Origin of the sequence: Hymenobacter negativus, from assembly GCF_017571495.1 — a bacterium.
GTDB lineage: Bacteria > Bacteroidota > Bacteroidia > Cytophagales > Hymenobacteraceae > Hymenobacter > Hymenobacter negativus.
Genome location: NZ_JAGETZ010000023.1, coordinates 1 through 55578 on the forward strand (window position 1 = coordinate 1; position 55578 = coordinate 55578).

At 58.1% G+C, this 55578-nt stretch carries 55 protein-coding genes and 2 pseudogenes (1 of these 57 only partly in view); 24 read left to right on the plus strand and 33 right to left on the minus strand.

Annotated features, from left to right (window positions below; genetic code table 11):
• Positions 1-113 precede the first annotated feature (113 nt).
• Complete coding sequence (locus J4E00_RS27955) at positions 114-467, minus strand: hypothetical protein (RefSeq protein ID WP_208178659.1); 354 nt, start codon at positions 465-467, stop codon at positions 114-116.
• A 341-nt stretch (positions 468-808) separates the two neighbouring features.
• On the opposite strand from J4E00_RS27955, the gene J4E00_RS27960 reads away from it, so the two are divergent.
• Positions 809-1201 carry a hypothetical protein gene (locus tag J4E00_RS27960; protein ID WP_208178660.1) on the plus strand — a complete coding sequence of 131 codons (393 nt, stop codon included), beginning with the start codon at positions 809-811 and terminating at the stop codon, positions 1199-1201.
• Positions 1202-1211: 10 nt separating this feature from the next.
• Positions 1212-1631, plus strand: a complete 420-nt coding sequence (locus J4E00_RS27965) for a hypothetical protein (RefSeq protein ID WP_208178661.1) — start codon at positions 1212-1214, stop codon at positions 1629-1631.
• Between the two features lie 90 nt (positions 1632-1721).
• Here the strand turns inward: J4E00_RS27965 and J4E00_RS27970 are convergent, their stop codons facing one another.
• On the minus strand, positions 1722-2393 hold the full coding sequence (locus J4E00_RS27970; protein ID WP_208178662.1) for an IPT/TIG domain-containing protein: 672 nt from the start codon (positions 2391-2393) through the stop codon (positions 1722-1724).
• A 98-nt stretch (positions 2394-2491) separates the two neighbouring features.
• Between J4E00_RS27970 and J4E00_RS27975 the strand changes: the two genes are divergently transcribed.
• The gene (locus J4E00_RS27975; RefSeq protein WP_208178663.1) at positions 2492-2812 is read left to right on the plus strand and encodes a hypothetical protein; all 321 of its coding nucleotides are present in this window, start codon (positions 2492-2494) and stop codon (positions 2810-2812) included.
• Between the two features lie 57 nt (positions 2813-2869).
• On the opposite strand, the gene J4E00_RS27980 is transcribed toward J4E00_RS27975, so the two are convergent.
• From J4E00_RS27980 to J4E00_RS29910, 7 genes are all read right to left on the minus strand, one after another.
• Entirely contained in the window at positions 2870-3388 is a 519-nt protein-coding gene (locus J4E00_RS27980) for a hypothetical protein (RefSeq protein ID WP_208178664.1), read from the minus strand.
• A 74-nt stretch (positions 3389-3462) separates the two neighbouring features.
• Positions 3463-3816, minus strand: coding sequence for a hypothetical protein (locus J4E00_RS27985; protein ID WP_208178665.1), 354 nt, complete (start codon positions 3814-3816; stop codon positions 3463-3465).
• Between the two features lie 344 nt (positions 3817-4160).
• Positions 4161-5342 (minus strand): replication initiation protein, encoded by a 1182-nt coding sequence (locus J4E00_RS27990; RefSeq protein ID WP_208178666.1) that lies wholly within the window; start codon positions 5340-5342, stop codon positions 4161-4163.
• A 700-nt stretch (positions 5343-6042) separates the two neighbouring features.
• Entirely contained in the window at positions 6043-6396 is a 354-nt protein-coding gene (locus J4E00_RS27995; RefSeq protein ID WP_208178667.1) for a hypothetical protein, read from the minus strand.
• Positions 6397-6401: 5 nt separating this feature from the next.
• A complete protein-coding gene (locus J4E00_RS28000; protein ID WP_208178668.1) occupies positions 6402-7175 on the minus strand; it encodes a ParA family protein in 774 nt (257 codons plus the stop codon).
• A 982-nt stretch (positions 7176-8157) separates the two neighbouring features.
• Entirely contained in the window at positions 8158-8448 is a 291-nt protein-coding gene (locus J4E00_RS28005) for a hypothetical protein (RefSeq protein WP_208178669.1), read from the minus strand.
• Positions 8449-8457: 9 nt separating this feature from the next.
• Positions 8458-8580, minus strand: a complete 123-nt coding sequence (locus tag J4E00_RS29910) for a hypothetical protein (RefSeq protein WP_262898470.1) — start codon at positions 8578-8580, stop codon at positions 8458-8460.
• Between the two features lie 576 nt (positions 8581-9156).
• Between J4E00_RS29910 and J4E00_RS28010 the strand changes: the two genes are divergently transcribed.
• Positions 9157-9465 carry a cyclic GMP-AMP synthase DncV-like nucleotidyltransferase gene (locus J4E00_RS28010; RefSeq protein ID WP_208178670.1) on the plus strand — a complete coding sequence of 103 codons (309 nt, stop codon included), beginning with the start codon at positions 9157-9159 and terminating at the stop codon, positions 9463-9465.
• 84 nt (positions 9466-9549) lie between these two features.
• Here the strand turns inward: J4E00_RS28010 and J4E00_RS28015 are convergent, their stop codons facing one another.
• The 8 genes from J4E00_RS28015 to J4E00_RS28050 form a co-directional block, all read right to left on the minus strand.
• A complete protein-coding gene (locus tag J4E00_RS28015; RefSeq protein ID WP_208178671.1) occupies positions 9550-9765 on the minus strand; it encodes a hypothetical protein in 216 nt (71 codons plus the stop codon).
• 12 nt (positions 9766-9777) lie between these two features.
• Entirely contained in the window at positions 9778-9948 is a 171-nt protein-coding gene (locus J4E00_RS28020) for a hypothetical protein (protein WP_208178672.1), read from the minus strand.
• Between the two features lie 152 nt (positions 9949-10100).
• Complete coding sequence (locus J4E00_RS28025; RefSeq protein ID WP_208178673.1) at positions 10101-10316, minus strand: hypothetical protein; 216 nt, start codon at positions 10314-10316, stop codon at positions 10101-10103.
• 316 nt (positions 10317-10632) lie between these two features.
• A complete protein-coding gene (locus tag J4E00_RS28030; protein ID WP_208178674.1) occupies positions 10633-11268 on the minus strand; it encodes a GNAT family N-acetyltransferase in 636 nt (211 codons plus the stop codon).
• 834 nt (positions 11269-12102) lie between these two features.
• Positions 12103-15003, minus strand: coding sequence for a sugar-binding domain-containing protein (locus J4E00_RS28035; RefSeq protein WP_208178675.1), 2901 nt, complete (start codon positions 15001-15003; stop codon positions 12103-12105).
• Positions 15004-15195: 192 nt separating this feature from the next.
• Positions 15196-17682 carry a beta-galactosidase gene (locus tag J4E00_RS28040; protein ID WP_208178676.1) on the minus strand — a complete coding sequence of 829 codons (2487 nt, stop codon included), beginning with the start codon at positions 17680-17682 and terminating at the stop codon, positions 15196-15198.
• 31 nt (positions 17683-17713) lie between these two features.
• Complete coding sequence (locus tag J4E00_RS28045; protein ID WP_208178677.1) at positions 17714-21070, minus strand: DUF5107 domain-containing protein; 3357 nt, start codon at positions 21068-21070, stop codon at positions 17714-17716.
• A 212-nt stretch (positions 21071-21282) separates the two neighbouring features.
• Positions 21283-22656, minus strand: coding sequence for a sugar porter family MFS transporter (locus J4E00_RS28050; protein WP_208178678.1), 1374 nt, complete (start codon positions 22654-22656; stop codon positions 21283-21285).
• A gap of 129 nt (positions 22657-22785) precedes the next feature.
• Between J4E00_RS28050 and J4E00_RS28055 the strand changes: the two genes are divergently transcribed.
• Positions 22786-23661, plus strand: coding sequence for an AraC family transcriptional regulator (locus J4E00_RS28055; RefSeq protein WP_208178679.1), 876 nt, complete (start codon positions 22786-22788; stop codon positions 23659-23661).
• Between the two features lie 1250 nt (positions 23662-24911).
• Here the strand turns inward: J4E00_RS28055 and J4E00_RS30355 are convergent.
• The 3 genes and pseudogenes from J4E00_RS30355 to J4E00_RS28065 all read right to left on the minus strand — a co-directional run.
• A pseudogene (locus J4E00_RS30355) lies at positions 24912-25010 on the minus strand (hypothetical protein); the annotation flags it as partial.
• A gap of 394 nt (positions 25011-25404) precedes the next feature.
• The gene (locus J4E00_RS28060) at positions 25405-28362 is read right to left on the minus strand and encodes a chondroitinase-B domain-containing protein (protein ID WP_208178680.1); all 2958 of its coding nucleotides are present in this window, start codon (positions 28360-28362) and stop codon (positions 25405-25407) included.
• Between the two features lie 638 nt (positions 28363-29000).
• On the minus strand, positions 29001-29618 hold the full coding sequence (locus J4E00_RS28065; RefSeq protein ID WP_208178681.1) for a T9SS type A sorting domain-containing protein: 618 nt from the start codon (positions 29616-29618) through the stop codon (positions 29001-29003).
• Positions 29619-29795: 177 nt separating this feature from the next.
• Between J4E00_RS28065 and J4E00_RS28070 the strand changes: the two genes are divergently transcribed.
• From J4E00_RS28070 to J4E00_RS28080, 3 genes are all read left to right on the plus strand, one after another.
• Positions 29796-30941: a hypothetical protein gene (locus J4E00_RS28070; protein ID WP_208178682.1), complete on the plus strand. Its 1146-nt coding sequence runs from the start codon at positions 29796-29798 to the stop codon at positions 30939-30941.
• Positions 30942-31015: 74 nt separating this feature from the next.
• Positions 31016-31594, plus strand: coding sequence for a hypothetical protein (locus J4E00_RS28075; protein WP_208178683.1), 579 nt, complete (start codon positions 31016-31018; stop codon positions 31592-31594).
• Positions 31595-31769: 175 nt separating this feature from the next.
• Complete coding sequence (locus tag J4E00_RS28080) at positions 31770-32015, plus strand: hypothetical protein (protein WP_208178684.1); 246 nt, start codon at positions 31770-31772, stop codon at positions 32013-32015.
• Positions 32016-32468: 453 nt separating this feature from the next.
• On the opposite strand, the gene J4E00_RS28085 is transcribed toward J4E00_RS28080, so the two are convergent.
• A complete protein-coding gene (locus tag J4E00_RS28085) occupies positions 32469-33980 on the minus strand; it encodes a T9SS type A sorting domain-containing protein (protein ID WP_208178685.1) in 1512 nt (503 codons plus the stop codon).
• Positions 33981-34093: 113 nt separating this feature from the next.
• Positions 34094-34432, minus strand: a complete 339-nt coding sequence (locus J4E00_RS28090; protein WP_208178686.1) for a transposase — start codon at positions 34430-34432, stop codon at positions 34094-34096.
• Between the two features lie 248 nt (positions 34433-34680).
• Between J4E00_RS28090 and J4E00_RS30360 the strand changes: the two genes are divergently transcribed.
• The gene (locus J4E00_RS30360) at positions 34681-34887 is read left to right on the plus strand and encodes a nucleotidyl transferase AbiEii/AbiGii toxin family protein (RefSeq protein WP_410779769.1); all 207 of its coding nucleotides are present in this window, start codon (positions 34681-34683) and stop codon (positions 34885-34887) included.
• Between the two features lie 458 nt (positions 34888-35345).
• Here the strand turns inward: J4E00_RS30360 and J4E00_RS28100 are convergent, their stop codons facing one another.
• Together J4E00_RS28100 and J4E00_RS28105 are read right to left on the minus strand one after the other, a co-directional pair.
• Positions 35346-35651 (minus strand): hypothetical protein, encoded by a 306-nt coding sequence (locus J4E00_RS28100; protein ID WP_208178688.1) that lies wholly within the window; start codon positions 35649-35651, stop codon positions 35346-35348.
• A gap of 34 nt (positions 35652-35685) precedes the next feature.
• A complete protein-coding gene (locus J4E00_RS28105) occupies positions 35686-36171 on the minus strand; it encodes a hypothetical protein (RefSeq protein ID WP_208178689.1) in 486 nt (161 codons plus the stop codon).
• A 501-nt stretch (positions 36172-36672) separates the two neighbouring features.
• On the opposite strand from J4E00_RS28105, the gene J4E00_RS28110 reads away from it, so the two are divergent.
• Positions 36673-37311 (plus strand): hypothetical protein, encoded by a 639-nt coding sequence (locus J4E00_RS28110; RefSeq protein ID WP_208178690.1) that lies wholly within the window; start codon positions 36673-36675, stop codon positions 37309-37311.
• On the opposite strand, the gene J4E00_RS28115 is transcribed toward J4E00_RS28110, so the two are convergent.
• Positions 37291-37947, minus strand: coding sequence for an NAD(P)-dependent oxidoreductase (locus J4E00_RS28115; RefSeq protein WP_208178691.1), 657 nt, complete (start codon positions 37945-37947; stop codon positions 37291-37293). The two genes, J4E00_RS28110 and J4E00_RS28115, sit on opposite strands and share 21 nt — an antisense overlap.
• Before the next feature lie 180 nt (positions 37948-38127).
• Here J4E00_RS28115 and J4E00_RS28120 point away from each other — a divergent pair, with 180 nt between their 5' ends.
• Complete coding sequence (locus J4E00_RS28120; protein WP_208178692.1) at positions 38128-38325, plus strand: cupin domain-containing protein; 198 nt, start codon at positions 38128-38130, stop codon at positions 38323-38325.
• Between the two features lie 113 nt (positions 38326-38438).
• Here J4E00_RS28120 and J4E00_RS30365 read toward each other — a convergent pair.
• Positions 38439-38561: pseudogene (locus tag J4E00_RS30365) on the minus strand (transposase); the annotation flags it as partial.
• Between the two features lie 1302 nt (positions 38562-39863).
• Here J4E00_RS30365 and J4E00_RS28130 point away from each other — a divergent pair.
• Positions 39864-40346, plus strand: coding sequence for a hypothetical protein (locus tag J4E00_RS28130; RefSeq protein WP_208178693.1), 483 nt, complete (start codon positions 39864-39866; stop codon positions 40344-40346).
• A 194-nt stretch (positions 40347-40540) separates the two neighbouring features.
• Here the strand turns inward: J4E00_RS28130 and J4E00_RS28135 are convergent, their stop codons facing one another.
• Both J4E00_RS28135 and J4E00_RS28140 read right to left on the minus strand, forming a co-directional pair.
• The gene (locus J4E00_RS28135) at positions 40541-40816 is read right to left on the minus strand and encodes a hypothetical protein (RefSeq protein ID WP_208178694.1); all 276 of its coding nucleotides are present in this window, start codon (positions 40814-40816) and stop codon (positions 40541-40543) included.
• A gap of 137 nt (positions 40817-40953) precedes the next feature.
• The gene (locus J4E00_RS28140) at positions 40954-41445 is read right to left on the minus strand and encodes a hypothetical protein (RefSeq protein WP_208178695.1); all 492 of its coding nucleotides are present in this window, start codon (positions 41443-41445) and stop codon (positions 40954-40956) included.
• A gap of 219 nt (positions 41446-41664) precedes the next feature.
• On the opposite strand from J4E00_RS28140, the gene J4E00_RS28145 reads away from it, so the two are divergent.
• Both J4E00_RS28145 and J4E00_RS28150 read left to right on the plus strand, forming a co-directional pair.
• Positions 41665-42336, plus strand: coding sequence for a hypothetical protein (locus tag J4E00_RS28145; protein WP_208178696.1), 672 nt, complete (start codon positions 41665-41667; stop codon positions 42334-42336).
• Between the two features lie 11 nt (positions 42337-42347).
• Positions 42348-43079, plus strand: coding sequence for a hypothetical protein (locus J4E00_RS28150; protein WP_208178697.1), 732 nt, complete (start codon positions 42348-42350; stop codon positions 43077-43079).
• Positions 43080-43350: 271 nt separating this feature from the next.
• Here the strand turns inward: J4E00_RS28150 and J4E00_RS28155 are convergent, their stop codons facing one another.
• Complete coding sequence (locus tag J4E00_RS28155) at positions 43351-43605, minus strand: Tn3 family transposase (protein ID WP_262898471.1); 255 nt, start codon at positions 43603-43605, stop codon at positions 43351-43353.
• Positions 43606-43700: 95 nt separating this feature from the next.
• Here J4E00_RS28155 and J4E00_RS28160 point away from each other — a divergent pair, with 95 nt between their 5' ends.
• From J4E00_RS28160 to J4E00_RS28170, 3 genes are read left to right on the plus strand one after another with little or no spacing between them, the layout of a single operon-like run.
• Entirely contained in the window at positions 43701-44177 is a 477-nt protein-coding gene (locus tag J4E00_RS28160) for a DinB family protein (protein ID WP_208178699.1), read from the plus strand.
• Between the two features lie 26 nt (positions 44178-44203).
• On the plus strand, positions 44204-44560 hold the full coding sequence (locus J4E00_RS28165; RefSeq protein WP_208178700.1) for a YciI family protein: 357 nt from the start codon (positions 44204-44206) through the stop codon (positions 44558-44560).
• A 24-nt stretch (positions 44561-44584) separates the two neighbouring features.
• A complete protein-coding gene (locus J4E00_RS28170) occupies positions 44585-45811 on the plus strand; it encodes an RNA polymerase sigma factor (protein ID WP_208178701.1) in 1227 nt (408 codons plus the stop codon).
• Positions 45812-46312: 501 nt separating this feature from the next.
• Here J4E00_RS28170 and J4E00_RS28175 read toward each other — a convergent pair.
• Positions 46313-46465: a hypothetical protein gene (locus J4E00_RS28175; protein ID WP_208178702.1), complete on the minus strand. Its 153-nt coding sequence runs from the start codon at positions 46463-46465 to the stop codon at positions 46313-46315.
• Between the two features lie 113 nt (positions 46466-46578).
• Between J4E00_RS28175 and J4E00_RS28180 the strand changes: the two genes are divergently transcribed.
• The 5 genes from J4E00_RS28180 (at position 46579) to J4E00_RS30155 (ending at position 51668) form a co-directional block, all read left to right on the plus strand.
• The gene (locus tag J4E00_RS28180) at positions 46579-47394 is read left to right on the plus strand and encodes a helix-turn-helix domain-containing protein (RefSeq protein WP_208178703.1); all 816 of its coding nucleotides are present in this window, start codon (positions 46579-46581) and stop codon (positions 47392-47394) included.
• Between the two features lie 187 nt (positions 47395-47581).
• A complete protein-coding gene (locus tag J4E00_RS28185) occupies positions 47582-49501 on the plus strand; it encodes a M1 family aminopeptidase (protein WP_208178704.1) in 1920 nt (639 codons plus the stop codon).
• Positions 49502-49641: 140 nt separating this feature from the next.
• The gene (locus J4E00_RS28190; protein ID WP_208178705.1) at positions 49642-50043 is read left to right on the plus strand and encodes a VOC family protein; all 402 of its coding nucleotides are present in this window, start codon (positions 49642-49644) and stop codon (positions 50041-50043) included.
• 73 nt (positions 50044-50116) lie between these two features.
• A complete protein-coding gene (locus tag J4E00_RS28195) occupies positions 50117-50335 on the plus strand; it encodes a DUF4287 domain-containing protein (protein ID WP_208178706.1) in 219 nt (72 codons plus the stop codon).
• A gap of 217 nt (positions 50336-50552) precedes the next feature.
• Positions 50553-51668: a M23 family metallopeptidase gene (locus tag J4E00_RS30155; RefSeq protein ID WP_208178707.1), complete on the plus strand. Its 1116-nt coding sequence runs from the start codon at positions 50553-50555 to the stop codon at positions 51666-51668.
• Positions 51669-51897: 229 nt separating this feature from the next.
• Here the strand turns inward: J4E00_RS30155 and J4E00_RS28205 are convergent, their stop codons facing one another.
• Positions 51898-52305 (minus strand): nuclear transport factor 2 family protein, encoded by a 408-nt coding sequence (locus J4E00_RS28205; protein WP_208178708.1) that lies wholly within the window; start codon positions 52303-52305, stop codon positions 51898-51900.
• Positions 52306-52506: 201 nt separating this feature from the next.
• Between J4E00_RS28205 and J4E00_RS28210 the strand changes: the two genes are divergently transcribed.
• Positions 52507-53541 carry an AraC family transcriptional regulator gene (locus J4E00_RS28210; RefSeq protein ID WP_208178709.1) on the plus strand — a complete coding sequence of 345 codons (1035 nt, stop codon included), beginning with the start codon at positions 52507-52509 and terminating at the stop codon, positions 53539-53541.
• A gap of 174 nt (positions 53542-53715) precedes the next feature.
• Positions 53716-54114, plus strand: a complete 399-nt coding sequence (locus J4E00_RS28215) for a nuclear transport factor 2 family protein (protein WP_208178710.1) — start codon at positions 53716-53718, stop codon at positions 54112-54114.
• A gap of 397 nt (positions 54115-54511) precedes the next feature.
• On the opposite strand, the gene J4E00_RS28220 is transcribed toward J4E00_RS28215, so the two are convergent.
• A complete protein-coding gene (locus J4E00_RS28220; RefSeq protein WP_208178711.1) occupies positions 54512-55123 on the minus strand; it encodes a hypothetical protein in 612 nt (203 codons plus the stop codon).
• Between the two features lie 168 nt (positions 55124-55291).
• Positions 55292-55578, minus strand: partial view of a tail fiber domain-containing protein gene (locus J4E00_RS28225; RefSeq protein WP_208178712.1) — the 3' portion only. 1264 nt of this gene lie beyond the right edge of the window; only the last 287 of its 1551 coding nucleotides appear in the window; its start codon lies beyond the right edge, outside the window; it ends in the stop codon at positions 55292-55294.

The window sequence follows — 55578 nt, forward strand, 5'->3', positions numbered from 1 at the left end:
CTTCACTATAGGAGGCGACCCTAAGGTACGCAAGCGCCCTGGGCCTGCGCCCCCGGCAGCGCGTTCACGTAAACGGTCCGGAGGTAAACGCGGCAATTTAATTTAAGGGGGCTCTACTTACACGGAAGAGCCGGTTTACCAGACAATTGAACTGCTTTTACCATCAAGCGGCTGCATTGGGCGGCGGTCAACGAATCCGGTGGGTTGATGTGGTTGAAGTAAATGTGGATATTCTCCGGCCCGTGAGCTAAGACCAATACATGGTTGGTGCGATGGACAATTTTCTCTTCGTACACCTCGTCCGGAAAAAAGGTTGACGCGAACAGAAACGAATCGGGGGTGACCAAGGCGTCTGCCTTTTTTGTCTTACTCCCTTTCCGGTTGAATTCGTAGAGGGAAGCCTCGCCCTTTTGCTCTTCCAACACATCGGCCTTGCGCCTTTCAAAGGCAAAGAAGCCAGAAGTCATGGTCTGAAGGCTTTGCCACGATTCGGTACACGTGGTGTCCAAGCAGTGGAAGAGCAAATAATTGAATACACCAGGTCCCACGTGGTCGGTTCGTTAGCGGCGCTCTCCCTGGCAAGCGGCACTGCTGCAGGGAGAGGATGCAAGAGCCCCCCCGGCCCCCCACCGCAGGCAGGCTGCCCACGAGTAACAGGGCGAGTAAAACGTGTTTCACGAAAAGCGCTTTCATGGGGATACGAACCCTTAACTAAATCATGATAATGAGTTCATCTAAACGGTACGGCAGTAAAACTGCTTTGTTTAGAATAACGAGCGTAATTATGCCCTTTCACTAAGCCCTTTCGATGAGCTACGACTTAATGGTATTTGCGAAGGATTCCGCACCGAGGAACCGCGCTGACTTTCTGGAATGGTTCGACTGCCAACTGGAGGGAGAAGACGACGGAGAAATCACGTCTGATTCACCCGCTATGCTGGCATGGCACCAGGAAATGGTGGCTGCCTTTCCCGACATGGACACCGTGGAGGAAGAGGAAATAGCGAACGGTAGGTGTGGGGAGTACAGCATTTTCACCGGGGCCATCTACGTGAGCTTTGCTTGGTCGCAAGCATCCGTAGCCTATGAGACGATGAGGTCCTTGGCTGCCAAACACGGTGTAGGCTTTTTTAACGTCAGTGCCGAGGATGGGGAAATCATTATACCAGGAGATGGTACCAGCGGCCTGCTCCTGCTGTAGTCTGCCTTCTATGCCTCGTTACGTCCACAAACGCTTTCGACGACTGTCCATCTACTTTAGCCATGAAGCAATTGCCACTTTACCTTTTCGGCGATTGCTATGTACTCGGTTGACGGCGCACTATTCCACTTTTTTGCGCGGGTCCTCTTTCGACGGAATCCACACCATTCTTCTCTTTCTAACCAATCTTCCAACGGAGAACAGGCGGGTAGAGAAAAAAGTAGTCGGGTATCTCGACTACTATCTAGTGGTTGATTTTCAGCTATTGGTGCGTCTGGCGACTGACCAAGAGCGTCAGCAGTATTTGCTTGCACGTATGCAAGCGGGAGTACGTCAGTTCGTGCAGCAGCAGGGCTGGGACATGGCCCGCTTTGAACGGGCATATCAGGCATGCATAGCAGCCGAATTACCGGTAGAAATACAGTATTAGCGAACCATTTATGTGTTCACGCAAACGGTGGTCTAAACTAACGAGTGAATTAATCGCCGCACGTTCCCCTCCGGTGAAGTGAGCAGGCGATTAGGGAATCACCGTGAAGACCGACGTGACAATGCTGCCAAAACTATTGGCCATGTTCTCTACGGGATGGGCGTAGAGCGCAATGCGGCCGGTTCCGGCCCCGGCAGGCACCTGAATTTGGAGGGAGTCGGCCGTGGACAGGACCGGGTTCAGGGGCGAGACGATAACCGACGCGGCCTGCCCGCTGGCGTTGGCAAACGCCAACTGGTCGGCTTGTACGGTCTCCAATAAGTGCCGGCCGTAGATGGTCACCACCGTGCCCACGCGGCCCTGGCTGGGTCGAATGCCCGTAATGATAGGCGAAGGAGTAGAGCGAACGCTGATTTGGTGCCTTGCCGGCTCGTAGCCGTCCCGGGTCACGACCACTGACACATAGGCATAGGGTACGCCCGCCGGCACCCTTGCGCGGAGTTGGGTGGTCGAAGCCGTCAGCACCGGGGCCGGCAGGCCTTGCACGGTCACTTGATTCTCGGTGGTCACGCCGCTAAAGCCCTCTCCCTGGATGGTTAGGGTATCGCCGATAACCGCCGTGTTGAGCGTGCTCCCCCCAATCTGGGTCGTGCCGGGGGTAATATCGGTAATCAGGACCCGATGCGGGGCGTCCTCGCGTTCACAAGCAAAAAAGAGCAAGGCCAGCAAAGGCAAGGTAGAAGGTACTAGTTTCGTTTTCATAGAAGAGAGACACTTTCGTTCACCAACCACTAATTTATCAAGATAGCATCAAAGTCTATGCAAACGGTCCGATTGAAATAACGAGCGTATGTTTCGTGATGAACGCACCCGATGACACCGTACACCAGCAAGCGTGGCTAGCGGCTGTGGCCCAGTACCCGGTGGGTAGCCCCTTAACGGGCACCGTCGTACATCAAGCCCCTTTCGGCGTATTTCTGGACGTGGGCCTGCCGGGCGTGAAGGTCTTGCTGGAAATCATTCACTATGCCGATGCGCCAGAATATGACCCGGCCAATCCACCCGCGGCTCCCTTTGCCGTACACCATCCGGCCCTTGGCGAAACAGTGACGGCCACCGTTTTTGGGCACCTGACCAGAGAAATCAGAGTCAGCGCAAAGCCCATTCCAGCGCTGAAGTAAGGCGTTCCTTAGTTCAGCGAAAGGGTGGTCTAATTAATGAGCGTTACGGTGGGATTCTTATCGATGGTGCGCTAGTTCAGCGAGAAGTGGGCCGTAGTCCTCCAATTCCTCCAGCGTGTAGCCCGTTGCAATCAAGTATTGGTGTGCCAAGCGTAGCAAGGCCACCCACTGGGCCATAAACGCGGCTTGTTCCGCTTCCACTACCGGGACAGCATTTAACGCCTCTTCCAAGGGCCCATCCTGCGCGGACACGCTGTGCCAAGAAGCAGTGACCCGTACCCTGCCTGCGGCCATTTCTACCAACCAGCTTGCGTGAAAGGTGTTCGAGGGCCAACAAATGGAGAAACTGCCCTGGGTGACGGTCCGCAGCTGCCGGACCAAACCGACCACATTGTGGACGACGATGCTCAGGTCGTACTTGTAGGAAAGCGGTACCGGCACGCCGTTCCAGTGCAGCCGGGCCCCATCCAGCAAGTAGGGAAAGCACGATTCCAAGGCTTCGCCCAGGCTCGTGTCCTCCGGTTCTTTTGCCCCCGGTTGGGTGGGCGGATACAGCAACAAGTTAACCACGGCCAACGGGAGAAAAGGAGGACGATACCACTCAAAGCAAAGCTCGCGTTTAGCCAAAGGGTGGTCTAAATTACCGAGTGTTATTTCACTTGTATCGCTTCCCTCACCATGTACGGGTCCTCCCCATGATGAATGAGGTAGGTGAAGTCTTTGTCGGCAAACATCGTCGCGGCGCTGCAGCCGGAATCCAGGGGCCTCAGGGACGGGACATCTACCGTGCTCAGGCTGAACGAGCCGGTGGGGGAAGAAGAGTCTACTTCGTCCACCGCAGTCAAATACCGGTCTCCTGCCGCGACAACGCGCTGGTGGGTGAAATACGTGAGCCGGATGGGCTCCTTCAGCACGGTGGAGTAACGGCAGTTAATCCGCTGAAAGACGTAACCAGCCCCCGCTGCGACGAAAAGAAAGACCAGGACTTTGGTGGTGTTTGTCATTGCTCGATGCCCAATAAGGCGAGTGATTGCTGCTATAAAGTAGATTAGCGTTCACGCAAACGGTGGTTTTAGTAAGTTGTGACTTGCGGTTACGTCTGCAAAATTCTTGGGAAGGCTTAGAATAATTTTGCTCCCCGTTGCCATAAGAGGGCCTATCGCACCGCACCGGCCTCCTTACCCTACCCGCTCGTTATATTCTCAAACAAAGCCTAATTGTTACTTTTTGCCGTTGCGTTGGCATGCGGTACTGACAGGCCCATAACCTAAAGAACGTGCAAGCGAAACCAGACGGTGTGATGCACCTATAAGCATAACAATCTACAGCAAGCCGCACTATTACAGCCTTATTTCTTCACAAGCCATTTTTGACCGCCGCGTTCTTCCATGCTAAACCCCTGAGAAAGATAAATGGCTTGCAAATGCTCCTCGAAGGTGGGCAGACGGTTTTTCCTGGCAAAGGGTCCAGGGCTGTCGTACATGGCCCTTACTTCGGCCACTAAGTATGTGACTTCAGTGGTCGCCACCGTTTTTTTAGCCGCCAGTGCCTTTTTTGGCGGCGTCGCTGTACGCTGACTCTCTAGGTAATCCGGCAACAGGTATTTTTCTACCAATGCTTTGTAGATGGCCCCGGCGGGTTTTTTAATTTTTCCCAGCCGGTGCTGCGATCCAACTCTTTCGATGACGAAACGCAAGTACCCCTCGTCGTATTCTTTGGCTTTTAACTGGGTTTCCACTTGTTGGATGCTGTCGGTCTTCAACCCCAGTTCCAGCAGCGCGGCCGCCCAAGAGTCCACCGGCAAGACGGGCGCTTTCTTGACCGGGGCCTTGCGCGCAAATTGAAAGCTAACCCGCTGCACGACCTTGCCTTGCCGCTGCACCTCGTAGGAAAAGGGTATGTCGGTGACGGCAAGCTGGTCGCGGGCTGGTTCCAGTACTTTGGCCTTGAAGCTTCTGAATTGGGGGTATTCGTGGTCCTGCACATCCAGCACAAATCGCAACTCCTGCACGCTCATGGTGCGACGACCAAATTCCGCATATTCTTTCAGCAGCCAGTAGATGCGCAAGGCGGAAGGGCTTTTGAGCTTCTGAACCTCTTTTAGGTCGGCCAAGGTAAAGTTGCCGGCCTCTTGAAGTTGCAGCAGATAGGGCAGCGCATCTACGTTGAAGCTGGCCACCACCCCGCCCAGTTCGGGTTCCCAGCTAGCGGTCGAAATCAGATTGATGTAAGTAAAAGCCGGTTTTTTGGTGCGCCGGCGGGTTTGGGGCTCTAGCTTCTCAATGTAGATTTTAAACTCCATGATGTTCTGGCACATGGCATCCACCCGTTCGTAGGCCGACCCGGCTTGTGAATCGAGAATCAATTCCTTAATGGGAATAAGGTGGCTGCGGAACTCGGTTTGTCCAAAATCCTGCCGAGCCAGCATGGACACGAACAGCCGCATTTGCAGCGGTATCATCGAAAAACGGGCGTTTATCAGCGCGTTGTGCTGAGCAAGCTGCTGGTTAGGATTGTCTTCCGGTTGCATTGAGTGCCGTCTTTTTGGTTACAGATAGAGCAGGGTACCAACGTCTTTTTGGTTACACTTAGCACCAGCTTCGAACGTCTTTTTGGTTACACTTATGACACAAGGGCAACGTCTTTTTAGTTACACTTAGAACCGTTTTCAAACGTCTTTTTGGTTACAGATAGGTGCCGTCTTTGTAGTTACATCTGCCGTCTTTGTAGTTACAGGTAAACCAAAGGATTAACGTCTTTTTGGTTACACTTGCCGTCTTTTTGGTTACACTTGCCGTCTTTTTGGTTACACTTGCCGTCTTTTTGGTTACACTTGCCGTATTCAAAACACGAATAATCAGCTAGTTGTAGAAGCAGTAATACTTCTAATATAGTTTAACTTTCTAAAGAGCTAGCTTTTTAGAAAGTTATTTCTTTAAAATTAAATCATTCAAGTGCAGTTAGTTTTCAGGGGCGGCGCGGCGGCGAGCCAACACCGCTGATGCCTTCAAACGCTAACTAGCCGGCCATCGCAACGAAGTTTCTAAGCCTCTACTGTTTGCTGCTACAGTTACCATTTGTTTAGGCGCCCATAGGGAGAATGTGAGGCCCCTTCTGGTCAAGCTAACGTGGCGGCAGCGGAACCATAATCGCCGGAGCCCCCACCCGGCCGCGAAGCCAGCCCCCAGTGCGCGGCGCCAGCGGAAGCAGGCAGCTACCTAGTAGGCCGGCTAAGCAGACTTGCGGACCAAACGCTTGAGCGTTTTGGCAGCCACTTTAGGGGGCAGAGCCTTCTTCGCCTCGGGCTTATCGGCCAAATAAGCCACTAGGGCCTCGTGCAACACCTCGTGCAACTCCATGTGCGCCCAGTACTCGTACTGACGCAGTTCGCGGTAGACGTCGGGCTTGAGTTGATTGGTGAACACTACGCGGCTTACCGGGACGGCTTCCGGCTCCGTTGGCGGGAGGAGCGCTACCGGTCCTGTTGGGAGAAGTGGGGCCGTAGCGGGCTCCACCCCGTATATCAGGTCGTCGGCACTCGCGGCCACCCGGGGGCGCGTACCAGTCATTGAGGGCTTGGCCATAAAAATCAGGAAATGCGGGTGAGAATTTCGTCCGTGAGGCCCCGATAGTCAGCCGCCCCGTTGGAGTTGGGGGCCCAATCGTAGATGGGCCGTTGCATGCTCTGGGCCTCATCCAGGGAGACGTTTTCCCGAATGGTTTGGCTCATGATCAGCGCGGCTAAGGCTGGGTCGGCCTGTAGGTCGCGGGCGTACTGGTGGTGCAGAGCTTTGCGGTAGGTCGGCGAGTATTTCGTGAAAAAGATGCCCCCGACCCGCAATTGCGGATTAAAGTTGCGTTTTAGACGGGCTACCATCTCAATGAGGGCCGTCATCCCCTCGCTGCCGAATAAATTGGGTTGTAGCGGAATGAATACAGCCTCGCTGGCCACCAGTGCCGATACGGTAAGAGGCCCCAGGTTTGGGGCGGTGTCGATGATGACGTAGTCGAAACGGGACTGCACCTCTTCAAGCTGGTGGCGGAAAAAGAACTGATAGTCGGGCGCATTGCCGAAGCCCTTTTCCTGCTGGGCCATGATGCGCGCCGAGCGCACCATGCTTAAACCCGCACTGAGCGGGTGGCAGAGCGAGGCCAGCGTAGGTACCCCCTCCCCTTCCGTGAGGGCCAGCCCCAGGTGCGGCTGTTCAGCGGGCAGGCCGGAAGCCGTGCTGGCATTGGCTTGCGGGTCGGCATCGATGAAAAGCACCCGGTTGCCCAACTCCGCCAAGCGGTGGGCCACGGACAGGGCGGAAGTCGTCTTGCCGACCCCACCCTTGTTGTTGGCAAATGTTAGGATGCGCATGGGAGGTGAAGTAGATTCTTCACAAACATACTGCTAACAAACAACACTGCAATACGACAACATGTGCAACACAAAAATATTAGACTTATTGCAATACAAATTTATTGGAAACATGTACATATCAATTGCAGTATTGCTCATAAGTACAAGCAATATGTACATACTAGCAATGCTACAATACTGAAATACAAATGGCGGCCATAACATTAGGTTATCGGCCGGCCGCAATGGATAGCAGTAAGGCTAAACGGTCAGTACCCGCACTGCAGTGAATAATCCTTGTAAAATGGTGTGAAAGCCAATTCTCAAGCAATACAGTGCAGTTGGTGCTTTAACTGGTTGTTTTTAAATCTGCATCTGCTACACTGCAATACATATTGCAAAATGTTGGATGCCAATCTATTCGACTCATCGTCTATGCGGGAATTTCCGCAAAACCAACAATGTATGAAAGAACCACCATAATGCCAGCAATACGGAATTATGTGCAATATCAGCAATACTGAAATACCAGCTACAGGGCAATACGCCTGTTTTGTTTGGGCAGGCGACATTGAAGCGCTGGAAAGCCAAAAGGATAGGCACTGGCAACGAGTGGCTGGGTGAGTGGCAATCAACTAACGAGCAAAGGAGGGAAGATTAAGTGCCTAGAGGAGTGTTGAGCCTGTGTCACTCGCCAGATGTTGATTGCCACTCACGAGGCTTGTCATCCTGTTTCTGACCCAGCGTTTTTACAGGGAGCGCTAGACCTTAAAACGATGTAGTCGAGCAGAGGGCCACGTGAGGGCAACAGGTTGTAGCGGCTGCTGTCTCAACTTGGCCCCGCTTTCACTGGCTGTGGAGCAGCTAACTGATTCGTTGAATACCGACTGATTGCTTGTCAATTGCCACCATGCGCAGCAGCTAGCGGCGGCCAGACCGCCGCTAGCTGCTGCGCTCGTACCGCGCCAAACAGCTTCATGGCCACTGGCTCGACCACCGCTCAGGCAACAGCGGGGTGGATAACACCCTGGCGGACAAGCAGCAGGATTTCGCCCCGGGTCAGGGTGGGTACAGCTAACAGCGGCAGGGCAACCCCTAACAACCCGACTTCCAGACGGGGGAATAACTCGTCCAGCGCCTCGTCTTCCAGCAGCAACGCGGGGTGCAGGGCCTGGACAATGGGAATCACCGCACGCAGGTGAAAGCAGGTCGTGTCCACAATGCAGCGGACGTCCCCGTAGTTCACGGGCACGAAAGGTGAGTTGGTATAGGGTTGCTCCAGGTCTTCCATGGGCATTCCTTACAGCCACGCAGCCACTATCAGGGCCCGCTTGGCCCGGCGCAGGTAGGCCATGGCATCGGGCAACGAGCCTTGGTAGAGCAGCACCAGGTCCGCCCCTAAGTCGGGGGAAGCAATCCGCAAGAAATGGGTCGTATTTCCAAGGTGCCCGATGCCCCCGACCTCAATTGGAAAGGGAGCAAGGTGCTCACAAAGTTGACGCACCGCTAGCAATCCTGTGGGCTCTCCGTCAATCCCACAGGGAGGGTGCCTTCATTGTGATATGAGGCTCCATTCCCTGCCAGCCAAGTTCACCTCTGAAGCTCCGCAATGATTCCATCAGTGAGTTGGGGGGCTGTATGCCTAAGAAATAACGCATTTCATTGGAGCAAAAACCAAATGATAATAAATAATCAAACTAGCTGATGAGCAGATAAAATATAAATAGAGTAGTACAGGCAGGAACTAATGGTGCAGGCCTGGTTTTGCTAATGGGTCTGATGACTTCGTCTTGCTGAATGCAAACCCTTTGTAGTAGGTGCATTTTAGGCTGGATGCGCTGCATCGTTACTTGGTAAACAACCCCCTACTTCACACCTATAGCAAACGTACACACCCAATTTAATAAGTTTCACCCCGATAAAAAAAATCGGGATTCGGCTGGACCGATTCAAAAAATAGAAACAATTGTGCGACAAGCGCAACGTTATCCATCGCCGTTTGAAAGGCAACCTGCCCGGGGTTTTTGAGAAGTACGGGGAGCCAAATCTGATTCCGACTTTTAAGGACCAAGGCAGCTATAAAACAAACACCGGCATTAAGCTGCTGGCGGGCGGCAGTGGGTACGACATTGACCAAGGCGTTTATTTTGATACGCCGAAAGACAGAGAGGGCGCCTATTCACCCCTTACGTTAAAGAAGCGAGTCGAAGAAGCGTTAAATGAGCTTACAGATGACATTCGCATTCGCCGTCCATGCCCAACTCTTACTCAGCAGAAATCAAGAAAAACTCTTTCTATTGGCAAGTAAAGGGACAGACTAACCGATTCTATTTCTTCGCTCCTTCAATCAAACGGCCTGCGTTTAGCTTCGGACCCTTTGACTAAACTGTTTTTACCGGGTCAACGTCCGGGGAAGGATGCGGATGAGGCCCACGATGGCCAAGGCACTAATCCAGCACACGACGTAAAGCTGCGCGCGGAAGAACCCCAGGGTGCCGGGCTGGTCCAGCCAACGGTAGAAGGGCACACCCTGGGGACTCAGTTGGAAGGCTACGGCATCGACAACTAACAGGGGCACGAAGGCCCGCAGCCAAAAGTGCACGGGCACGTAGCGCCCGGCCTACCACGAGGCTCCGGCCAGCACGTACCCGCTCAGCAAGGCGTGCAGCACGAGCCCATACACGTAGTAGGCAGGATTCATGGTGGGGGCGCACGCAACGTCCACCGCCGCGCCGCGTACGCCAGCAGCCCCGACAGCCCGGTTTGCACGGTGCTGGTCGTGGCGAGCCACCCCCACCGCGGGAATGAATTGACCGGTCCCCAGCCGTTGGCCACAACGACCAGCACCAGACAACCGAACACGTATTCGAGCACGAGCATCGGCGTGAACCATCATTTCACTGAACCCATAAGACCCGCCGGCTCACTAGCAAAGCTGCCTAGCTAGGCTTCGATGTAGAAGACAAAGGACATCGTTTCGGTGGCCTGTGCCAGCAAGTCGGTGTTGGCAAACCAATCCAGATGAACATGCCCACCGGCATCCAGGGTAGACACGTTTTCCACAAATTCAGCCAATTTTCGAAACGCTTGTGCGTCCCCCGAAAGCTTCAGCGCTGCCCTATCTATGCGGACGGTGATGACCCCATTTGATTGTTCCATGTGCTCTATCGTTAATTCCCGCATTGGCACGGGATAATACTTGTGGAGCTTGTGCCTGAGAGGAAACACCCCCGTTGAAAGTCCAGTTAACCGTTTCGAGGCGCGGGCGAACCCGGTGCACGTACCCGAAATCGAAATCTCAATTTCAGAGTGCTCTTGATGTGAACTGGTGTGGATAGCTATTTCGCACATCGTAGGCAATGGGTTTAAACGCTCGTTAAGTTGAAAGACTACGTTTACCTTCGGACCGCTTGAAATACGTAAAAGGGCTATTGCTTTGCTTCAGTGGTGGGCGTTGGCACGTGTGCCGTCCCCATTAGGATGCGGGTAGGACAGCCGTCGAATAGGGGGCCACAACCCGCCAGCTTAGGCGAGTATACAGCGCACAGCCAGCTTCGGTGGCCACGAGCAGGCGCTCGCTAACCCCGGCCTCGGCGGCCACCGCATCCAGCGCGCCCATCAAGGCGGTCGCCAGTCCTCTGCGGCGGTGAAACTTCTGTGTTTCGATCCGGTCAAAGACCGCACTTCCCCGGTACAGCACGACTCGCCCAATCGCCGCCGTCTGCCCCGTGGCATCGGTTAAGCGGATTACGGAAGCCCCATGTTCGACGGCGACCATTGCCACATACTCGGCGGGCACGGGAAAGGAGTAGGGCAGCACCGTCGGACAGGACATCAAATATCGGGGCTGTTTCACCTGCCATGGAGCGGGCAGTACGCGCCGCAGGTGGGCTGGTTCGACGGCGGCCTTGAGATAAATGAAGGGCTCGTGGATACGGATAGTACAGGCTTGCAGCGCGGGTCCCGCGTCCACAAACACGTGGCGCCGCACCTGCTCGGGCCAGCCCACCTCGACGACTAATCCACCGCCGTCGGGTTGGGGCAGCGGCAATCCGCGGGCCAGGCTCCAACCTGTCAACCAGCGGTCCAGAAGAGGCAAATCAACAGGCATTATTCGGGGAACTAGGAGGCAACAGGAGGCTATTGTAGTACGAACTACGGCGTACGAGCCGATGGATGGGATGAGAAGGACGACATGCTTACCAGAAGCGGAATCCTCGTTTTAACGATTCTGACCGTTTCAATGAACGAAGAAGAAAGGGGCTTCTTAAAGTGTGTGCTCCCATGCGGGGTATGTGAACCAGTCCTTCAAGGCGCCGGTGCGGGTAGCAGTGCCATACGCGTCGGGAACCACGTGCACGACCAGATCCGGGAAGACGAGCTTGCCCCGGTTGGGGCCTCGCCGGCAAAGGCATACAGCCACACCTGTTCCACGCGGGCGCCCAGGGTCACACGTAGCGCCGAAAGGCCGCCAAGCGCGAAGCGTTCGTGCCCCAGGGGGACGGCTTCTCCCGCCTGCAACTCGGCGACCGGACGCGCCCAGACGGGGCGCCGAGGCTCCCCCGCTTGCTGGGGCAGGTCCAGTCGCGGGCCCGCAGGCCCATGCTCCACCCGGGGCGTTTGCCCGTCAGGGAACTGGGCCAGTTCGAAGGCCCCGGCTGTGGTCGAGAGGTACACGTCTGCAGACGTGTCGCCGAGGGCTGGGAACGCCGTGGAGAAAGTCTCTTGGTTGCCGTCGAGCACCACTGCGCCGACCAAGGGATGCAGTTGGGCAAAGTAAACCATAAGAGCAGGCAAGGCGACCCGGAGGATAGCCTGCCGCCCAAGTCAGGGAGACAATACCTTCATTTGGCTCATTTAGCTGAACATTAAGGCTGTTTGCGGAGGGAATTAGCCAGTAAAAAAGGCTATAAAAACTATCACTTGATAAGCATTTGTGCCCAGTTCACTTCCGCTGGGGCTTCAGTTCGTCGGGGCTGTTCTTGGTGAAGGTGCTGAACTGCTCGCGCGAGGGTGTTTCGAACAAGTCTTTCACCACGGCTAACTCGACAGCTGCGGCCGGCTGAAACTTCGCCGACTGGGCGTAGCGCAGCAGGCTGTAGTAGAGCTGCTGGGCGGCGGGTCGCTGGGCATCATCGGTGGCCGATAGGTTGGCGCTGGTTACCAGCAGGCGGCCGGGGCCTACGCGGGCTTCCAAGACTAGGGCTAGGCGGCGATTTAGAAACCAGGTGTCGATGGGCTGCACGATGGGCCGGAAGCCGGACGGAAAATCCTCCAGGTGCATCACTTGGGCCTGGTTCACGATTTCCCACCACTGCAAGTCGCTGTGCGCGTCGGTGGGAAAGTCGGCCAGGGCGGGGTGGGCTGGGTCTACCACGAAGCCCGTGACGTGCGGCGGGCGCATCTTAAACCACGACGTATTCCAGAACACGGGGGTGAAGCTCATGGCTACTTCTTTGCCTTTCACGACCTTGCCCGCCGCATTCAGCAGCACGCGGCCGCCCCGCGCCAGTACCTGCTGCGCCCGGGCGTCGAGGCTGGTGCACACGTACACGTCGCTTTTGGGCAGCGTCGGCAATTGGGCCGGGTACACCCAGAAGCTCCAGTCGTTGGCTACGTCGGTGCCGGGTAGGGTAATTTCCAAGGTCAGCTTGGTGGCGCTGCTGATGCCCCTTAGGGGTAGGCGTACGGTGCCCAGCGGCGTGTTGGTGCCCGTAGGAATGGCCACCGGGGCGAAGCTGCCCTGCGCCACCACCTGCGGGCCGTTTTTGATGGTCCAGGCCAGGGCTGAGGGGGATAGGTCTTGGGCCCCGTAGTGCGCCAGCTCGGCCGTGGCCTCGAAGGTTTCGCTGTTGGTAAACACGAACTTCGGTAGCCGCGCCAGCGGCACGGTGGGCTGGCAGAAGCGCCGGTACTGCGCCGCCGAAATGTAGCCTTTCTCCCGAAAAAATGGGTTCAGCACCCCCACCAGCGCCGTGCCCTGGCCCGGGAAATCCTGCAAGCCCAGCAGCTGAAACCCCGCTAAGCCGGGCGTGCGCAGCGTGGCTTCTATCTCATTCTTGTAGCACAGCGCCTGGAGTTTGCCCGACGCTTGCAGGAAGGCCTCGGCCTGGTCAGCCATGCCGCGGTCGGCGAGGTCTTGCTGAAACAGCTCCAAGTTGCGGGCCTTGTACACGCCGGTGTACTGGCTAATTTCTTTGAAATCAGGAAACACACACCACTGGCCCATCTCGTGGGTGAGGTAGGGCATGGTGAATTTCTCGATGGCGGCGTGGTAGTCAAAGGTGCTGTTGGGGCGCTCTTTGGCCCAGGGCAAGCTCCGGGCGCCCGATTTTATCATGTATTCGTTTTCGGGCACCAACGGCCAGCTCATGGCCACCGAGGCGCCGGTGTAGAGGCGGCGGGTATCGCGGGTCTGCCAGTACTTCACGAAGTCGGCCAGGTACTTGGCTTGGTTGCGGCCGGCGGGTTCGTTGCCAGCGGCCAGCAAGCAGTAGGAGGCGTGGTTGCCGTAGGCGGCGGCCATGCGGGTGGTCTCGTCGAGGATGAACTGGTCGATGGGTCGGCCGTCGCCCAGCGAAGTGCCGTGGTTGGGCCAACTCGGCCCCTCGGGCTGGAGGTAGAAACCCAACTGGTCAGCCGCCGCAAACGCGGCCTCGGGCGGGCACCACGAATGAAAGCGCACGTGGTTGAAGCCGTGGGCCTTCATGATGCCCAGCACCCGCAGCCAGTTGGGTACGTCAGTGGCGGGGTAGCCGGTCAGCGGAAATTCGCCGTTGTGCAAATCACCCCGCAGAAACACCGGGCGGCCATTCACCAGCAGGCGGTTGCCCTGGGTTTTGATTTCGCGCATGCCGAAGCTGGTGCGCTGCTCGTCGGCCAAGCCCTTGCGGGGTTGCAGCGTGGCCGTAAGCTGGTAGAGCGCGGGGTGAAACTCATCCCAGAGTTGCACCGCCTCGCCCATGGGCAGCGTCACTTCCAAGGTGGTTTCGCCCGGCTTGGCGGTGAAGTTGGTGCTGGCCGGGGCCACTTGGTGCGGGGTAGCGGTGTTGAATGCCTGCGCTGCCAGTTGCACGGTGCCGTTCGCTTTTTTAGGCAACGTATTTTTTATTAACAGCTTGACTAAGGCCGTGCGGTGCGCCACGTCGGGGTAGACCTGCACGCTCTGCAAAAAGACAGGCGGCCCAGCCTGTAGTTCCAGCCGCCCAATCAGCCCGTTCCAATTACCCTGAATATGGTCTGATACGCTGTGCGAATCGGGCCCCACATTGAGCACCGTTAGGCGATTATCGACGCGCACAGTGAGCGTGTGCGAGCCGGGGGGTAGGGCCGCCGTGAGGTCGTACTCGTGCGGAGCAACTAGTGAAGTTTGCTGGCCTATTTCCGTATTATCGACCCAAACGCGGGTGTTGTAGTGAGCGCGCTCCAGGAATAGCACCAGCCGATGGCCGCGCCAAGCAGCGGGAATCTCAACGGTTTTCTGGTACCAGGCGGCGCCCACGTAGTAAGTGGCGGGCGTGAGCCAGAACGGAATTTTGAAGTTGTCGGGCTGGCGGTATTTGGCCATGCGCGGGTTGAAAAACCACGAGCTGTCGTAGATGGTGGCCGTCCATTTCGTGCGCAGCGAAATGGGGGCGCCCTTGCCGTTCTCGGCCATTGAGCCGGGTAGGCGCACGGTTTCGGGCAGGGTAGTGGCAAACCAGCGGGCTGCCACGCCAGCATCCTGAGCATCGGCCCGGAAGCGCCACTCGCCGGCCAGCGGCAGCACCTCGGCCGCCCGCAGCTGGCCCGGCCGACCGCCGAGCAGCCCCAACAGCGCCACGCAAAAAACAAGGAAAGAGCGCATAATCTAGAGAGTCGTTGAGCGTAAAAACCGATGGCGCGGGGCTCTGCCCCGTGCCGATTATTTGCGGGCCTCTGGCCCGCTACGTTAGGGCACATCTCGCGCTACGCAAGCAGGCCAGAAGCCTGCCAATAGTCGGCACAGGGCAGAGCCCCGCGCCATCGAGCGCACAGTAATTAGCATAAGGTGAAAGTCTTATGGCTTGGTAGAAACTACCAACCGGTAGCGCGGAATGGCTTCGACTTGCCGCAGTTCGCTTACCTGCCCGCTGGCCGGAAAGCTGGGTCGTTGGCCGTCTTCGAGGTAAATGGGCGCATCCTGGCGCAGCGGCAAGATGCGTAGCTGCAAGGGCTGGCCCTTGAGGTCGGGGGCAATGTTGCGGTAGCTCACCCGCCAGGGCGCGCCGTTGTAGAAGTCGTCGGTGAGCAGGGTAGGGCCCGCCAGCAACCGGATAGCATCGCCGGCGTAGGTGAATCGCAAAATGATGTCATCCAGGCCATTTAGGTCGGCGCCGGTCAGGGCAAGGCCCCAGCTTGCCGCCAGCTGGTAAGCGGTGTCGCTGGGCTCCACGGCGCCCTTGGCTGGCCCACCCATGCGGATGGGTGGCACCAAGCCGCCCGGCTGCTCGGCCTGCGCTGTGGCCCCGATGGTGCGGGCTGGCGCCGTGGCGGTGTAGGTTTGAAACACACCTTCTAGGCCGCCTTTTTGCAAGGGTAGGCTGCCGCTGGGCGCGGTGGGCAGACTAGGGAAAAGGCCGAGCGCAAAGGCTGGCTGGCCCTCGCTTTGGAGCTGCACCTGGCCGCGGTCGAAATAGATTTCCTGGGGCGTGTGCACCAGCCGCTCGGTACCGGCCAGCAGGGCCTTCCAGGTGTGGCGGGCCTGCTCCTCCGTCAGCACCAGCACGCGCACGGCCGGCCCGGTGCGCGGCTGTACCGTGAGCGCCACGCCCAGGCCGGGCATGATGTCGGCCACCCGAAACTGCCCACCTGTGGCCGCTACCGGCCCGCTGGGTGTGCTAACCGCCTGCACGCTGGTGGCATCAAACACCAGTTCGGCCGGGATGCCAAGCTGGGCAAAAAACACGTAGTAAGGCTCGGTACCTACCTGCAACTTGGTGAAGAGCTGCGCCGTGGCGTACTTCAATTGTGCCCCACTTAGGTCAAGATTAAACGGCCAGATGAAGTAGCTGCCGGCCGGCACCTCCACTGGCTGCTGCGGAAAGGTGAGCGTTTCGCCCGGCAGCTGCACCGTGAATTGCACGCCCGGCCGCGCCGGCAGGGGGTAGTTGCGGACGTAGTTGTTGAAAAACAAAAATCCCCGGCGGCCCTGGGTGCGCACGGCCCAGCGCGGCACCGTGAGGTCGGCGGCGCTGGCGGGCTGCTGGGCGTGGGCGTGCGGAGCCATCGGGGCCAGCAGTCCGCCAAAGTCGTTGAGGAAATAATGCACCAGCTTGAGCTGCGCAAAGAGTGGGCTCTCGGCCCCGGTTTCGCCCAGCGGGGCCTGAAAATCGTAACCTATGCGCGGCAGGTCGTTGTAGCTGCCGGTGCGGCTCGACTCTTGCAGCCATGATAGCTGGCCGCGCGGGTTGCGGCCGCCGTGAAACATGTAGTAGCCATAGAGATTGACGCCCGAGCCGAGCTGCACCGGCAGCATGGCTGCCACGTCGGCGGGCGCCAGCAACGGCCGGCGGCGGTACATCACCGGGATGCCACCCCCAAACTCGGCCCCCAGAAAGGGGTAGTGCGCCAGCTGCGCGGGGTTGTTGCGCACCGCCGTTTCGCCGCCCTGAATGCCTAGGTTGCCGCCCTCGCGGCTCCGGAAGCGAAAGTTGTAGACCTCGACCGGTGGCATTTTGGCGGGGCCACGGCCCCAGGGCTCGTCGGGGTAGCCGCCGAAAACGGGCAGCACTTCCTGCTCGGGGTAGCGCGCACCCTGCCAGCCCGTGACGGTGTAGAGTGGCACATCGAAGCCCTCGGCGAGGGCTATTTTTTTGAGCTCGGCAATGTGCACCGCGCCCTGGCCGGCTTTGCCGCGGTTGTACTCGTTTTCGAGCTGAATGCCGATGATGGGGCCGCCGTCTTTCCACAGTAAGCCGCGGGTTTGGGTCCGTAACTGGTGCCAGTAAGGGCGCACAGCGGCTAGGTAGGCGGGGTCGTTGCTGCGCAAGGCGCTGGCTGGCAGTCCCTTCACTAGCCAGTCGGGAAAGCCGCCGTTGCGCAGCTCGGCATGGTTCCAGGGGCCAATGCGGGCCAGCACCAGCAGCTGGTGCTTGGCGCAGAGCTGGACGAAGTAGCGAAAGTCACGGTCGCCGCTGAAGTCAAATTTGCCCTTTTCCTCTTCGTGAAAAATCCAGAATAGATAGGTGGCCACTATTTGCACGCCGCCGGCTTTCATCTTGAGCAGCTGCGCCTCCCAGCGCGCCCGCGGGAAGCGGGAGAAGTGAAACTCGCCCATGACCGGCAACCAGGGCTGACCATCGCGGACAAGGTACTGGCTATTAGCGCTCAGCGTGTGGCCGCCGGGCGCGGTGGTAGTGCCTAGGCGCAGGTACCCAGTTTCGGGGGGCGGGGTAGGCGCGGTAGCATCCACCACGAGCGGCCCAGTTTGGGCCCAAGCAGGCCCAGCCGCGCCGCTGAGGCCGATTGCTAGCAGGAAAAAGAAGTTGGCAAGCCAGGTTTTCATAAGATAAGGAAGGGCCAAAATGAGGCAGCCGTTAGCTAGAAGCTGGCATCTCAGCCGCCAGGGTTTTGAGCAGCGCCAGGTGCGTGTGTGCCCCTAGGTGGGCGGCATCTTGGCGCAGCACTTCTTGGAAAGCAGCTTCGGCAGCGGCGGGCTGGCCCAGGCCGGCGTAGCCCAACCCCATCAGGTACTGGCAATGGATAGTATTGCGGCGGCTGAGGTCATCGTCGAAAATAAGCAAATCGGGCAGCGACACGGCGAAGTAATCGAGCTGCACGGCGTCGTGCTGATGCTCCTGGCCGTAAGCCAGCAGGTGGGCAAAGCGCGCATGAGCTGCCTCGGGCTCACCTAATTGCTGCAAAGCCAAGCCTTGGTAGAATATTTTGTCGGGTTGCTGGTCGTTGTAAAACAGCGCAGCGGCGGGCGCGGCGCTGCCCGTGGCAGCCTGCTGCCAGGCGCGGCGGGCCAGTTTGGTTTCGCCCAAGCCCTGGTAGGCGCAGCCGAGCCAATAGTGCACGTCGTTTTCCTGGGCGCCGGGCAGCTTGCCTTCGCCGATGTTGACGGGGTAGGACGGGGCCAACGCCTGCGTGAGCCAGGCCACGGCGGCTTCGTAGTGCCCGGCGCGAAGGTCAGATTTGGCCAGTTCGACCAAGCTGTGCAGGTACTGGCCCGATACTTTGCCCTCGCCGCCCTCCCACGGGTGAAACTGCCGCCCCAATAGCAGCCCGCAGGCCTGCGTAGGCTGGTCCAGTAGGTTGTAGAGCGCGGCCCGCTCCAGCGCCAAATCATCCCGAAACTCAACCAATGCCGGATGCGCTTCGAGTTGAGCCAGCCGCGCCTGTGGACTGTGGTTGAGTCGCTTGCGCAGCTGGTCGAGCTCCATGAACACACGCGCATCGGCTTGGTTCAAGGCAAAAGCTCGCTCAAAGAACGTCAGCGCCTGCGCCGGGTCGTGGCGCTTGTTGAAATATGCTAGGCCCAGGTTGCGCCACACAGTAGCGAAAGTGGGCTGGCGGGCAGCGGCCGTTTCCCAGGCCGTAATGGCCTCGTCGTATTGCCGCTTATCATACCAGAGGTTGCCAAGCAGGTAAGGCGCTTGGCCATCGGTAGCAAGGGTGGCGGTGGCCCATTGCAGCGCCGCTAAGTCTTCAAGCCGGTTGGGGAAATAGTGACTGGCAGCTGTATCGGCAGCCGCTTGCAGGTGCGTCAGCGCCGCTGCCTCATCGCCAGCAAGGTGGCAGTAGTAGGCCAGGTGGTAGCGCATCAGTGGGTCGGGCGCGGCAAGGGATAGGGCCGATTCGAGCAGTTCGATGGCCTCGGCATACAGCCCGGCAGCGGCGTAATCGAGGGCGTATTCGAGGTAGTTATGGGCTTCGGCGCGGGCTAGCTCGTGCAGCCAGACCAGGCTTTGAGCTGCCTCGGCAGACTGGCCGAGCGCCTGGTAGCCGGCTGCCTGCTCGGCTAGCGCGCCTAGGTTGAAGCCATCGCGCCCCAAGGCTATTGCACACACGGCCAACGCCTTTTCTGGCTGACCAAGCTTGCGCAGCGCCACCGCTTGCAACACGTAGGCGCGGCTGTTGCGAGCGTTGCGGTCGAGGGCCCAACTTATGTGCGTTAGGGCTCGTGCGTAGTGGCCCCGCGCCAAGTCGAGCTGCGCCACCGCGAAGTAGGCGCTGTCTTGCCAAGCGCTGCTCCAGGTGGCTTTGAAAAAAGCTTCGTACGCCTCGTCAAGCCGGTTTTGGTACTTCAAGCTGAGGCCTAAGTTGTAGTAAGCTTCGCTGTCGTAGGGGTTGGGGTTGCGCTGGGTGAGCGTGGCTACCGCTTGCTGAAAGTAGGCCTCACTTTGGGCGAACTTTCCGCGTCTCAATAGCCACAATCCCAGCGCATTGTTGCTGCGGGCATCGGCTGGGTCGCGGCGCAGGGCCTCCTCGTAGTAGGGCACGGGGCTGTAAGTGGCGTGGCGGTACTGCTCCAGGTGCTGGCCGGTGAGGAACAGTTGCTCGTTACTCGCGATTTCGGCGGGGGGTAGGGCCGGGCGGGCGGCTTCGGGCAAGTCGGCCTGGCGGTTGGTAGCGGGCGCGTAGCGGAGCAGCTCGGTGCCGGTTGCGTCGAGCAGGCGCAGGTCTAGGTCGGCTTCGGTGGTGCTAAGCGGCACGGGCACGCGCTGGGCGTAGGGGCGCTCAGGGGCTAGGTCCTGGGCTTGGTCGAGCACCGGCTGGCCAGCTACGAGTAGCTGCACCCGGCAGCCGGGTTGCGCCGAGGTGGCAAATACCTGCACCAGTGCCTCCTCGCCTAGTAGCTCGATGTTCAGCAGCACGTCCTGAGTGGCGTTTTTGACTACGCCCAGCGCCCGGTAGGGTAGGAAGTATTGGGTAAAAGACTTTTCCTCGTAGGGCATCAGCCAGCTAAAATCCGGCTGGTTATCGGTGAACAAGCCCGTCATCAGCTCGATGTAGGGGCCATCCTCGTCGGTGAGGTTGCGGTCCCAGGCGCGGCCAAAATCGCCGTGGCCCCAGGTCCACTGCTTCTTGCCGGGCGATACGTGGTGGTCGGCCACGTGCAACAGGCCGGCCTGGGTGTCGTGCTCGTAGCCGCCCACAAAGTCGTAGGCCGAATTGATGGCCATGTAGGAGGTCGGCACCGGAATATTCTTGTAGCGCGAAATGTCGGTGCCCGGCGCGTAGTCTACCTTATAATAAGTGCCCGTGGCGATGGGAAACGCCGACACGTCGCGCTTGCCGTGGTCGAATACGGCGTTGACATCGGGCGGAAACACCGATTGGTAGTCATCGTTGACGCGCACCGCCGGGTTGGCCCACCATAAAAACGTCTGGGGCAGCGGCGTGCGGTTGTAGAGTTGGGCCTTGATTTCGAGGTAGGCGCGGCCGGGATGCAGCGTAAAGCCGGCCAGCCCCTTAGTATGAAACATGCGCTCAACTTCGTTTACCCACACGGTTTTGCTGCCATCGGGGTGCTCTTCAAGCCGGTAGTCGATGGGCGCAAACGTGCTGGGCCGGTGGTGCTGGGGCCAGTTGAACTCGATGCCGCCCGAAATCCACGGCCCCGTGAGGCCTACCAGCGCGGGCTTAATCACCTGGTTATGGTACACAAAATGGCGCTTCGCCAGCTTGTCGTAGGCCAGCTGCACGCGTCCGCCCAGCTCGGGCAAAATCATGATTTTCAGGTACTCATTCTCCAGAAACAGCCCTATATAAGGCTGGTCGGACTTAGTATCATAAATCTTATCCACGATGGGGTGCGGGTACACCGCGCCGCTGCTGCCCTGGTACACCCGGTTCTCAAAAAACATCGGGTTGCGGTCGGGCTCGCCGATGCCATAGGTGGGAATCAGGACGGTTTCCTGCCAGATGTGAACCTCTGAAGTGGGCATAGGTAGCTGTATTATAGTATGTTGTCTTAATAAATGGCGGTCATGCTGAGCGCAGTCGAAGCATCTCTACCGCTTTGTTCTGAGGTTGGACCTCACCCCCGGCCCCGGTTCGCTTAATGCGCGAAGCCACGGGGAGAGGGGAGCCAGCTGAAGCAGTAGAGATGCTTCGACTACGCTCAGCATGAGCGTTTCTAAGGCACCTAAACACGTTATTAGTGCCGGGCAAATGCTTCTTCCAGCTGCTCCAGGGTCTGCCCCTTGGTTTCCTTCACTTTAGCCCGCACGAAAAAGAAGCCGAGTAGGCAAATGCCCGAGTAGAGGTAAAATGGCCCATAAGTACCAATGGCTTGAGCGAGAATGGGAAAGGTGAACACCAGCACAAAATAGGCGCCCCACAGCGCGACCGTCGCTACCGACGAGGCCACGCCCCGAATACGAGTCGGAAAAATCTCGGAAATCACCACCCACGTCACCGGGGCCAGCGAGAGCCCGTAGGTGCCGATGGCTGCCAGCACCACCCCCGACACCAGCCCCGGCGCGGCGTGGGTCTGCAGCAAAAAGGCCAGTGCCAGGTAGCTCACCGTCAGCCCCAGCGCCCCAAACAGCAACAGTGGCCGCCGCCCCAGCCGGTCTACCAAAAACATGGCTACGAGCGTAAAAACCAAGTTAACCACCCCGATGCCGATGGTTTCGAGCAGCTGGCGGTTCAGGTCGGCACCTACCGCCGCGAAGATGGTGCTCGTGTAGTTGAACACCACGTTGATGCCGCAAAACTGCTGAAATACGGCTAGCGCTACCCCCACCACTACGGCCGGCCGCACGTCGGCGCTTAGCACGTCCCGAAACCGCGCTCGGGGTTCGCCACTGCTCGCTCGCACAGCCAACTCGGCCAGGGTGGCTTCCACAAAGGCGGGGTTGCCGATTTTGCGCAACACGGCTTCGGCTCGCGGCACTTGGCCCGCCTGGGCCAGCCAGCGCGGGCTCTCGGGCAGCCACAGCACGCCTAACAGAAACAGCAGCGCCGGTACCGCACCGAGCCCAAACATCCAGCGCCAGGCGTCCGGGCCGTGGTCAGCCAGGAAGTAATTGACCAAATTCGTTACCAAGATGCCCACTACCACAGTGAGCTGATTGATGGCCACGTTGCGGCCGCGCACAGCGGCTGGCGATACCTCCGCGATATAGAGTGGGCTTAGCATTGAGGCCATCCCTACCCCTATTCCGGCCGCAAAGCGCGCCACCACGAAAAGCGCCAGCCCCGGCGCCAATGCCATCGCCAGCGATGACCCCGCGAAAATGCCCGCCGCTAGCAGCAGCCCCGGCCGCCGGCCGTAGCGGTCGGCCAGCTGGCCTGCCACCAAGCACCCGACCATGCAGCCCAGCGCCAAGGAGCCTGTGAGGAATCCTTCCCACCACGCATCGAGCGCAAACTCGCGCCGCAAAAACGGCAGTGCCCCCGAAATCACGGCAAAATCGAAGCCGAACAGGTAGCCGCCCAACGCCGCGATAAATGCGATGCCTACCACGTAGGACGTGTTGACGGCGCTGTCGCCTAGAGCCGGCGGGGCAGGAATAGCGTGCGACATAAATGGGTGGGAATAGGCAAGAGAAGTAAGCAAAGGTGAGAAGTACGCCCGCGCATGCAAATAGCTTTTCCAACGGAAAAGATGGACAATACGCTTATCTTTAGTTTGCAAAAATCATTTACTCACCGCATGAAAGACGGCTTTCGGGGGCAGCGTTCTTACAGCATGCCCGCCTCGCTGCTGACACAGATGCTCGCACACCCCCTCTGCCAGGGACTTTACCCGACCGACATCGGCTTTTACCCGGCTGCGCGCTCGCACAAGCGGGCAAGGCGCCTAGGTAGCCCCCAGCATATTCTGCTCTATTGTGTGCACGGCGAGGGATGGTATCAGATTGGGGGCGAGGGACGGCATGTGCTTAAAGCCAATCAATGGGTAATCTTACCCGCCGAAACGGCGCACCGCTACGGCGCCGATGACACCACGCCTTGGACCATCTATTGGGTGCATTTCGCGGGTATGCAGGCAGCGCCACTCAACGCCTACTTGTGCAATGGTGCTTTGGGAGCGCCAATTAGCATCGCATTTGCCGACGAACGGCTGCGTTTATTTGAAGCTATTTTTGCGCAACTCTCCCTACTACCCGCCCCCGATGGCCTTGTGCAGGCCTGCCTCTACCTGCCGCATTTTCTGGGCACACTGGCCCCGTCGGCGCAACAGGTGGCGCAGCCGTCGCTTGCCGCCGAGATAGTGGCCGGTTCCATTGCCTACATGCATCAACACCTGGAGCGGACCGTCAGGGTACCAGAACTAGCCCGGCAGGCGGGACTGTCGGCCTCACACTACACAACTCTATTTCGAAGCCAGACCGGCCGGCCGCCCATCGTTTTTTTTAACTCGCTCAAGGTGCAGAGGGCCTGCCAGCAGTTGCTGTACACCACCCTCTCGGTCAAAGACATTGCTCACCAGTTGGGCGTGGAGGACGCGTACTATTTTTCCCGACTTTTTACCAAAGTAATGGGTGACTCGCCTAGGCAGTTTCGGCTGGCACATGCAGGGACATGAAAGCAGAACAAGGGAATAACAAGAATAAGGGAGGTTGCGAAAAGTACGTCAAAACAACGGCGAATTTGCTCGGCGGATAGGTCAAGCAAGAGTTTGCTATTTCGGCTCTTTCATCGCTTCCATTGTTCTAAGTGCAAAAAAATCAAATTGTCAGCAGTTTGCTTCGGGAAAGATGAGTTCATGTAATCCCCTCCAGATATTTCAGACGATGAACCGGGGCCAATATATTAACGATATCCTTCCTTAGGCCGAATTGGTGGCCGAAATGCGTGAGGAACCGGGACATGCTTATGGTCGAAGCAGCACCAAACTGAGCTACGTCAACGGTTCGGTATCGGAATAAATTACTGCTTCGTTAACTATTGGCTTATCGAAATCGCGATAGGATAAACGGTTTCCTTGGCGGTGGTTGTGAGCTTCCAATAGGAGCCCTATAGTCTTATCAACTTCTTATAACTCCATGGCCGGAAGCTGAGATTTGCTCTTTTTTTCCGTTTCAGACCGTTTCGCTGAACGTCATAAGATAGTTAGCAGCCCATGCCCACCCATCCACGCCTTGGCCTCCTGCTCCTCTACGGCAAAGTGGGCTTGAACGTGTATGGGTTGCTCAGCATAGCCCTTTGCGCCTCACCGGTATTGCACGCCCTTTCTGCGCTATGCCTACGCCGCGCTTTTCCTGGGGGTGCCTTTCTTTACTGAAACCAGTGCATTCGCACCGAAAGGCCCTTTTCCGTCGGCAACGCCCCGTGGCAGCACGTACCGGTGCCTCTACTTTGCCAACCTGGGCCTAGTGGCGTTGCTGTGGTTATTCCCCTGCTATTCGTCTGGTGGAATGGGTGCACGTAGAAAGGGAGCTGGCTGGACCAGAACCCAGTCTCCTGCCAAGGTGAGGCCGAACAGGCTAGTGAGCAGAAGCCACGAAACATAACTGAACAGCAAGCAGTGGAGCGCCAGCGCGCGGTAAATGCGTAGGGTGCGTTTGTGGTTAATGAGCAGTTCATTTTTACGTAATCGGTGATGCAGCTTCCAGAAGACCCAGCCGGGGTAACGTCCCGTTAGCGCCCGCAAGGTGTGCTGCACGGTCTCGTCGTTTCGACTTTGTACCACCGGGTGGTAACCACTGCGGGCAAGCCCGACCAGGGCACACGCCCGCCGCTGGCCCCAGCCTTTATTTACCAAGCCCTGCGCTGCCTGGCGCCGCGCCGCAGGGCGGCTTACTTTTTTCGCAGTATCTCGTTAATCGCCTGATTTTATAGGCTCAAATCAGCGAACAGCTGTTTCAACCGTTTATTCTCCTCTTCCAAATGCTTAAGCTGCGTTAGCTCGGCCACGCTGGCCCCGGCGTACTTGCTTTTCCAGGCCTAAAATGTGGCCTGGCTCAACTCGTGCTCGCGCACGATGTGCGCCACGGTCTGCCCACTGGCTTGCGGTTGCAGAATCACCACGATTCGGGCTTCGCTGAATCGTCCTTTTTTCATTGGTCAATCGTCAGGTAATGAAAGTACGGCTTTCTCTACTCTCAACTGGCCCGCTATTTAGGGAAGCGTACAACCAGCCTTCCTAGCCGCTGAAAGCCCTATTTTGAAAGTGCTATGCTCGCAAGCAATGCGTTTAACCTTTGGACCAAACATTTAACCCTGGTCGGCTTTCGAACCGGTTTTCGGCTTCATTTCAGGAGACGAGGCTGAAAACCGGTTCGAAAACCGACCAGGGCCAGTCTATTCCCCAACCTACAAAATAACCTTACTTTATCACCACCAAGGGCAGCGTGCTAGCCGTTTGCCCGGGTTCTTCTATCCGCACGTAATACATGCCGGCCGGCATGGACTCCACCGATACGGTAAACGAAGGCTGCTGCCCGGCAGGCACGACTTTCAGTAGTTTACCGGTAGCCGTAAACACGCGCAAAACTGTGCCGCTGGCAGGGGCTGAATCAAAATGAACGGTGAAATCTGCGGTAGCCGGATTGGGGTAGAGCGAAACGTTTTTGCCAACAGTAGCCGAGGCAGCGGAGCTGACCACCGGATACGCGTACTCATAGCGGTACGCGACGGCGTCGGGGCCTACGTGCCGCTCGTCTAAAGGCCCCTGCTGCACGACGCTAATCTCGTTAAACTCATCTGCACCTATGTCTTTCAGGCCAGTGCGCGACTGATTTTCGAAATCCCGCGACACAAAAGCAAAGGTGCCAGTGGCGGCATCAATGGCCGGGCTCTGCGGGGCTAGCCGCAACACGCGATACGCCAGGCTCTGCGTGCAATTGGGCCCCGCACAGGCTGGCTGCATCAACAGCGGGTTGACGGTTCTGATTTGTGCTGCCGTGGCCGGAATACCCAAGGACGCGGTGCCGGTGGGATACATGAAGTTGTTGGCGAACGCAACGCCCGCCAATGAACTGGCCCCGTACGACAACACAATGGGGTTGGTATTTTCCACCACTACGTTATTGGCCAGTACGCAATTAATGGGCGCCAGGGGATAGTTGCCGTTGTTGGTAAAGCCTATTTCGATGTTAGACAGGTTGTTCACCAGCGTGTTGAAGGCGATGGTCACGTTCTCGGCCAGATTGTGCGAAGACAGGCTGGTGGTAGAATTGGTGACGTCCCCGTTGGTGATGGTGATGCCCGCGTCAAACCGTGAGCCGGTCAGGCCTTGCATGTAATTATTGAAGATGAGATGGTCTTTGCCGTACACCCGGATGCCCCCGCAGCCAATGGTGGAGCCGTTGAAAGTGCCCGTTTTCCCTTCCCCGAAAAAGTAGTTGCCCTCCACCACGTTCCGGCGGCCTTGCCGGAGCGTTACTGTGCCCAGGCTTCTTTGGAAGGTGTTGAATCTGACAATGTTATCACACGACTTAATCGAAACAATTTCCGGGTCGCCGTCGCATGCCTGAAACAGGTTGTGCTCAATTACGGTGAAGCCGCTGCTCGGGGAAAGTCCGCTGACGCCGACCCGAATGCTCTCCTGCTCGTTGACCGCCCGCGGGCCGTTGTTCTTGAACAGGTTGTACCGGACGGTGTCGTGCTGGCTTTGCTGGGTAGCGGTGCCGTCAAAGACGATGTATTTACCCGTCTGGGTTTTGCCGTCAAAAGAGTTGTATTCCATCACATTGCCCCCGGATTTCAAGGGCGCGGTGCTGCCAAAGGTATCGCCAATGTAAATCCAGTTGCAGGAGCTGGTTTCCGTCAGCGCAAAGGCGTTGCGCGCAATGGTAATGCGGCGGCTATTCAGCAGTTTGATACCCGTTCCTACGCTGGCGCTCCGCACCGCAAAGCCCTCCAACCGGATGTACTGAACACTCTCAAAGGTCAACGTCGTGTTTCCGCTGAGCACGGCCAGGCCCTGGTTTCTGGCCCGGATGACAATGGGTCTTTGTTGGCAGCCAGACCGGGTAATGTTGGCACTCCCCAGGTTATAGGTGCCGTTGGCCACCTCAATGGTATCGCCAGGGTTCATGGCCGCGAGGGCGCTCCTGAAATCGGCCACCGAGGCCACCACGCGCTTCACCGAGGGCGTGGTGTTCACCGCGATGGTGGCCCCCAGGCTGGCGTTGGCCGTCACGGTAAAGGTTTGGGATGTCTGGGTACCGGAAAGGGCGCCGGTCCAGCCATTGAACTGATAGCAGGACTCGGTCGTAATCGTCGCGGTAACCCTGGTTCCGGCATAATACTGCCCACTGGCCGCAGCGGGCGACAAGGTAATCGTGCCGTTGGCGGGCTGGGCCACCGAAACGGTATAAAGCGCCGGAGGATTAATGGGGTCAACCCCCGTGTCGGCGCCGATGGTCATGTTGGTGGTGACCGTGAAGGTTTGCACCAGGGTCGTACCGGTCAGGCTGCCTGTCCAGCCATTGTTTTGATAGCCTTGCGGCAGCGTAAGCGTGGCCGTCACTTGGTCGCCAACGTTATAGGTTGCCCGGGCCGGGGCCAGGGAAATGGTGCCAAAAGCCGGCTGCGTAACCGTAATGGTCCGGGTCGTGGAAGCCCCCCCAAAGTTCACATCGGCTATCGGATTCGTCCCCAAATACAGGTCATCAATAACCGCTTCAGAAGTAGCAACCTGCGTGTCAGCGGTATGGTTGAACCGCAGGGAGTGCAACTCTTTCACCCCGGCCACCCGGGTGCCGCTGGCAGTAGGCGTGTAGGCTTCCCGGAAGTTGAAGTCGGTGGAAAGGACCACCCCATTAATAGCTACTTTGTATTTCTCGGTCAAAAAATCTGCCTTGACCGAGACGCGAACCCACTGGTTGGCAACCCAAGCGCCTATAGTGGTGCCCGAGGAGCCGTTATAGGCCTTTATTAGATTGTTCTCGGTGAATTCAACCACAAAGACCCTTTTGGAACTGCCCGCATACTGGTCATACCCACCGATGGCGATTCCCCTGGTAACAAAGGCGACCGGATTCACCCAACAATCGGCATACACCGCAGTTTGCAGCCCCGGTACCGTACCACTATAGGGCACAAATTCCACAAAAAGCGCAGTATTGGCAGCACTAAGCGTTAAGGACTGCAAGCCGGTTTTCACCGTGGTACCGGTAACGGTTCCATTGCCACTGTTCACTTTCCACCCGTTCTGGTTATGGATAGTGCCTGCTGAATAGTTCTGCGAACTTTCAAAGGAAGTACTGATTGCGACCTGGGCAGCGGCCGGAAAAAGGAATGACAACCAAAAGGTTAAGGTGAGAAGTTGTGCTCTCATTGGAAAGTGGAGTTGGTGGGAATTTTGGGAGGAGGCACCTGGCACAGCTGGTTAGCACGGTCCGGTGGGAAGCAGGGGGCCGAAGCTGGGTCGGGGCACCTAAGCTAGGAGGTCAGCAAGGGAGTTATTATTGATTTTATTCAATAATTGCCACCTGTCAAGTGCAAGGGTTTGCGACTAATGCTTGCGGCAAGCTACACGATTAGGCATCTGATAGCAAGATTAAAATCACAACTAATGCACATTGAATTCCATGTTTTTCAAGAAAACGTTACCGGAAACGTTTTCTTGAAAAATTATTATTCTTGATAAAGCATAATAATTAGTAGGCCACCTCAGATGCTGACTTGGGTCGAGGGCTTTAGGAAACCGGGCGATGACTAATTCGCATCAAACGATTGCGGGATATTTCCGGCAGGCGTCTGCGTTCTGTCCTGTTGGAGAGCATCAAACGGTGTGGGGCAATACCAAAAGGAGCGTAGCTGTTGCAGAAGTCAGGCTTAAGTGCTTCCGTTGCTGAGGAGGCGCTTCTTGAGTATCCGAGTTGGCGCTTTGGCGGCTGTTGCGTCACTAGGAGCGGGTATGGAAAAGCCCCAGCGATAGGCTGAGGCTTTTTGTTTCTAACGTGGTACCTGTACTTAGTGCATGACCAGCTTGCGGACAACCAAGCCCTTATCGGTTTGTAGCTGTAGCGTGTAAAGGCCGGCCGCCTGGGCCCCGAGGTCAATGGCCCGGGAAGTAGCCGGACTGGCTTTTGCGGATTGTAGTACCACACGGCCGGTTGTATCGGTTACGGTGAAGGGGGCCGCCAGTAAGCTCAGCTTGGGGCTGTGCAGGACGAAGCGCCCATCGGCACTGGGATTAAGCGCCACGCTTACGGGTACATCGAGCGCCCTGGCCCGCATGGCGGTTGGCGTTACGAAAGAAATGTCGTCAATAAGGAGTACGGTGCCGACCGTGGGCGTCTGGACCGAGCCGGAATAAAATTCGATGTGAAGCGAATCCGGCGTGGCGTTTGACGTGTAAGTCAGCGGCACGTTCGCCAGCGTGTAACTAGACGCTGGGGCCAGCGTCTGGTGCACTAGGACGATATCGGTCGAAACACCGTTCGTGGTACGGGAGAGGGAAACCGATACGCCGGCGTTATCGGTGGCCACTCCCAAGTCATTCCAGCGCCGGGCCAGGTACGTTCCCTCCCGGTAAACGTAGGCCAGCTGTACCTCGTCGGAGAGGAGATTGAACGTGTGGAGGGCCATGCAGGCAAGGTAGAAAGCGGACGTGAAAAAGCCCCGCTGGGTGGGCGCCTTTTTTTGCCCGTGCTTTCCTGAGTGGCGAGGTCGTCGAGGTAGCAGGAGGGCTAGTCACGGGTCCGCTTAAAACAAAATCAAGTTATTTTATATTTATTATAATATATAAAAAATATAAACATAAAAATGAAAAACAAAGCCCGTATCAGTAGCAGTATTCTGGTATTCCTCTTTCTGCTGGCGCAGTCTGTGGCGGCCCAAAAGCCCCGCCAGCTTGTCAAAAACACAAAGCAGTTGGTCTGCCAATACCGGGATGGGGCGACAGCAGAGAGTGCGATGACTGCCTGCCAACACCACGTGAAGGTGCACCGAGAGGGCTATGTCGTCGTAAAAGCCGAGCTACGGAATGATGGGCAGGTCATCTGCACCTGCCAAGACCCCGAGAATAAGGAAGCATATGATTTAGTAGAAGCCTCGATGGTTGGGGAAATCACCTGCCCCCCACATTCGTCGGAAGCGTCGACTGGCACAGAGTTTCGGTGGCAGGAGTCGATGTGCGAATGCGACCAGGATTACGTCGCGCAAGGCAACAAATGCGTGCCCGCCAAGGAGGCCCAGGCGGCCAACAAGAGCAGGGCGAAGCCCGCTGCGGCGAAAGGCCGGACAACCACTACGAAGCCGAAGGACGTCCCGTGCCAATGCCCGGCGGGAGCCAATCTGAGCCTGGAAGCCCGCCTGACGCAGCTCGTCAAAATTACTCCGGAGTTTTACCTACCTTCCGCCAGCGCCCCGAATGCCTACCAGGAGGTGAAAATCAAGAAAGTATCGGCCTTGCTCAAAGCCGGCCAGGTGCTCGTGGTTACGCCGGCCAGTCTACCCGGGCTGGCCGGGTATATTGCGCAGCACAAGGATGCGAAAAGGGACCAGGACAACGCGGCCATGGGCACTATCAGCGAGCAGGCCGCCCAATTGTTTCTGCGGTCCATGGGCTGTGACTCGGTCTTTGAGGGAAAAGTAAACAGCAGCGACAACGGGTTTGACATCCTAACCTTTTCCCCCTGCGTGGCCGCCCCGGCTAAAATCCGCATTGTGGAGTCGAAGCAGGTCGACCGCAGAGGGGACATCGCCCTCTCGGCCACCAACCGGGGGGTGCAAATGAGCGACGCCTGGGAAGCGGCCAACATTGGCGACTTGAGCAGGGCCCCGGCGGCCGTCAACCCAGCCGGCAGCCGGGTGGGCCGGGCCATGCAGAAGAACCATTTGCTGATTGAGAAGTATGTATCGGCCATTTACGACGGCAACCTGATTCTGCTGCGCTTGGCCAACTTCTAGCCGGGCCGGGGCCACGCTCCTACTCTGCAACCGTTCAACTTCTTGCTATAGCCATCAAACCATATTTTTGTTCCATGCTGCTTGTTGAGGCCGCCCTGTCCACCGCTTCGCCCGCCTTGTCGCCGTGGCTGGCCATTCCCTTGTTTGCGCTGAGCCTGCTGGGCATGATGGGGCTATTTTACAGCATCCGGGGCGTGCTCCGCCTGTCCAACCCCGCCGAAAACGCCTTTGCCTTTCCAGCGGCGCAGCCCGCGTTTCGCTTCACCCTCACCCGACCCGGCCGGTACGAAGTGGGCTGCACCCGGCCGGGCCGCTGGGGGCGGCTGTTCACGTTACCGTCCGTGGTGCTGGAGGTGCAGGCGCTGCCCGCCGGCGCGGTGCAGCGCCTCACGCCGCCCAGTTGGGGCTACGTCAAGCGCAGCAACATGAGCGGCGACACGACCCTGCGCTTTGATACCTTCCAGGCCCTGGCACCCGGCGCATACGAGCTGCGCAACCCCGGCGCGGCGCAGTTTGAGCCCGCCGACCAGTTACGCGTTCTCCCCGCTGCGGGCGTCAAGCTGGTACTTTTTATCATTGCCTGTGCCTTCTCTGGACTCGTGATGCTGGTCGGCGGCATCATGGGCTTACACGCCGCCCTTGGCGTGCATTGACTGGCGCGGGAATGGTCCGCACCGCGGCCACTGGCGCCAAGGTTCGGACGAAGTGGGCATAAACAAGCCCGCTCGCGGTGGGCGGGGGCTCAGGGTACGCTGTTTTTTGTTTTCGCCGTAGTAGTGAAGAAGTGTATGTTTGGCTCGAGGCATAAAATCAGCCTCTTTTAACTATATGGGCAACAACAGCCAAACCCTCCCTTCCGCCACTGACTTTTACGTAGTGGCTACCTTCAACGGCACTCACCTCAAAGGGGGGTACAAACGTTATGAGGAATACACCCTGCGTCTGCACCGTGAAGACGAGCAGATTCAGTTGATTAACATCGCCCGTCTAGTGATGGATTTCTGCTATGACAACGAAGCCGATTTTTTCAAAGATTGGATTCAGGTCAAAGAGAAGCAACTTGTAAGCTACTAGCTTGCTTATGGGCAACGCAACAGCGTGACGCTGCAATCAATCGCAAAAGGCCCCGGTTATGCCGGGGCTTTTTGCTGCGCTCCTAAAATGGCAGCGACTCAATGAGCACCAGCTCGTCCTCTTAGTAGCAGTCCCAATGCGGCTCGCCCAGCCAATAGATGGGCGAAGTGCCTCTGACCGGGCAGTCCAGTTGAGTAAACCCACTGTGGTGGAAGAGGGCAGGGGATAAGGCACTACTAGCATGGGAGGTACCTGCACGGCAATGTACCAATCGGGTGGCCGTTGGGACGCTATGCAACTACGCGCCCGCCATTCCTGGCTGCCCGCGTCTTCATCCGCATCGGGGAACATATCGTCGTACTCTGGGTCCCGAAACTCCGTGTCGGGCGTATCGTCGGGGTATAGGGTCGGGCCATCGACCTGGCCATGTTCTTCTTCAAAAGCGGAGGATATCTAGTACCGCACCACCCGCCGAGAGACTGCTGAGCCATCGGCATTGAGTACCCGCAACACGTAGAGACCGGCCGGCAGAGCGGTCGTATCAAAGGTCAGTTTCCCAGATTGTGGCCGATGAGCCAGCACGGCACGGCCAGTCGCATCGAGCAGTGCCACTTGCTGTGGTAGCGGGCCGGCCGGCAGTTGTACGTTCAAAGTCGTGTGGGTGGGCACGGGCCACACATCCAGCAGGGCTGTGTTGGCCGCAGCGCCCCGGGTAGCGAGTGGCGCGGCCGGTAATAGGCGCGCCAGCCCAGTATGGGGCGCCGTGCCGGCTTGGGTGAAGTCGCCAGCTACAAGCAGCTTTCCACTCGGCTCCATCAGCAGGTCATATGCCTTGGCGTTGTTGTGAATAGTTGGGTTGTAAGGGCTTTGGTAAGGGGTATAAATAAAATCGGGGTTAAAAGAGGGGTCGTCGCCACCCGTGCTATACGTTTGGATGATGGATGCTTGATTGGTGGCCAGCGTGAGCAATGCCCCCGAAACTAGAATTCTTCCATCGGGCTGTACCGCTAGCCCCCCAATTGGATTGCTCGACGTAAACCCAATGGTAATAGCATAACAGCTAGCCGAGAACGGAAAGGCCATGTCCCATGCGCCGGACGACGTAATGCGTGCCACTGCCTTACTGGAAAAAAAGCCAGCCAACGCATAGCTGCCATTTGGGCAGCGCACCACCTTGCTAATCTGTATGCTTTGCGGAAAAGGGGCCACCGTAAAAGCGAAAGTAGAATCGGGGCGTCCGGAGGCCAGCAGCCGCGTCATACTGGTTATTGGGTTACTAAGGTCGAACGAGCTGCGGCTATACACAATCCGGCCGTTGGGCTCCAGCACAATGCTCACCATCATGCTCACCGCCATGCTGCCGAGGGGCACACTGGGTGGATTAAACGAAGCATCGACCCGGCCCGTGGGCAGCAGCCGCACCAGCCCGTTGTGACCTAGTGAATCCGTGATGGTACCGCCCAACAGCAGTTTGCCATCGGGCTGCACCGTTATGTCGCTGAAAAGGTGCCCCTGGGGGCGACTGCCCATTGCTGGCTGAAATGAAGCATCGGGCAATCCGGAAGGTAGCAAGCGCATCAGCCGCCCCTGTGGGGCCGCGCTGTATAGCGCAGCTAGCACCTTGCCGTCGGCCTGCACCGCCAGAGCCGACCACCCACCCTGTGCCTGCACCGCCTGCGCCGGGCGGTAGGCGAAGGTTGTGTCGACCCGGCCATCGGCCAGCAGGCGGGCCAGACAGTCGGTCACGTGGCCATCCACGGACTGAAACTTTCCCGCCACGATGTAGCGCCCATCGGCCTGCCGCACCACTTTTATCACCGATGGCGTGGCATACAGCGGCAGCGGTGCAAACACCGGCGCATGAAAACCGGGGTCGAGTTGCTGCGCACAAAGTGCTGAGCTAAACAACGTAGCCTGCACTGTAAACAGGGCTGCCACAATAGAAACACGAGTAGTAATGAGCATAAGGCTGAAAAGGAAAGTTTACTGGCAATCCGGCAATAATTATGCCCCATAGGATAGCACTTTGAAAACCAGACCCACCGGCATGCGATAATCCGGGTAAATATTAGGGAGTGTTAACCGTCGCGTAGCCAGAGCACAGTTGCCTCCAGTTGAATGAAGGCTAGAAAATGCGCATCCAACTTATCGTAGCGCGTGGCCGCGCGTCGCAATTGCTTGAGGGAGCGGAACAGTCGCTCGACGGGGTGGTGCTGGGCATCAAGGGCCGCGTCGTAGGCGTGCGGGTTCCGGCGCTTGCGCCGGGGCGGAATCACGGCTTGGGTGCCGCGGGCCGTCAGGACAGCCACGAGCGGGGCGGAATCGTCGCTACGGTCGGAAATTCGGTAGGCCGGAGCCAAGTCGTTGAGCAGGGGCAAGGCCTGCGGCGCATCGTGGCGCTGACCGGCCGTGGGCATCAGCCACTGTGTGCCCCTTCGTCGTCAAGCCGCCGCGACGGCGCCTGAGGGCTTGCGGCCCGTTTTTTTGCGGACCCCGCTCGCATGCTGGCGCGCTCTCACCGTGGTCAAGTCCACTAACAGCGTGTGCAAGGCGTCGTCCTGTTGCACGGCGGCCAGCACCCGAGCCCGCACGCCCGAGGCGGTCCACTGCCTGGGCCCTGTACCTACCAGAGGCTTTCGTCGAGAAAGATTATTGGGTCAACAATGTGCTGCGGGCGCTGGCGGACTCCCCGTACCGGGGCTTTGTGGTGCTCAAAACAGGCACAGTGCTCTCAAAAGCCAATGGCTTGGTCCAGCGCTTTTCCGAGGACGTGGACTTGGGTCTGACCGACGACGTGACACGCAGTTTATTTACCTGTTGCATTCTACGTGGAGCAGCGTATCCGCTATCGGTGGTTATCTGCCGTCCTTGATTAGCTCACTTGTCAACCATTCGCAGGCAGAGCCCTTTTTTAATGTGAACTACTCATTTGTTGTTCTTCCTTAAGAACAACAAATGAGTAGTTCACATTTGCTTCGAGAGCTGCCGTAAACGACGTTCTATCTCATACTTTCGCTCGCAGGCAGAGCCCGACGGCAGCACGCCCTCCAACACATCCAGCAATTCAGAACACCTAAGCAATAAGGCTACCTGCTCGCGAACGTACGTGCCCAGCGCGGGGGCTGCATTCGAAACTTCGCTTGCCAGGGCCACGCGGTTGTCAACCACGTGCACAATGTCTTCCAGGTCTTGGCTGGTCCATAAATCCTCCTAGCCCCGGCTGCGTAGGGCCACCGGTTTGGTCGCTAAAAAGTACGGTGCACTCAGGATGCGAATGCTGGTCCCATCCGGGAGTTCGTATGGTACCGCCCGTTCAAAACCCGCGGGGTATCACGAATTGCTAAACCCTAGGATGGGTTGAGTGGGAATCATGTCCACGACAAGGCCGGTGGGAGATTTCCAGCGGCCAATAAATTGAGCATCCGCATCATTTGTGAAGCCCAAGGCCCGCAACTCTACCTCGAGTCGGTGGAACGCGACCACGCTTTGCGGCGTGAGTTCAACAATGCAATCCAAGTCGTCCGTCGTACGCAGTTCCGGCGTGTGACCGGTGGCCGTGCTGTAGAGGTTCACCGTGGCGCCGCCCACAAATACGACCCGGTCACGCAGGTGGCCCAGGGCGTGCGCAACGGCCATTAGGAGCGGAAGATTACGTAGCTGACTCGGCATGCTATGCAGGGGATAATGGGATGTACTCTTTCAGCAAGCGGCTGGCGACTGCCCGTTCCCGCGGGCGGCCTAACCGCAACGCATCCACCAACGCCAGCAATTCATGGAGCCGGTTATCGCGTTTTGCCGCTGCGGGCGCTCCCGCATACAAGGGTTCAACAATGGTTCCCCAGACCTCGCCACTAGCAGCGGGCCAGACGTAAGCTGGCTCGGGTCCGAACGTTTGGCTAAGTGGCGGCGCGCTGGCGCCCGTGACGATGCCGCGGCCATGGGGTTCAGGATGCGCGGCAAAGATGTACGGCACGCCGTGAACCAGCAATTTGCGCAACGCGTGACCGCGCACTGAGAACCGTTGCGGGTCGGCGCTCAATAAGCGGCTGTAGCGACAGCGAGCCAACGAATCGGATACTTCGGAGGTGCTTAGTTCCAGTGCAAGCGCCAAGTCCATGCCTTTCCACTTGCGTGGGTCACTGGATACTAGTTTCAACAACACGACGTCTTGCGGACGACAAAGGTATGAGGAGGTTTAACTTATCAGGTTGTAAAGCCTGCATTTAATAGCGACTGATAATGTTCAATTATCGTTCCTTATTCTGTGTGAGCAAAACCTAACCATTTTCGGGTGTTTTACTCCTATATTATATAGCTACCGTGAGCGAATATCCCATCGTCCCTATTTCATCGACCGCGCAGGTGGCGGCTCACCTAGTCGAACCGACCCGTCGACCCGTCGATACGTCGAGTCCGGCTTGCACGGAGCGGCCAATACCATTCGCGCTTACGCTAACGATTGGAAGCGCTTCACGAGTTGTTGCACCTTGCATAAGTTGAAATCCATGCCCGCGCCAGTCGAAGCCCTGGCCGGGTTTCTGACCGAACTGGCCGACGCTGGCAAAAAGGTTGCCACCATCCAGCACCACGCCGCAGCCATCGCCAAGGCCCACGAGTTGGCAGGCCTGGATTCGCCCACGGCCGACAAAAAAATCAGGTGCTGCTCAAGGGCATTGCTTGGGAAAAGAAAACGCGCATCAAGCAGGCCGCCGCTTTTTCGCTGGACAATTTCAAGCGGACCATTCGGGGCATTGATGTTAGCACGCCCACCGGGCTGCGCAATAGGGTCCTACTGATTCTGGGTTTCACAGGCCCCTTTCGCCACTCTGAACTCGGAGTTCTCAACATCGAGGACTTGGCTTTCGATGAGGAAGGACTCGTAGTTTCGCTGGACAAGAGCAAAACTAACCAGTTGGGCCAGGCCGAGGAAAAGGCCATTTTCTACTCGCCCGACCCTCAGCTGTGCCCCATCCGCTCGCTTCAGGCGTGGCGGCGGCTGTTGAACCGGACCGAAGGGTACGTCTTTGTTTCCCTGCGCAAAAACCAGTGGCTCACCACCCGCCGGATGACGACGAAGTACATCAACCTCATAACGCAGCAATACTTAAGCTCCGGCTACACGGCTCACTTGCTACGCGCTTCGTTTATCAGCTTGAAAATGCAATGGATAAGATGCATAAATCCCAAGCAACTGATTCACCGAATCAAACGCAGGATAAGTCCATATGCTTCTCAGAAATGCCATCCCACCTCACAATGCACCCGGCAATTTGCCTTAATGTTGGTAATAACTTAAATCGTACGAGTGAATGGCTGACGCATCGCTTAAGAGATTGTAGCTATAGTGGGCGCAGTCCACAAAACAGGCGATATTGAACTTCGTTTCGGACCGCTTCAACGCTCCCTGGGAGGGTTTGTCGCCGTACAGGCTCGCCCGGTGTACCATCCATTCGATGTCCATCGCTTCCTCTACCAAGTAAGCCAGCACCGCTTCATTGTCCCGGTGCTGCCCCAGTAGGCCGGAGAAGCGCACGAGCGTGTGTTTTAGCAACCAACTCATCAATGGTAGGGCTTGCTTGTAAGGTCGGGTAAATCCCCCTGCCTGGTAGAGGAAACGCTTGACGCCTTGGCGACGCATCGCGGGGATTAATCGTTTGACAAACGCCGTGTTGACGTTCTCCTGCTGCTGCCGGCGAGCATCGCCTAGCATGCTCACTACAAAATCTACCCCAGTGAGCAGGGTATCCAGCGGCTCATAATCCAGAATTGTGCCGACGACTACTTCTAAGTTAGTGTCTTTTATTTCCAGTTTTTCCGGGTTTCGAACCAAGGCTCTCACGCGATGCCCCTCGCGAAGCGCGAGTTCAATAAAGTGTTTTCCGGTTCTGCCCGTACCACCAAAGATGAGGTAGGTGTAGGTTGGCTTCATCATGTCGTTTTGTAACAAGTGGCGTGTTGTGAAATCAATCGCTGGGCGTTCTTAGCGCAACAAACGGCGCAGGGCGAGCCTGTTTCACTAAGTATTAAGTGATAGCAAAATTATTCACCTTGCTTTGTACGGTGGATGCGTCATCGTTCAAAGTATATTTGCCATCGTACAAAAATGCCCCTTATGGATGCCTTGTCTGACGTGTTGGCGCTGCTCAAAATCCGCAGCTATCTGTATGGCGGCTTCGCAGCGGGGGGCGAATGGTGCCTGTCATTTGGCCCGCACCTGGGAAGCCTCAAGTTTTACGCGGTGGTGAAGGGGGCGTGCTGGCTGGCCGTCGAAGGCGTGGCTGAGCCATTATGGGTGCAGGCTGGCGAATGAATTTTGCCATCTTAACACCACACGCAGTTACTTGCAATTCCAGCAACTGCGTGTGGTAACGTTTAGAGGAGAATGTAAGGTAGAAACAACCGGATTTCCCAGGGTGTGGACAGTTAACGTAGCCAATCGAGGGCGGCGAGCAGGTGGGCCGAGGCAAGAAATGACGCAGCCGTCTTGTCGTAGTGTGTGGCCAAGCCTCTGACCTCTTTGAGTCGTCCAAAGAAGCGTTCGCCCTTATAGCGGTCGGCGTATAGGTTTGAGGCGTAGGCGCGCCACCGTCAATTCTGAGACAACCTAGCGTCTGTTTTGTGGCAACATTACATGCATAAAAGTCAAAAAAAGCATAAAACAGAAGGTTTTTCCAATCCGGTTGTGCTGTATAGTTGCGTATAGAGAGTGGTGAATCTTGTTGCTTTTGGCACCGGAAGTATAATTAGCTGCTCATTGTATCAAAAAGTGATTCGAGGTATTTTTAACCCGTACTCTCGGCAACTTTCGACAATATAAATGAGGGTTGCCTTCTCACTTCTTACGTTTACGGTGCATCGAGTAGCAGTTACAAATGCTGAAAATCGGCTAAAACTGAAGCGGCAGTTGCTACGAAAGTTGTTGGAGAATAGCTGAAACAGTACTAGTGAATAAGTGATTATAAATAATAAACTGAGTATAAAATAGCACAATTTGCCTTGCCGTAAGGACTTTTTTATACCGACTTGCTTGCGGATACTATCGCCGAAATGGCGGACGGTTACCACCGAACCTTAGCTGCGTCCACCCTCCTGATTATCGAATACCGGGCCGCGTTAGCTAACAAATCCGCCGTTGTATATACGCTTGCTGTGCGGGAATATGGACACGTGGTAGTCAATCACCTTCACAGGCTCGGTGTTGCGGAGGTGCTGTGCCTTCGCGCAAGACGAACAAGAAATAGAAGCAAACAGATTTTACTCATACCAAAAGAGACAAAGAAAGCTAAACGGTTGGTGGGTGATTAAAAGCAGCTTGCCGGGCGGCCGTTACAACGTGATTTCCAGTAGCCCCTCGGCCGCGTACGCGTACTGCATTCGGTATTCGACTACCCGCTGATTCAGCGATGAGACGAACAGGTGCAGAAACGCCCGACCCGGCGCGCAATTCCACTGGGGCGGGTAAGTCGATGTCTTTGACGTGCTGGCCGTAGTGCCGGGCGAGCAAGTCGGCCAGGGGGCGCAATTCCAGATGCAGCTGGGTTTGCCAAGGACCCGCCGCTCGCTGCTAAAGCAGCAGGCTGTAGCCGGTAAGGGTAATCAGCAGGCGGAAGGAGCCTTCGCGGACGGGTAGCGTCAGCCGATGTAGTCCGTGCTCTATCGCAACACATAGTACCGCAACCTACCGTCAGCAGTTGCGCACTGGGGCAACGGAAGGCGGTTGTCAGTCGTAAGCTGCTGGTAGTTAGCTAAGCCGTAAGCTTAAGAGCAACAGCTTAAACAAACATGCCCCTCTCTACTTGTTTCTCGAGCAACTTGAGTAGCGGCTAATTAACCCCCAAAGTTTGCGCGATGCGGTTTATTGTTTTATCGATTTTCAACTCACTAATAGCGGCTGGACCAGCTTTGGCACAGTCGGATTATAACGTGGGTGTGCCGAAGGACATTATTATTCTGCAAAGCACCCGCGACTACGCGGCGGCGCTTGCGGGGGCTCGACAGGCAGCCACCAAGCTGGGCCGGCCCCTAAAGCTGGCCGGCTACAAGCCTAACAAAGAGCTAGGCCTGAGCGCCAGCAAAACCGTCTGCGTGGAAGGTGGCTATGAATACCCCTGCTACACGCCCCGAGGCCAGGGCGGAGCTGAGAACAGCGACTACCTCTCCATCGAGTTTTCAGACGGCTATGCGGGCTTTGCCAAAGGCTACTACATCGTGGTAGCCGCTCTGGTACCGCCCAATTCAGCCGCCTTGCACCAGACATTGGCTCGTGTGCAGCGCGCCTACCCCACCGCCTACGCCAAGCGCACAAGCGTCTGGTTTGGCTGCATGCACTAGCCTCTCTGTGGGCACCTGCGCCGCACCGCCAGGCCCAATCCTAGACGCGCTCATCAGCTGGCAACGATTTTGAACGAAGGCCTACAAACCCAGCGCATGTTGCATTTCAAAGGAGGGCACGAACGTGTTTTTTCCTGCTGACCGGGCTGCTAGCGGCTTGCGATGGCCGGCCAGAACACCGGGCGGTGTATCGGCTAGGAACGCATACCCCCGCCAGCCCGTCCGGATAACGTATACTTTTCCGTGCGCAGTTCGAGTTCGTCGGTATCGGGGCCGAAGCCGTAGTTGATGTTCTCGGAATCATCCCGGCAATCGGCCCACAGCAACTGCTTAATAGTGGGCAGCTCATCCGGCGCGAGGGCCAAAAAGTCGTTCAGCACGGCAACTATGCGCTCGGTAATGGCACGGCCCGATTCGAATTCAGGCAGGAACCACACCTGGACCGAATAGCCAAACAAGGTGGATTCCACAGTGATGCTGGTGAAGTAGTATTGGTCTCAGGTGCAGGTGCGTAGTATTTCGTCGTGCGTCATGGAGTGAACCGTTAGTGGTTGAGGCAGCAATATCTTGTTGGTTAGTTATTTACCCGCGCTGTGAAGCCTGTTTTTCAGAACAGCGGCCGGAGCCCAAGCAGCTGCACCATCGGCCCGCGGCGCGGCACCAGAAATTGGGCGCTGTCGTACACGAGCTTTCCCGTGGCCGTGCGCAGCTGGCAGGTGTGCGCCACTTGCGTGCCCCGGCGGGTGGCGTCGTACTTGGATGCAATCTTATTGAATCTTATGCCATTATCAAGCAAACTGTCCAGAAGACGAGCGGTGCTGTCGCTGTACTGGTCAGGCAAGGTGCTATACCGCTCGGTGTGGGCCCACAGCCACCGCGTTTTCACCAAAAATTCGCGGGCGCGGGCCTGCAGAATGGCCAGAGGGGCGTCGTCTACCTGCCGCCACTTCCGCACGTGCCCCGGCGCAACGGCTGGTAACTGGCGGGGCGAGTGCTGTGCTGGCAGGTGGGCCGCCACCGCTTCATTCAGGGACGTCGGCGCGTCGGACGATTGGTAGCCCACGGCAAGCCACAGGGACGGGAGCAACCAGTATTTCATCCTAAAAACAAGGGCAGTGCAGGATGCTATACCGTCCAGTAAGCTCCCCCGTTGGTCCGTGCCGGCCCAAAGCCAGGCTTTTTCGTTAGCAGCTTTATGAAGTAGCTACTGCGCGCTGCCGCGTGGCTGGCCCTATATTCCAGTGTCGCTTGCCGCCCCGAAACGCCCGCTACGGAAAAGGCGAACCCGCCAGCAGCGGCCCCTGCTCCCCCATATGCCATGCCCCCCGTGACCGCCAAGGCCCCTGGCTCGCCTGATGCCCTATACCTGCCCGGTGGCCAGGTCGGGCAGTTGCGCAAAATCCCTGCAGACGCTTTCGACAGGCTGCCCTTTGGCGGCTTGCCTGATTTACCTAACGACTCTACTTCCGAGCATTTACCCGCCGAGCAGGGCCGGGTAACGCGCCAGGGCTGGTCGCTGCTGCGGCCAGCGCAGGTTACCGAGGTGCGGCTGGCCCCCACGCCCGACGCGCAGTTTACGCTACAAAACGCCAAAGGCGTGAAGTACCAGTACTGGAGCAGCCTGCCCGCCGCCCACCAGTGGGTGGTGCGGGCCTGGTACTGGGAATCGGACGGGACCGTGCTGGTGGACCAGCGCACCGGACGCCAAGTTGGACTGGTGCCCCCCCGTGGCCTCGCCCGATGGCCGCCTAGTGCTGCTCACCAGCCCCGGACTGGGCGGCGGCGACCAACCCAACAGGCTGAGCCTGGTGCAAGTGGAAGCCACCGGGGCGCGCCTGCTGTGGCGGATGGAACCCACCACCTGGGAGCCGGTCGAAGCCCGTTGGGTCGCCCCTACCGCGTGGTGCTGATGCGCCGCCACGCCCTGCCCGACGGCAGCATGGCCAACGATGCCCCCGTGACCTACGACGAACTGACCCTGCCCCGCTAAACTGCCGCACTATGCCCCCCACCCGCTGGCTCCTGGCCGCCGCGCTGCTGCTGAGCGCCTGCCGCCCCCACGCATCCCAGGAACAGGAAACACCGCCGCGCCTAAAGCCCCTGTTCGACGCCCTGCCCGCCCGCAATCGCCCCTTCGACCGGCAGGATACGCTGGACAGCTACTGGCCCCCCGATTCGCTGATGGCCGACAGCCTGTTCCACTTCACCGCGCCCCCCCGCAGCCGGGTGCTGATGCGGGTGCAGTTTGTGCCCGCCTCGGCCGTGGCGGCAGCCCGGCTCGATACGCTCACCTTCCGCCGCCCCACCTTCCGGCTCTACGAGGACGGCCGGTCTGGCTACGAGTGGGAGTTCTTCTTCGGCCGAAACCTCGAACCTACCCTTACTGAAACGCCCGAACAGTTGCCCCTGCGCATGGCCCTGACGTACAGCCACCGCCTGGCGCTGCAGGAATACCGGCGCTGGCCGGCTGGCAACTATTACGAGCGCAACGCCTACCTGCTGGACCACAACTTTGGCGTTGAAGCCGTAGCCTGCGTCAATGACTCGGTGGTGTACGTCAGCGCTTTTCCGCTGCTGGCCAACCAGCCCCGACCCGATACGCTCTACACGTACTACCACGGCGGCCCGCACCGCAAGCGCCCCCCCCTAGTGGCCGACCGGCCCGACACCACCCGGCACGCCCTGCTCCGCCTTAGCTTCCGTGAACTCAGCCACTCGACCAACCTGGAGTAGGCCGCTGCTGGCGGGCCTACTCGCTGCAGAATTTCGCGTGCGTCGCTATCTGCATTTCGTTCCAGCCCGCGCGCAGGGCCTTGGCTAGTTGGGCAAAGACCGTCGCGCACTTTCTAGTTGAGTGCGGGCCACTCCGCAGTGGGCAGGAGGGCCAGGTCGGGGTACATCAGGGAGAATGCGGGGACGGTTTACCGGTGCGACGACCATCAGGTAGGCGGCCTCGCGCTCGGAAGCGCTGCTGGTGACGGAGTGAAACAGCCGGTGCCGGTTGTCAAGAAGCCCATACGACACAATCTTTTTTTCTGTCAGAAGCACTTATTAGGAGTGTGTCGTGAATGGAATCAACCGCTACGTAGTACTGCTGCCCGTCGGAAGAGGTGCGGAGTTGGTTGGGGTCGCGCTGGAACAAGCGGCTGACGGGCATCTTGCTGGTGACAGCCATCACGGCGTCGTTGGCCCGGCGCAGGTTTCCGAGCGAAAAGCGCCAGTTAACCGTGTTTTCCAAATTGGATTGGGCTACCCCCATTCGCAAAATATATTGGAACAAATGTCCTGTTTCGGCCGGGCAGCAAGTTATAGAAATAGGCTGCTTCCTTAATTAAACAGTTGGCCAATCTATTCATGCAAAAAGCACTGCTTCTTGACCTACTTGCTCAGAATGAAATGACCAGTGGGTCCGTTTTTCATCAAGTAGACTGCACCAATGCCACCTGGCGGCTAACCGCAGAAGCCGCCTCGGCGGGCTTTCTGTTGCGCCATGTGGGCGAGACCATCAACCGGTTTGGCTTGTTCCTGGGGCAGCCTACGCCAATAGTCAACACCACCATGGGTTACTCCGATAACGGGCAAGGCCGGGATGTGGAAGCCAGCCGCGCATTGGTGGCCGAAGGATTTGCGATGCTGCGCCGCTGCATCGACAGCACCCCGGATGCTGCCTGGCAAGAAGCCGTGCCAACACCTTTCTTTGGCCCGGTTACCCGGTTCCGTCTGTTTGCCCACGTCTTGTTCCATAATTCTCACCACGCCGGACAAATAGCCTTAACCCTGAAAAGAGGGAATCACAGCCCGCTGTTGGAGCCGCTGGCCCTCCAGAAGTAAGGCATCTGCCTATCCATCACAACCTCATGGATGAATACCTAATTCTCATGCGCCTGGACTTGATTACCAAAGGGGCGCAGCCTTCGCCGGAGCAACTGCAGCAGTACATGCAGCAGTATCAGGACTGGGTGGCAACCCTCACCGCGCAAGGCCGCTTTGTGAGTGGCACGGGCTTGTCCACTGAAGGACGCGTACTCAAGGCCGGCAACGTGGTGCTGGATGGCCCGTTCGCGGAAACCAAGGAGGCTCTTGCCGGCTTTATTACCATCCGGGCACGGGACTTTGACGAGGCCATGGGCTGGGCCCAGGCGTGCCCCATCTTGCGGGCCGAAGGCAACAGCGTCGAAGTCCGCCGAATCAGTACGGTACACGAACCCGAATAAATTCAGCACGAGCGCCGCTAACGCATGGACCACCCTGAATTGCTCCCTCACCTGTTTCGAACCGAATACCACAAGCTGGTGGCCGTACTGGCACGGCGTTTTGGCTTCGCGCAGTTGGAAACAGCGGAAGACCTGGTCAGCGAGACCTTCTTCACGGCCGCCCAAACCTGGGGACCCAATGGCTTGCCGCCCAACCCCGTAGCCTGGCTTTACCGGGTGGCCCAAAACAAAGCCACAACGCACCTGCAGCGTGCGCGTGCCCACCAGGCATTTAGCGCGGTCCAGGCCCCTAACTCGGCCAGTCAGCCGGAAGTGGAACTCTCGGCTCAGAACATTCAGGATAGCCAACTGGCCATGATGTTTGCCATTTGCCATCCGGCGCTGGCCCCCGCCGCTCAGATGGGCTTGTCGCTGCGCGTGCTCTGCGGCTTTGGAATCGAGGAAATTGCCGGGGCCTTTTTAACCAACAAGGAAACCATTCAGAAGCGCTTGTTTCGAGCCAAAGCTGCCCTGCGCAAAGTCGGCACAGCCATTGAGCTGCCGGGCCCGGCGCAGTTGGAGCAAGGGCTGGAGGCGGTGCTCGGCACGATTTACTTGTTGTTCAACGAAGGGTACTATTCAGCGCACAGAAACCAGTTGATTCGAAAAGAGTTGTGCTTTGAGGCCATTCGGCTGGCCACCCTGCTGGTAGAAAACACGCTTACTGCCCGGCCGGAAGTATATGCGCTGCTGGCCTTGATGTGCTTTCACGCCTCCCGGCTAGAGGCCCGCCTGGACCCGCACGGCGATATAATTTTTTACGAGCAGCAGGATTCCAGCCGATGGAACGAGGAATGGGTGCGGAAAGGGGGCTATTTTTTGCAACGGGCTGCGGCTGGCAATTCCCTTTCCAAATACCACTTGGAAGCCGGCCTCGCCTTTTGGAGCACGACGCAAGCCGACACGCCAGCAAAATGGGCCAGTATGCTGCAACTCCATGACCTGTTGCGGCAGGTGGACGCTTCGCCGCTCGCTGCGCTGAGCCGGACCTACGTGCTGGCTAAAGTGGCTGGCAAGCAAGCCGCCATTGCGGCGGCCGAACAACTTTCCCTCACCAGCCACCCGCTATACTGGGCCTTGCTCGGCGAGTTGTACCGAGGCCTGGATGATGGAAGAGCCGCCGAGCATTTACGCCAAGCCTATCAACTGGCTAAGAGCGCGCCGGATAAGCGCGCCATCCAGCGGAAGCTAATCGAGGTGAAAAAGGGCTAAGCTCGGCCACTACGACCAAAGCCAGAAGCTGGCCTAAGGGTCCATTCCATTCGGCTCAAAGCGGGTGGCTGTAGGACACCTTCCGGATGGTGGCCTACTGCTGGAAAGGCGCCTCCACACCGGGCTGGTCTAGACGGTGCAGGTCGCTGAAAACGAAATGACCAAATGACAGAGTGCGGTATTCCCAAGCAAACCGGGTGTTCAGCCCGCCCTACTGACTGACAGTGTTGTACTGGTAGAAGCCGGTGAGTTGCACCTTGGGCGTTAAGAAGATGCGCAGCTTCGGCGCTACCAAGTGCGTGTGCACGGTTCCGTAGTACCCTACTAACTGGCTTACGGCCCGGCTACTGTTGCGAATGCTGCTGCTTTTGGCGAGACTAGTGTTGTTTTTGCCTGGCCAACTAGAACAACAACACGTCTCTGCCTGGCTCCTAAAAGCACGGATAACTACCGACTTACTTCGCCCAACCTCTTACAATGATTACCTTTTGGACCAAACTTTTAACCTCCGCCAACATCGTACATCGACGATAATAACACGCCCTTAGCTTTGCCCAGCACGATGTCCTGCTTACACAGCGCCTGCTGCCCGTACTTCGTGCATTCAAAGGCAAAGGCACGCTCTGGTTTAGCCAGGATGGCAAAAATGGCCAAGGGACTTTTGTGAGGTATGTTGCGGGGCGGGTCCAAGTTCAGAAGTTGGCGCTTAGCCGCCACTTTCGGCGACTGAAAGCCGAGTTGCATTTCTTTTCTTAACCTGAAATTTAATGGGTAACGTTGCCGCCATGGAGATGCAAGCAGGACAATACATGGGCCAGGTGCCCTTTTCTGCTAGCATGGGAGGTGTCATCCTCGCCACTTCTCAGCACGAGTTTGGCGCTATCCTTCCTGCGCACTACCACGTTAATCCGCATTTTACTTTCGTGCTGGAAGGCCGGTATGAAGAGGCGTTTGCGGGCCAGCGGGTACAATGTCAGCGCGGGGACTTACTGTATCACCCTGCGGGTTGTGAGCACTTCAACCGCTTCGAGCACGCGGGCGCCGCGTGCTTCAACGTAGAAATCTCGCCGGACTTTCTACTGCCGGGCAAGGGGTTGCGAGCCATGCAGCAGCAGCGGGTGCTGGAAGCTCCTCAGATGAAACAGTTGTTGCGGTCCATCCTGCAGGAAGTGACGCAACCCGACTGCTTTTCGGAAAGCGTTGTTGTGGGCACGGCCCTGCAATTAACGGGCTTGTTTATGCGCGAGCAGAGCCCACGGTTGGCGGAGTCCCAGGCCATACGGCGCGTAAAAGCATTGCTAAACGACGCGTCGTCGCAGGCGCTATCATTGCTGGAAATGAGCCAGACCGCGGGCATGTCGGCCTCTTACTTATGCCGGGAGTTCAAGCGGGCGACCGGCCTGACCCTGGGTGAGTACGCCCGGCAGCAGAAGGTGGCGCGCGTCTGCCAACTGCTGGCTCACACGCGGCTGACAACCGAGGAAATTGCCTTTGAAGTGGGATTCACAGATGCAAGTTACTTAACCCGGGTCTTCAAAAAAGTGATGGGAATCACGCCGGGAGACTACCGAAAAATGCTTTAGCAGCAATTCTGTCCAAGCTTGGGCAATTCTGTCCAAGAATGTAGCCAGCGACTCATGGGTTCTTTGCAACGGCAGCCTAAGCTGCTGCTTCGCTCCTATGAAAACTTTACACGTTTGGGTTTGTAGCACGCTATTGTTGAGCTGCTTTGCGGCAGTGGCTCAACCGTCGCCAGTGGCTCGATACGATATGCGAATTGAAGCCAGGTTACCGGAAAAAAACCTGCAGGTGCAGGGCACCTTCGCCTTCGATGCCGATGACCAAACGAGGGATTCTGTAGACGTGGTCGTGAATAAAAACATGGGCCGGCCAACCTTTCGCCTGCTCTCGCCCAAACAGCCGCAATTTGTGGTGAAAGAGGTGCCGGCCGCTGATGGGCAGGCCGTTTACCGATTCCTTTTCTCTCCCCGACTGGTCCCGCATCAGACCGTGCGCATAGGCTTTGCCTACCAGGGCGGCACGTTGCCAGCAGCTCAGTTCTTTCTCGACAGCGCATACTGCATGGCTGGGGGCTACGGTGTGGCCTGGTACCCGCAGGTGCTGGCCCGGCAAGCGGACAATTCCACAAGCACCATGGAGGGTACGGGTACCATCCGCGTTACCACAGCTCGGCGGTTTACCCCCGTTATCATGGGCAGCCAGTTCCACTCAATCGGGAAGGGCAAGCTGCTTACCACGGAATTTACGGTGCGAACCCCAGCCATCTTCTCCTTATTTGTGGGCCACTACATCCGCTCGGACTATTCAGGGCCGCTGCCTATCGGCGCTTACCGGCTCACGCGCGACACCGTCACGAGTGCCTACGTGCGCAAGTGTGCACGTATTATTGAGGAGCTGAGCCAGGAATTCGGGCCATATGCTTTCGGTAGCTTCAACATTGTCGAATATCCGGATGAGGTCGCCGCGAAGCTGGGAATCGGCGGCATCAGCGAGTGCGCAGGCATTGCACTGCCCAGCGCCAGCTTTGGAAAGCCGTTCAATTACGCCCTTTTTGGTTATGAACTCGGGCACCAGTGGTGGGGCAATGCTGTGCGGTCAACCGGCAAAAAAGGTACGGGCATCTTAAGCGAAGCCATGGCCCAATACGGTTCGCTGCAAGTGGTCAAGCGTTTCGACCCCACCCAGACCGAACAGTACCGCCGCACGGGTTATCCGGGCTACAACAAGGAGCAGTCGGGACTGGGCTACCTGACGCTGGTGGCCAGCGGCTCGGATACCGCCTTGCAGAACGTGAGCAGTGCCGAGGCGCATTCCATCGGCGACAGCAAAGGCTTTTTGGTGCTGGAGCTGCTAGCTGAAACCATCGGCAAAGAGCGCATGCGGGCGGCCCTGCACCACCTAACCACCAAGTACCGGGACCATCCCTTGACGTGGGAGAACTTTCTGAACGAAATCCAGCAAGCCGCCGGGCAGGACCTGGCTTGGTTCTACGAGCAGTGGCTGAACCGGACCGGCGCGCCCGAGTGGACGCTGTCCTGGCAGCTGAGCGGACAAGGACAAGTGGCCCTCAAGGTCGTGCAGCCGCCCCGTACTGCCTACCGATTACGGTTAGACGCCGAACTTATTAGCACCGCCGGGAAAACCGTTCGGTGTGTGGTAGAAGTCGCGGGTGCTACGACTACCCTCCGCCAGGAGGTGCCCCCTGATTTTATCGTGCAACAAGTGCGGCTGGACCCGGAGTTTAAGGTGCTGCACTGGAGCGAAGAGTACCGCGCCCGGGCCATGGTCCTGGCCGACGCTTCTCGGGTGAGAAACCTGTGGCTGTCGGGCAAGGTACCCGAAGCCTTGGCGATGGGCGAAGCGGCCTTGGCCAAAGTGTCGCAGCCTGACCCGTACGGGGCCGAATTTGCGCTTTGCTTCGAGTTGGGCTTTCTGCAGGCCAGGCGGTCCCGTCAAAGCCCGGCTTTCCGGGAAGAAGCCATTGCTTACTTTTTGCGGGCTGTCCGGTGTCCGGTGCGAGAACCGCAGGGGCTTACCAACGCCTATCTGCTTTTGGCCAAATTGGCCCAGGCAAAAGGGGATAAGGAATTGTTTGCCTGGGCCAGAAGCTGCGCTTTGACAGCGGACGCGCTGACGGGCAACGCAGAGGGAGTAGCCAGCAGGTTGTAACGTTTCGGGCGTGCCCACTGGCAAGCATTCGGCATGCGCTATTTGGTTCTATAACAGCGGTACTCCGAGTACATCATATTTCACCGCACTACCTGTTGGAGCAACTTCCTGTATTCCGTTTGAGCTGAACATGAAGCCAGATGAACATACCTTTCAAGCCGGCCGGGTACACGTCCGTTTCCCCTTACTTCGTCGTCGAGGGCGCCCAGCAGCTGGCAGACTTGCTGCGCGAGCTGTTTGGCGCCGTGGAATTGCGACGCTTCGCGGGGCCGAACGGCACGGTGGGGCACTTGGAACTGCAGCTCGATGACTCCGTGCTCATGCTTGCGGATGCCATGCCTACCTACCCGGCCAATCGGCTTTTGCTGCACGTGTACGTGCCGGACGTGCACGCCACCTACGCCCGGGCGCTGGCCCTGGGGTGTGAAGCCGTAGAGGCCCCAGTGAACAAACCTGGCGACCCGGACATACGGGGCACGTCCCGTGACTTTGCGGGCAACACCTGGGCCATCGGCATGCAAGCCGCGGCCGTCCATAACTGATTCTTACCGGTCAGTATCTTGGCACGCCGCAATACCAACCCTTTTTCAATTAGCCAGTTACAAACCCAAAGCCATGTCTTTTCAAGCTTACATCGACAACATTAAAGCTAAAACGGGTAAAAGTCCTGATGACTTTAAGCAACTCGCGGAAGCAAAAGGATTCTTGCAGGATGGGCAGCTAGTTGCTTCAATTAAGGCAACTGTCATCACGAATTGGCTCAAGGAAGAATTTGAACTGGGGCATGGGCATGCAATGGCCATCTACGCCAGCTTTAAAGGCAAGACGGAATAAGATAAGTAGGGCCTGGTGAAGGCATTGCCTCAGCAGTTCGCTTTCATATCCTTTCCATCTTGTTCCTTCATTAAGGCCGTCACACCACACCCCACGAACGTAATCAGCTCCCGTGTGGCGGGACCAGTTCCTCGCCTCGTGCTTGTTCAATTTTCCCACAAGGGCAATTGCTTTCATCTCCAGCCGCTGAGTCTTCTACCCCATTTTTAGACTTTCCGTGAAGTTCTACCTGCAAGCAATTAGCTGTCTGTTACTCATCGAGTCGAAGGGCGCCGATTCCGTCCCGCCCGCAGTAGAGTTGCATGTGCCATTTGCGCCCGCCGTGGTGCGCATTGCCGGTCAGCCTACCCTGTACTACGAATTGCTGCTGACGAACCCAACCGCGGATACGCTCAACGTCCAGGAACTACGCGTCGTGAATGAGGCCGACTCGGCGGTGGCCGTGTTAGAAGTAGCCGCTTTAGCTGCCCGCTTTGGCCGCGCCGGCCCGCCTTCCACCAGCGTGCTCCCTGGCGCAACCCAAGTACTTTATCTCGAAGTAGGACTGCCTGCCGAGGCCTCGGTTAAGCAACTGGGTCATCACCTGACCTACACCTACCGCCAGGGAGTTCAAAAACGGGTGGCGCATAGCCGGAGCCCGTGGCTGCCAATCAAGCAGCAGCTCGCCCCCGTATTCGGTCCGCCCTTGCGTGGGGGCCCTTGGGCAGCCGTGTACGAGCCGTCGTGGGAGCGGGGACACCGCCGGGTACGCTACACCATTGATGGCAAAACGCGCATTCCCGGGCGCTACGCCATCGACTTTATTAAACTTGATTTGCAAGGCAGCTACGCCCGCACCGACGAGAACGTGGTGGGCAACTGGTACGGCTACGGGGCTGATGTGCTGGCTGTGCGCGACGGCGTGGTGGTAGCGGCCCAGAATGATTTTCCCGAAAGCCCAACGCTGGCCGCCCATCCCGCTTATTCGGCGGCGCAGGCAACTGGCAACTACATCGCCTTGGACCTGGGCCGGCAACAGACGGCTTTTTACGAGCATCTGCGCCCCGGCAGCCTTCGCGTACGACCGGGCCAGCACGTCAAACAGGGTCAGGTGCTGGCGCAAATCAGTTTCACGGGCCAGACGACCGGCCCGCACCTGCACTTTCACGTCGCCGATGCTCCTTCGGCGCTAGGCGCTGAAGGAGAAGCCTATTCCTTCGCCCGTTTCACTCAACTGGGGACTTACCCGGATTTCAACCAGTTTGGCAAGCGGCCCTGGACGGCTAGTGGCTCTCAGCCCGCCTTGTTCGTCGAGGAACGGCCAGCGGCCAATTCGGTAATCCAATTTGAATAGCCCGGAGCGGAAACAACCAAGCAGCTGGCTGTACCCACCAACTGCATTTCCGTCTGAACTACTCGTCGGTGCAAGCTCAGCAAAAGCTGGTGAAGGCCAGCGTCGCTTACCTCTACCACGAAGCGTATGAACAGTGCTACCCAGTCAGCTCGGTGAGGACAACCAGTGATGTGCAAGTATTCCAGAAGAGTGCTTCATGAGGTAATATGACCAAGTTAAAATGAGCTGACTACGCTAGTGCTACCACTAGCGCATGGGTATCTTCCAGCAGCCTGTAGCGCACTATTTTTCCCTGCACCATAGTTAATGAGATAAAGAAGGGGGAGGTGAACAACCGGCCTGTTTGCGTTAGGGTGCTGGAAAAGGTTCCGGTAACGATGGCCACCGGGCCCTCCACAAGCAAGTGCTCCAGATGTGCATCCACTGGCACGGTGTGCGCAAACAGCAACTCAAAAAACTGCTGAATTTCGGCGCGCTGCTGGCGCGGTCCCAGCCACGGCGCCAGGTCGCGGGCACCCGGCACGTCCCAGTCCACCCGGTCGGCAAAGCACATCATCAGGGTGGGAACGTCGCGGGCAGCCAGGGCCTGCAAGTAGGTGCTGACCAACAGGCGGGTATCGAAAAGAAGGGGAGCCATAGGAGGCAGGCAATAAAGTAAAAAATCGGCGAGGGCTACGCGGGTGCTGAGGCACCAGCCTATCAGTTGGTTTGGCAAAAGTGCCAGCAGCTTGCCCCGCACTCTTTACCTTCAGACGTCATTTAATTGCTTTATCACGCCATGGGTGCATTCGCAGGCGAACGGGCTGCTACCTTCACCAGGCTCACTTACGGTTGTTCTATGCACCCTCAACAGCAACTGGCCCTGGCCTTGTTGGCCTATGCCGCCCAGCGGGGCCTGGCCGTGGACCGCCTGGCCCGGCAGTCGGGGCTGGACACGGCTGCCCTACTCAGCCCCACCCACGGCCCCCTTTCGGCGAAGCAGTGGCACGACCTCTGGCTCAACGCGGCCCAGCTAGCCCGTGACCCCACCTTTGGACTGCACTTCGGTGAAGCTGCGACCCCGGCGGCACTGGGGGTTGTCGGGCAACTCGTGCAGAGCAGCCGCACCGTGGGCGAGGCCTTAACCCACGGGGCCGCCCTGCTACCCTTGCTCACCGACCAGGTGTGGCTCGACTTGGCCCACTCTCCCCAGTCCGTGTGGCTGCGGTTTCGGCAGCTACCCACCGAGCTGGCGGCTAGCGCCACCGTAGTCGACCACCTCGTGGATTTTGTGCTGGCATTTGTCCTGCACGAGCTCGATGGCCTGCTGCTCGAACGCCTTCAGCCGCGAACCGTGCGGTTTCCGCCTGGGGCCCGGCAGCTGCCCGAGCATCTGCGGGTACTACGCGCGGCCACGCTGGCGGCTGGTCCGCCCGGCGAATACAGCGTCGAGTTAGCCGGCGCGTGTTGGAGTATGCCCCTCCTCACCGCTGACTACGAACTGCAAGCTGCGCTGCTGCAGAAAATAACCCAATGGCAAGCGGCTCGGCCAGCCGTGGAACCATTGCGCGACAAGATTGCGGGCTACTTGCTGGCCAACGCTTACTTGGGCATCCCGTCGTTGGAAGAGCTAGCGGCAAATTTTTCCACCAGTGCCCGCAGCCTGCAACGCAAGCTGCAGGCCGAAGGCACTAATTATCAGGAGGTAGCCGATGCCGTGCGCAAGTCTCTGGCTTTGCATTACCTGAAAATGGGCGCCTATCCGATTAAGGAGATATCTTATTTAATGGGATACAACGAGTTAAGTGCTTTCAGTCGCGCCTTCAAGCGCTGGACGGGGCACAGCCCGGCACACTACCAGCCTGCGTCAGCTAGCCGCTCGCTTCCGGGGTAGCCAGCCAGCATTGGCGGAAAAGGACAAGAGGATGGCGTTTGGTGGTAAGCGGGCCGGACGCTAACGCGGGAAACTTTGCGGTAGAAAAACGCGGCCCTTCCTGCTGCGAAGTGCTCGGCTGTCTGATAGCCGGCTGGAGCTACCTACTCTTTCACCCCTACACCTATTTTACTTATGCAAACGCAACCCCAAGACGTAGTACACGGCTTTCTGACGGCCGTGCAGCAAGGCAAATTCGACCAAGTGGCCGCCGCCTTGCACCCACAGGTTCAATGGAGTCAGCCGGGCCACAACCGCCTTTCGGGCCTCAAACATTCGCGCGACGAGGTATTCGGCATGGTAGGCGCCATGCAGGAGTTGGCCAACGGCACGCTTACCTTAACTGAGGTGGACCTGCTCAGTACGAATGGCACCCAGGTAGCTTGCCGGGTACACTGGCGCGCCGCCCAGCCAAGCGGCGTCGTGCTCGACGTGGATAACCTCGATGTATACACTATCGAAGATGGACTAATTACCCAGGTGCAGGTTTTCACAACCGATACGGCCCAGGAAGATGCCTTTTGGGGCCAATAAATTCGTCCGTCGCGTGCCCGGTACTGGAACAGTGCGGCAGGTTCAATACACGTGGCCGACCAGAGCAACCATGCCTCCGGATTATCAGATAGGGAGCCTATTGGCATATTTTACGCTTCTATCCCGGCCTGTAGTGCTGGCTACTTACTAGCCCGCCCGCACCAATACTCTCGACGTATGGCTGCGAGCATTCCCACAAGTAATATGTTTAACCACACATCGGTGGCGGGCAATTGGGTAGACAGGTTGGTGTCGGACCAGCACTGTTTTACCAAGAGCACAATATGAACGATGTCACCGTGACGCGTTTCATGCAACCAGCGGGCCAGTTCCCAATTTTCCCCCAGGGAGTCGTTTTGTGGGACATTAGCTCCGCTCAAAGGATGGTAAGCGGAAATCAAACGCTCCTAAAACTGAACAGGTTTAAGTTTAAGCCGCGACCGTTTGACAGACACGGATACGGCGCCGCCGGGGGCACTGTGGTGACCAGGGTCCAGATGCGGTCTATGCCTTGCCGAGCACTATTGCCTAGGTTCACGGCCCTGCTCAGGTTGTCGGTGAGCAAGCCGGCCGGGCGCGTGGACGTGACCTGGCCCAGCCCGCTCCGGTCCAGCACCAAGCCGTGGCCGAAGTCGAACACCCCGCTGCCGGGCGCACGCACCACGCGTAAGTTGCCTTGCACGTACCGCCCTGGGCCTTCGCCGCCGAGGGTGGCCCCGTCGGGTAGCGTAAGCGTGGCCGTAGGCAAGGTGCGCAGCAGGCCGCTTTGCGGGGTCTGGGCGGTGCCCACGGTGAGGTCGGTAGGCAGGCTAAGCGTGTGCTGGCCGGCGGCCCCGGTGTTGTTGAGCACCAGCGCAGCCACCGTGGCTGCGCCGGGTGCGAACACTTGATTGGTGCTGCCCGTGAAGAGCATCATGCCGCCGGATACCAGCGTGCCTGCGTTGCTGAGGTCGCCAATGAGCTGCACGGTGCCGGCATTGGCGAGGGTGCTGCCCGTGTGGTTCTGCACGCCGCCGGCCACATTATAGCAAGGCGCCGGCCGACACGGTAAGGGCCGAGCCGTCGTTGGTGAGAGTGGGTTGAGCGAGGCTGTCGAGGGAGTGCAGCAGCAATGCAAAAGCAAACCAGTGTTTCATGTGGACGAGTGTTGCAATGGGGACCGGGGTAGCATCCACGCTTATTGCTGGGCCTGGGCGCTGCTGTTCTCCAACCGCCGCAACCGCGCCCCGAATGCTTCGGTGGCAGCGGTGGCCTGGGCCGCTTTGGTGCGGGCGTCGGCGGCGGCGGCTTGGGCAATAGTGGCTTGTTGTTTCAGCGCCTCAATCTGCGCTTGCTGTTCCTGCACGGCGCGCACGAGCGGCACCACGAACTGGGCGTAATTAAGCCCGTAGTAGTCGCGGGCATTGGCCGGAGCATGTAGCCCGTCGAAGTCAAAGCCTAGCTCTTGCGCAACTTTTTCCACGT

Excerpts from the sequence above, each read along its gene's own strand:
- J4E00_RS28205 (WP_208178708.1), bottom strand. The coding sequence starts at position 52,305 with ATGGCTCCCCTTCTTTTCGATACCCGCCTGTTGGTCAGCACCTACTTG.
- J4E00_RS28215 (WP_208178710.1), top strand. The coding sequence starts at position 53,716 with ATGCAAACGCAACCCCAAGACGTAGTACACGGCTTTCTGACGGCCGTG.
- J4E00_RS28100 (WP_208178688.1), bottom strand. The coding sequence starts at position 35,651 with ATGGCCGTTGCGCACGCCCTGGGCCACCTGCGTGACCGGGTCGTATTT.
- J4E00_RS27975 (WP_208178663.1), top strand. The coding sequence starts at position 2,492 with ATGAACGCACCCGATGACACCGTACACCAGCAAGCGTGGCTAGCGGCT.
- J4E00_RS28140 (WP_208178695.1), bottom strand. The coding sequence starts at position 41,445 with ATGAAATACTGGTTGCTCCCGTCCCTGTGGCTTGCCGTGGGCTACCAA.
- J4E00_RS27990 (WP_208178666.1), bottom strand. The coding sequence starts at position 5,342 with ATGCAACCGGAAGACAATCCTAACCAGCAGCTTGCTCAGCACAACGCG.
- J4E00_RS28030 (WP_208178674.1), bottom strand. The coding sequence starts at position 11,268 with ATGCCTGTTGATTTGCCTCTTCTGGACCGCTGGTTGACAGGTTGGAGC.
- J4E00_RS28070 (WP_208178682.1), top strand. The coding sequence starts at position 29,796 with ATGAAAAACAAAGCCCGTATCAGTAGCAGTATTCTGGTATTCCTCTTT.
- J4E00_RS28005 (WP_208178669.1), bottom strand. The coding sequence starts at position 8,448 with ATGGAAGACCTGGAGCAACCCTATACCAACTCACCTTTCGTGCCCGTG.
- J4E00_RS28000 (WP_208178668.1), bottom strand. The coding sequence starts at position 7,175 with ATGCGCATCCTAACATTTGCCAACAACAAGGGTGGGGTCGGCAAGACG.
- J4E00_RS28065 (WP_208178681.1), bottom strand. The coding sequence starts at position 29,618 with ATGGCCCTCCACACGTTCAATCTCCTCTCCGACGAGGTACAGCTGGCC.
- J4E00_RS28120 (WP_208178692.1), top strand. The coding sequence starts at position 38,128 with ATGGATGCCTTGTCTGACGTGTTGGCGCTGCTCAAAATCCGCAGCTAT.
- J4E00_RS28060 (WP_208178680.1), bottom strand. The coding sequence starts at position 28,362 with ATGAGAGCACAACTTCTCACCTTAACCTTTTGGTTGTCATTCCTTTTT.
- J4E00_RS28045 (WP_208178677.1), bottom strand. The coding sequence starts at position 21,070 with ATGCCCACTTCAGAGGTTCACATCTGGCAGGAAACCGTCCTGATTCCC.
- J4E00_RS28050 (WP_208178678.1), bottom strand. The coding sequence starts at position 22,656 with ATGTCGCACGCTATTCCTGCCCCGCCGGCTCTAGGCGACAGCGCCGTC.
- J4E00_RS28195 (WP_208178706.1), top strand. The coding sequence starts at position 50,117 with ATGTCTTTTCAAGCTTACATCGACAACATTAAAGCTAAAACGGGTAAA.
- J4E00_RS28180 (WP_208178703.1), top strand. The coding sequence starts at position 46,579 with ATGGGTAACGTTGCCGCCATGGAGATGCAAGCAGGACAATACATGGGC.
- J4E00_RS28025 (WP_208178673.1), bottom strand. The coding sequence starts at position 10,316 with ATGGAACAATCAAATGGGGTCATCACCGTCCGCATAGATAGGGCAGCG.
- J4E00_RS27965 (WP_208178661.1), top strand. The coding sequence starts at position 1,212 with ATGCCTCGTTACGTCCACAAACGCTTTCGACGACTGTCCATCTACTTT.
- J4E00_RS27995 (WP_208178667.1), bottom strand. The coding sequence starts at position 6,396 with ATGGCCAAGCCCTCAATGACTGGTACGCGCCCCCGGGTGGCCGCGAGT.
- J4E00_RS28130 (WP_208178693.1), top strand. The coding sequence starts at position 39,864 with ATGCGGTTTATTGTTTTATCGATTTTCAACTCACTAATAGCGGCTGGA.
- J4E00_RS28145 (WP_208178696.1), top strand. The coding sequence starts at position 41,665 with ATGCCCCCCGTGACCGCCAAGGCCCCTGGCTCGCCTGATGCCCTATAC.
- J4E00_RS28185 (WP_208178704.1), top strand. The coding sequence starts at position 47,582 with ATGCGAATTGAAGCCAGGTTACCGGAAAAAAACCTGCAGGTGCAGGGC.
- J4E00_RS28150 (WP_208178697.1), top strand. The coding sequence starts at position 42,348 with ATGCCCCCCACCCGCTGGCTCCTGGCCGCCGCGCTGCTGCTGAGCGCC.
- J4E00_RS28055 (WP_208178679.1), top strand. The coding sequence starts at position 22,786 with ATGAAAGACGGCTTTCGGGGGCAGCGTTCTTACAGCATGCCCGCCTCG.
- J4E00_RS28080 (WP_208178684.1), top strand. The coding sequence starts at position 31,770 with ATGGGCAACAACAGCCAAACCCTCCCTTCCGCCACTGACTTTTACGTA.
- J4E00_RS28160 (WP_208178699.1), top strand. The coding sequence starts at position 43,701 with ATGCAAAAAGCACTGCTTCTTGACCTACTTGCTCAGAATGAAATGACC.
- J4E00_RS28165 (WP_208178700.1), top strand. The coding sequence starts at position 44,204 with ATGGATGAATACCTAATTCTCATGCGCCTGGACTTGATTACCAAAGGG.
- J4E00_RS28075 (WP_208178683.1), top strand. The coding sequence starts at position 31,016 with ATGCTGCTTGTTGAGGCCGCCCTGTCCACCGCTTCGCCCGCCTTGTCG.
- J4E00_RS28115 (WP_208178691.1), bottom strand. The coding sequence starts at position 37,947 with ATGATGAAGCCAACCTACACCTACCTCATCTTTGGTGGTACGGGCAGA.
- J4E00_RS27970 (WP_208178662.1), bottom strand. The coding sequence starts at position 2,393 with ATGAAAACGAAACTAGTACCTTCTACCTTGCCTTTGCTGGCCTTGCTC.
- J4E00_RS27985 (WP_208178665.1), bottom strand. The coding sequence starts at position 3,816 with ATGACAAACACCACCAAAGTCCTGGTCTTTCTTTTCGTCGCAGCGGGG.
- J4E00_RS28085 (WP_208178685.1), bottom strand. The coding sequence starts at position 33,980 with ATGCTCATTACTACTCGTGTTTCTATTGTGGCAGCCCTGTTTACAGTG.
- J4E00_RS28190 (WP_208178705.1), top strand. The coding sequence starts at position 49,642 with ATGAACATACCTTTCAAGCCGGCCGGGTACACGTCCGTTTCCCCTTAC.
- J4E00_RS28090 (WP_208178686.1), bottom strand. The coding sequence starts at position 34,432 with ATGCCCACGGCCGGTCAGCGCCACGATGCGCCGCAGGCCTTGCCCCTG.
- J4E00_RS28210 (WP_208178709.1), top strand. The coding sequence starts at position 52,507 with ATGCACCCTCAACAGCAACTGGCCCTGGCCTTGTTGGCCTATGCCGCC.
- J4E00_RS27955 (WP_208178659.1), bottom strand. The coding sequence starts at position 467 with ATGACTTCTGGCTTCTTTGCCTTTGAAAGGCGCAAGGCCGATGTGTTG.
- J4E00_RS28170 (WP_208178701.1), top strand. The coding sequence starts at position 44,585 with ATGGACCACCCTGAATTGCTCCCTCACCTGTTTCGAACCGAATACCAC.
- J4E00_RS28155 (WP_262898471.1), bottom strand. The coding sequence starts at position 43,605 with ATGGGGGTAGCCCAATCCAATTTGGAAAACACGGTTAACTGGCGCTTT.
- J4E00_RS28040 (WP_208178676.1), bottom strand. The coding sequence starts at position 17,682 with ATGAAAACCTGGCTTGCCAACTTCTTTTTCCTGCTAGCAATCGGCCTC.
- J4E00_RS27960 (WP_208178660.1), top strand. The coding sequence starts at position 809 with ATGAGCTACGACTTAATGGTATTTGCGAAGGATTCCGCACCGAGGAAC.
- J4E00_RS28035 (WP_208178675.1), bottom strand. The coding sequence starts at position 15,003 with ATGCGCTCTTTCCTTGTTTTTTGCGTGGCGCTGTTGGGGCTGCTCGGC.